54 protein-coding genes (2 of these 54 cut by a window edge) are annotated in these 57,272 nt (G+C 53.0%); 20 read left to right on the top strand and 34 right to left on the bottom strand.

The genetic code is table 11. The annotated features are described in order from the left end of the window. The 3 genes from ACO0LD_RS19130 to soxR all read right to left on the bottom strand — a co-directional run. Window positions 1-294, bottom strand: the 5' portion of a protein-coding gene (locus ACO0LD_RS19130; protein WP_423009697.1) for a DUF6882 domain-containing protein. The gene continues 282 nt to the left of window position 1, outside the view; the window shows 294 of its 576 coding nt (coding positions 1-294); it begins with the start codon at window positions 292-294; its stop codon lies off the left edge, out of view. Between the two features lie 24 nt (window positions 295-318). Then, the gene (locus tag ACO0LD_RS19125; RefSeq protein ID WP_423009695.1) at window positions 319-552 is read right to left on the bottom strand and encodes a hypothetical protein; all 234 of its coding nucleotides are present in this window, start codon (window positions 550-552) and stop codon (window positions 319-321) included. Between the two features lie 144 nt (window positions 553-696). Next, window positions 697-1,158: a redox-sensitive transcriptional activator SoxR gene (gene soxR, locus ACO0LD_RS19120; RefSeq protein ID WP_423009693.1), complete on the bottom strand. Its 462-nt coding sequence runs from the start codon at window positions 1,156-1,158 to the stop codon at window positions 697-699. Between the two features lie 87 nt (window positions 1,159-1,245). Between soxR and ACO0LD_RS19115 the strand changes: the two genes are divergently transcribed. Then, the gene (locus ACO0LD_RS19115) at window positions 1,246-1,659 is read left to right on the top strand and encodes an ester cyclase (RefSeq protein ID WP_423009691.1); all 414 of its coding nucleotides are present in this window, start codon (window positions 1,246-1,248) and stop codon (window positions 1,657-1,659) included. Between the two features lie 37 nt (window positions 1,660-1,696). Here ACO0LD_RS19115 and ACO0LD_RS19110 read toward each other — a convergent pair whose 3' ends face one another. After that, window positions 1,697-2,338: an NAD(P)H-binding protein gene (locus ACO0LD_RS19110; RefSeq protein WP_423009689.1), complete on the bottom strand. Its 642-nt coding sequence runs from the start codon at window positions 2,336-2,338 to the stop codon at window positions 1,697-1,699. Between the two features lie 189 nt (window positions 2,339-2,527). Here ACO0LD_RS19110 and ACO0LD_RS19105 point away from each other — a divergent pair, with 189 nt between their 5' ends. Beyond that, window positions 2,528-3,229, top strand: a complete 702-nt coding sequence (locus ACO0LD_RS19105; protein ID WP_423009687.1) for an L-2-amino-thiazoline-4-carboxylic acid hydrolase — start codon at window positions 2,528-2,530, stop codon at window positions 3,227-3,229. Window positions 3,230-3,324: 95 nt separating this feature from the next. Here ACO0LD_RS19105 and ACO0LD_RS19100 read toward each other — a convergent pair whose 3' ends face one another. Beyond that, window positions 3,325-4,560, bottom strand: coding sequence for an MFS transporter (locus tag ACO0LD_RS19100; RefSeq protein ID WP_423009685.1), 1,236 nt, complete (start codon window positions 4,558-4,560; stop codon window positions 3,325-3,327). A gap of 379 nt (window positions 4,561-4,939) precedes the next feature. Between ACO0LD_RS19100 and ACO0LD_RS19095 the strand changes: the two genes are divergently transcribed. Further along, on the top strand, window positions 4,940-5,842 hold the full coding sequence (locus tag ACO0LD_RS19095) for a LysR family transcriptional regulator (RefSeq protein ID WP_423009683.1): 903 nt from the start codon (window positions 4,940-4,942) through the stop codon (window positions 5,840-5,842). A 25-nt stretch (window positions 5,843-5,867) separates the two neighbouring features. On the opposite strand, the gene ACO0LD_RS19090 is transcribed toward ACO0LD_RS19095, so the two are convergent. Beyond that, complete coding sequence (locus ACO0LD_RS19090) at window positions 5,868-8,270, bottom strand: SEL1-like repeat protein (RefSeq protein ID WP_423009681.1); 2,403 nt, start codon at window positions 8,268-8,270, stop codon at window positions 5,868-5,870. Between the two features lie 56 nt (window positions 8,271-8,326). After that, a complete protein-coding gene (locus ACO0LD_RS19085) occupies window positions 8,327-9,004 on the bottom strand; it encodes an SOS response-associated peptidase family protein (RefSeq protein ID WP_423009679.1) in 678 nt (225 codons plus the stop codon). Window positions 9,005-9,208: 204 nt separating this feature from the next. Between ACO0LD_RS19085 and ACO0LD_RS19080 the strand changes: the two genes are divergently transcribed. Further along, the gene (locus ACO0LD_RS19080; protein WP_423009677.1) at window positions 9,209-10,597 is read left to right on the top strand and encodes an acyl-CoA thioester hydrolase/BAAT C-terminal domain-containing protein; all 1,389 of its coding nucleotides are present in this window, start codon (window positions 9,209-9,211) and stop codon (window positions 10,595-10,597) included. Between the two features lie 118 nt (window positions 10,598-10,715). Further along, window positions 10,716-11,498 (top strand): hypothetical protein, encoded by a 783-nt coding sequence (locus ACO0LD_RS19075; protein WP_423009675.1) that lies wholly within the window; start codon window positions 10,716-10,718, stop codon window positions 11,496-11,498. A gap of 343 nt (window positions 11,499-11,841) precedes the next feature. Here ACO0LD_RS19075 and ACO0LD_RS19070 read toward each other — a convergent pair whose 3' ends face one another. From ACO0LD_RS19070 to ACO0LD_RS19055, 4 genes are all read right to left on the bottom strand, one after another. Beyond that, entirely contained in the window at window positions 11,842-13,521 is a 1,680-nt protein-coding gene (locus ACO0LD_RS19070; protein ID WP_423009673.1) for an MAC/perforin domain-containing protein, read from the bottom strand. Window positions 13,522-13,941: 420 nt separating this feature from the next. Continuing rightward, window positions 13,942-14,616 (bottom strand): hypothetical protein, encoded by a 675-nt coding sequence (locus ACO0LD_RS19065; protein WP_423009671.1) that lies wholly within the window; start codon window positions 14,614-14,616, stop codon window positions 13,942-13,944. Next, on the bottom strand, window positions 14,616-15,863 hold the full coding sequence (locus ACO0LD_RS19060) for a hypothetical protein (protein ID WP_423009669.1): 1,248 nt from the start codon (window positions 15,861-15,863) through the stop codon (window positions 14,616-14,618). The genes ACO0LD_RS19065 and ACO0LD_RS19060 overlap by 1 nt, the downstream gene beginning before the upstream one ends. Window positions 15,864-15,936: 73 nt before the next feature. Next, entirely contained in the window at window positions 15,937-16,782 is an 846-nt protein-coding gene (locus tag ACO0LD_RS19055; protein WP_423009667.1) for a YdaU family protein, read from the bottom strand. 529 nt (window positions 16,783-17,311) lie between these two features. On the opposite strand from ACO0LD_RS19055, the gene ACO0LD_RS19050 reads away from it, so the two are divergent. Next, window positions 17,312-20,422, top strand: coding sequence for a tetratricopeptide repeat protein (locus ACO0LD_RS19050; protein ID WP_423009665.1), 3,111 nt, complete (start codon window positions 17,312-17,314; stop codon window positions 20,420-20,422). A gap of 65 nt (window positions 20,423-20,487) precedes the next feature. On the opposite strand, the gene ACO0LD_RS19045 is transcribed toward ACO0LD_RS19050, so the two are convergent. From ACO0LD_RS19045 to ACO0LD_RS19035, 3 genes are all read right to left on the bottom strand, one after another. Next, window positions 20,488-21,078 carry a DUF4865 family protein gene (locus ACO0LD_RS19045; RefSeq protein WP_423009663.1) on the bottom strand — a complete coding sequence of 197 codons (591 nt, stop codon included), beginning with the start codon at window positions 21,076-21,078 and terminating at the stop codon, window positions 20,488-20,490. Window positions 21,079-21,312: 234 nt separating this feature from the next. Beyond that, on the bottom strand, window positions 21,313-21,717 hold the full coding sequence (locus tag ACO0LD_RS19040) for a tautomerase family protein (RefSeq protein WP_423009661.1): 405 nt from the start codon (window positions 21,715-21,717) through the stop codon (window positions 21,313-21,315). 3 nt (window positions 21,718-21,720) lie between these two features. Then, complete coding sequence (locus tag ACO0LD_RS19035; protein WP_423009659.1) at window positions 21,721-22,062, bottom strand: carboxymuconolactone decarboxylase family protein; 342 nt, start codon at window positions 22,060-22,062, stop codon at window positions 21,721-21,723. 146 nt (window positions 22,063-22,208) lie between these two features. Between ACO0LD_RS19035 and ACO0LD_RS19030 the strand changes: the two genes are divergently transcribed. The 3 genes from ACO0LD_RS19030 (at window position 22,209) to ACO0LD_RS19020 (ending at window position 24,262) form a co-directional block, all read left to right on the top strand. Further along, entirely contained in the window at window positions 22,209-23,108 is a 900-nt protein-coding gene (locus ACO0LD_RS19030; RefSeq protein ID WP_423009657.1) for a LysR substrate-binding domain-containing protein, read from the top strand. A 164-nt stretch (window positions 23,109-23,272) separates the two neighbouring features. Then, window positions 23,273-23,647 carry a VOC family protein gene (locus ACO0LD_RS19025; protein ID WP_423009655.1) on the top strand — a complete coding sequence of 125 codons (375 nt, stop codon included), beginning with the start codon at window positions 23,273-23,275 and terminating at the stop codon, window positions 23,645-23,647. 393 nt (window positions 23,648-24,040) lie between these two features. Further along, complete coding sequence (locus ACO0LD_RS19020) at window positions 24,041-24,262, top strand: hypothetical protein (protein ID WP_423009653.1); 222 nt, start codon at window positions 24,041-24,043, stop codon at window positions 24,260-24,262. On the opposite strand, the gene ACO0LD_RS19015 is transcribed toward ACO0LD_RS19020, so the two are convergent. The 18 genes from ACO0LD_RS19015 to ACO0LD_RS18930 form a co-directional block, all read right to left on the bottom strand. Further along, window positions 24,250-25,725: a DUF6892 domain-containing protein gene (locus tag ACO0LD_RS19015; RefSeq protein WP_423009651.1), complete on the bottom strand. Its 1,476-nt coding sequence runs from the start codon at window positions 25,723-25,725 to the stop codon at window positions 24,250-24,252. The genes ACO0LD_RS19020 and ACO0LD_RS19015 overlap by 13 nt on opposite strands. A gap of 131 nt (window positions 25,726-25,856) precedes the next feature. Then, window positions 25,857-28,934, bottom strand: coding sequence for a two-component regulator propeller domain-containing protein (locus tag ACO0LD_RS19010; RefSeq protein WP_423009649.1), 3,078 nt, complete (start codon window positions 28,932-28,934; stop codon window positions 25,857-25,859). Window positions 28,935-29,015: 81 nt separating this feature from the next. Further along, on the bottom strand, window positions 29,016-29,225 hold the full coding sequence (locus ACO0LD_RS19005; protein WP_423009647.1) for a hypothetical protein: 210 nt from the start codon (window positions 29,223-29,225) through the stop codon (window positions 29,016-29,018). Between the two features lie 179 nt (window positions 29,226-29,404). Continuing rightward, a complete protein-coding gene (locus ACO0LD_RS19000; RefSeq protein WP_423009645.1) occupies window positions 29,405-29,659 on the bottom strand; it encodes a hypothetical protein in 255 nt (84 codons plus the stop codon). Window positions 29,660-29,827: 168 nt separating this feature from the next. After that, a complete protein-coding gene (locus ACO0LD_RS18995; RefSeq protein ID WP_423009643.1) occupies window positions 29,828-31,168 on the bottom strand; it encodes a c-type cytochrome in 1,341 nt (446 codons plus the stop codon). Further along, window positions 31,165-32,223, bottom strand: a complete 1,059-nt coding sequence (locus tag ACO0LD_RS18990) for an SCO family protein (RefSeq protein WP_423009641.1) — start codon at window positions 32,221-32,223, stop codon at window positions 31,165-31,167. Before ACO0LD_RS18990 ends, ACO0LD_RS18995 begins: the two co-directional genes overlap by 4 nt. A gap of 35 nt (window positions 32,224-32,258) precedes the next feature. Next, complete coding sequence (locus tag ACO0LD_RS18985) at window positions 32,259-34,196, bottom strand: YncE family protein (RefSeq protein ID WP_423009639.1); 1,938 nt, start codon at window positions 34,194-34,196, stop codon at window positions 32,259-32,261. Then, window positions 34,196-39,556 (bottom strand): hypothetical protein, encoded by a 5,361-nt coding sequence (locus tag ACO0LD_RS18980; RefSeq protein WP_423009637.1) that lies wholly within the window; start codon window positions 39,554-39,556, stop codon window positions 34,196-34,198. Before ACO0LD_RS18980 ends, ACO0LD_RS18985 begins: the two co-directional genes overlap by 1 nt. Window positions 39,557-39,939: 383 nt before the next feature. After that, window positions 39,940-40,596 carry a YoaK family protein gene (locus ACO0LD_RS18975; protein WP_423009635.1) on the bottom strand — a complete coding sequence of 219 codons (657 nt, stop codon included), beginning with the start codon at window positions 40,594-40,596 and terminating at the stop codon, window positions 39,940-39,942. Further along, entirely contained in the window at window positions 40,593-41,009 is a 417-nt protein-coding gene (locus ACO0LD_RS18970; RefSeq protein WP_423009633.1) for a DoxX family protein, read from the bottom strand. Before ACO0LD_RS18970 ends, ACO0LD_RS18975 begins: the two co-directional genes overlap by 4 nt. Before the next feature lie 10 nt (window positions 41,010-41,019). After that, entirely contained in the window at window positions 41,020-41,172 is a 153-nt protein-coding gene (locus ACO0LD_RS18965; RefSeq protein ID WP_162060251.1) for a DUF1427 family protein, read from the bottom strand. 1 nt (window position 41,173) lies between these two features. Then, complete coding sequence (locus ACO0LD_RS18960) at window positions 41,174-41,410, bottom strand: DUF1427 family protein (protein WP_423009631.1); 237 nt, start codon at window positions 41,408-41,410, stop codon at window positions 41,174-41,176. Window positions 41,411-41,422: 12 nt separating this feature from the next. Then, a complete protein-coding gene (locus ACO0LD_RS18955; protein WP_423009629.1) occupies window positions 41,423-43,282 on the bottom strand; it encodes an amidohydrolase in 1,860 nt (619 codons plus the stop codon). A gap of 81 nt (window positions 43,283-43,363) precedes the next feature. Further along, window positions 43,364-44,017: a hydrolase gene (locus ACO0LD_RS18950; RefSeq protein WP_423009627.1), complete on the bottom strand. Its 654-nt coding sequence runs from the start codon at window positions 44,015-44,017 to the stop codon at window positions 43,364-43,366. Between the two features lie 42 nt (window positions 44,018-44,059). Next, window positions 44,060-44,533 (bottom strand): hypothetical protein, encoded by a 474-nt coding sequence (locus tag ACO0LD_RS18945; protein WP_423009625.1) that lies wholly within the window; start codon window positions 44,531-44,533, stop codon window positions 44,060-44,062. 56 nt (window positions 44,534-44,589) lie between these two features. Then, the gene (locus tag ACO0LD_RS18940; protein WP_423009623.1) at window positions 44,590-44,964 is read right to left on the bottom strand and encodes a hypothetical protein; all 375 of its coding nucleotides are present in this window, start codon (window positions 44,962-44,964) and stop codon (window positions 44,590-44,592) included. A 51-nt stretch (window positions 44,965-45,015) separates the two neighbouring features. Further along, window positions 45,016-46,035 (bottom strand): alpha/beta fold hydrolase, encoded by a 1,020-nt coding sequence (locus ACO0LD_RS18935; RefSeq protein WP_423009621.1) that lies wholly within the window; start codon window positions 46,033-46,035, stop codon window positions 45,016-45,018. A gap of 188 nt (window positions 46,036-46,223) precedes the next feature. After that, complete coding sequence (locus ACO0LD_RS18930) at window positions 46,224-47,111, bottom strand: sensor histidine kinase (protein ID WP_423009619.1); 888 nt, start codon at window positions 47,109-47,111, stop codon at window positions 46,224-46,226. A 214-nt stretch (window positions 47,112-47,325) separates the two neighbouring features. Here ACO0LD_RS18930 and ACO0LD_RS18925 point away from each other — a divergent pair, with 214 nt between their 5' ends. The 9 genes from ACO0LD_RS18925 (at window position 47,326) to ACO0LD_RS18885 (ending at window position 53,539) form a co-directional block, all read left to right on the top strand. After that, window positions 47,326-48,003, top strand: a complete 678-nt coding sequence (locus ACO0LD_RS18925) for a response regulator (RefSeq protein ID WP_423009617.1) — start codon at window positions 47,326-47,328, stop codon at window positions 48,001-48,003. A 40-nt stretch (window positions 48,004-48,043) separates the two neighbouring features. Beyond that, window positions 48,044-48,490, top strand: coding sequence for a hypothetical protein (locus ACO0LD_RS18920; RefSeq protein WP_423009615.1), 447 nt, complete (start codon window positions 48,044-48,046; stop codon window positions 48,488-48,490). A 33-nt stretch (window positions 48,491-48,523) separates the two neighbouring features. Further along, entirely contained in the window at window positions 48,524-49,255 is a 732-nt protein-coding gene (locus tag ACO0LD_RS18915) for an ATP-grasp domain-containing protein (RefSeq protein WP_423009613.1), read from the top strand. 45 nt (window positions 49,256-49,300) lie between these two features. Further along, window positions 49,301-49,771, top strand: coding sequence for a YbaK/prolyl-tRNA synthetase associated domain-containing protein (locus tag ACO0LD_RS18910; protein ID WP_423009611.1), 471 nt, complete (start codon window positions 49,301-49,303; stop codon window positions 49,769-49,771). 247 nt (window positions 49,772-50,018) lie between these two features. Next, window positions 50,019-50,288: a hypothetical protein gene (locus ACO0LD_RS18905; RefSeq protein ID WP_423009609.1), complete on the top strand. Its 270-nt coding sequence runs from the start codon at window positions 50,019-50,021 to the stop codon at window positions 50,286-50,288. Window positions 50,289-50,395: 107 nt separating this feature from the next. Further along, window positions 50,396-50,890: a hypothetical protein gene (locus tag ACO0LD_RS18900; protein ID WP_423009607.1), complete on the top strand. Its 495-nt coding sequence runs from the start codon at window positions 50,396-50,398 to the stop codon at window positions 50,888-50,890. Between the two features lie 66 nt (window positions 50,891-50,956). Continuing rightward, window positions 50,957-51,625: an O-methyltransferase gene (locus ACO0LD_RS18895; protein ID WP_423009605.1), complete on the top strand. Its 669-nt coding sequence runs from the start codon at window positions 50,957-50,959 to the stop codon at window positions 51,623-51,625. Between the two features lie 151 nt (window positions 51,626-51,776). Next, window positions 51,777-52,853 (top strand): SMP-30/gluconolactonase/LRE family protein, encoded by a 1,077-nt coding sequence (locus ACO0LD_RS18890; protein WP_423009603.1) that lies wholly within the window; start codon window positions 51,777-51,779, stop codon window positions 52,851-52,853. A 131-nt stretch (window positions 52,854-52,984) separates the two neighbouring features. Beyond that, complete coding sequence (locus ACO0LD_RS18885) at window positions 52,985-53,539, top strand: hypothetical protein (protein WP_423009601.1); 555 nt, start codon at window positions 52,985-52,987, stop codon at window positions 53,537-53,539. A 207-nt stretch (window positions 53,540-53,746) separates the two neighbouring features. On the opposite strand, the gene ACO0LD_RS18880 is transcribed toward ACO0LD_RS18885, so the two are convergent. Next, entirely contained in the window at window positions 53,747-54,331 is a 585-nt protein-coding gene (locus tag ACO0LD_RS18880) for a hypothetical protein (protein ID WP_423009599.1), read from the bottom strand. Further along, window positions 54,294-56,447 carry a S9 family peptidase gene (locus ACO0LD_RS18875; RefSeq protein WP_423009597.1) on the bottom strand — a complete coding sequence of 718 codons (2,154 nt, stop codon included), beginning with the start codon at window positions 56,445-56,447 and terminating at the stop codon, window positions 54,294-54,296. The genes ACO0LD_RS18880 and ACO0LD_RS18875 overlap by 38 nt, the downstream gene beginning before the upstream one ends. 150 nt (window positions 56,448-56,597) lie before the next feature. Here ACO0LD_RS18875 and ACO0LD_RS18870 point away from each other — a divergent pair, with 150 nt between their 5' ends. Both ACO0LD_RS18870 and ACO0LD_RS18865 read left to right on the top strand, forming a co-directional pair. After that, a complete protein-coding gene (locus ACO0LD_RS18870; protein ID WP_423009595.1) occupies window positions 56,598-56,954 on the top strand; it encodes a nuclear transport factor 2 family protein in 357 nt (118 codons plus the stop codon). Continuing rightward, window positions 56,944-57,272, top strand: the 5' portion of a protein-coding gene (locus ACO0LD_RS18865) for a serine hydrolase domain-containing protein (RefSeq protein WP_423009593.1). The gene runs 871 nt beyond the window's last position; 329 of the gene's 1,200 nt are visible here — the first part of the coding sequence; it begins with the start codon at window positions 56,944-56,946; the stop codon falls past the right edge of the window. The genes ACO0LD_RS18870 and ACO0LD_RS18865 overlap by 11 nt, the downstream gene beginning before the upstream one ends.

Raw genomic sequence — 57,272 nt, 5'->3', positions numbered from 1 at the left:
GACAAACTGGATTTTGGCGCTTAGCTTGAGCACACCATTATCTGAAAATGTCAGGTCGCCCGTGCCTTGATCAAGATCCCATTGTTCATAACTGGAAATTTGATAATCGTCGTCCAGGGCTTTTTGGGTGGTTACTGAATATTCTGCACTGGCGACCAGGATTTGTTCCCAGCCTTGCTGGCGTGCTTGTGCCGTTGTCGTCAACAGGGTCAATGCAAAGATCACGAGGGATAAAATGCTGACGCCACGCAAGGGTGATGCAGCCGTGCCTGAATAGCGGCCTTGCCCCATCATTTGCACTCCCTCCGCAGAAAAAAGCTAACTCAATATCACACCGCCAATGACAAAAATGATCAGTCCCAGTACATAGGAGATCAGAAATTTTCCATACAAGCCATTGCGCTTTGCCAGTAAAAAAATATAACCGGGAATGAAGAGCGAGACGAAAGCTTTTCCAGGTTCAATTTTAAAAATCATCGCGGTTAAATACAACTGTGCGATAAAGGCGATAACAAGCCCGGACAATAATGCTGTAACTCCAAAAGTATGCATGTCTATTTCGATGATATTTCAATACTTGAATGTATCACGGGAAATGTAGAACAGACTAGCTTGCCATCGTATATTGGTGAGAATAAGTTTGGCACTGGCTCATTCGGCTCATTCATGAGCAACAGCGCTCATTTAAGCGGCGAATTACTCTACACCCAGCAACCTCGCCCCCGCCCCCTCTTCTGACAAAGTATCGAGTGGATTGCGCAGCTTGCAAGCCTTGATGGACAGGCAGCCGCAGCCTATGCAGTCACCCAGTTGTTCGCGCAACTCGATGAGCTGGTTGATGCGTTGATCAAGATCTGTCTTCCAGCGTTTAGACAATCTGGCCCAGTCTGCCACGGTGGGTGTGCGGCCTTCGGGCAGCTCTGCCAGGGCGGCATGGATGGATGCGAGTGAGATGCCCAGGCGTTGCGCCACCTTGATGACGGCGATGCGGCGCAAGACATCACGCGCATAGCGGCGCTGGTTGCCGGCATTACGCTGGCTGTGTATCAGCCCTTTGGCTTCATAGAAATGAACAGCCGACACAGCCACGCCACTACGCGCAGCCACTTCGCCCACAGCCAAGGGCTTGCCTATATCTTGCGGATTAATTCTTGCCATGCAAATTCTCCTTGACCTTAAGTTAAGTTGAGGTTTTACACTACTCTTAACCTAGATTCAAGTCTGTATAATTTTGGAGAAATAAAGATGACACCAGTAAACCATCCTGAACAAAACCTGCAACTTGTGCGTCGCCTGTATGAAGATTGCTTCAACACTGGCAAGCTTGATCTTGTGCCAGAAATGATCGCCATGGACTTTAGCAGCAACCGGGGTGAACACGGGCAGGCTGAATTTGCTGCCAACATCGCAGGCTTGCGCAAAGCCTTCCCGGATGTGCGTTTTGTGATTGAAGATTTGTTTGGAGCTGCAGACCGGGTAGCTGTCAGGTGGAGTTTCACGGCCACCCACAGCGCGCCGTTTGCCGGTTTCACAGCAACTGGCAAGGCCGTAACGCAACAGGGCAATGTGATTTACAGGATCATGGATGGCAAGATCGCCCAGGCCTGGGTGCAGATAGACAGGCTGGGTCTGATGCAGCAATTGGAAAGAGCCAATTAATGAGTAATCATGTTACGGTAAGCAACGATGGGCCAGCTCAATGCATGGCACCAGAAAGCAAGACGATTTTGCCTTGCGCCTGCGGGACAGCCGTCAACAAAGCCCTGGCAACAGCAGTAGCCGCGATAGGCTGGTAGTTGGCGGGGATGAGAAATCCAAGTACCTTGCTGATCGCAAACCCCAGCTTTTCACCACTCCGCTCCGGCTGCCCCAACACTTCACGGTCGCCGACCAATAGGGAAGGACGGGCGATGACCATGCCTTCAAACGGCATTTTTTCTAGCGCGTCTTCCAGCTCTCCTTTGACGCGGTTATAGAAGACCTTTGAATTGGCATCTGCCCCCATGGCGCTGACCAGCCCCAGCTTCCTGACGCCCGCAGCCTGCGCTGCCTTGGCAACAGCCAGGTTGGCATCATAATCAAGGGCTCGAAAAGCCTGCTGGCTCCCGGCGACCTTGATGGTCGTGCCCAGCGCCAGATACACTTCATCCGCCTGCGGTAAAACCGGCAGACTGGCGAAATTGACGACATGCGCCCTCAACCTGGGATGCTGCACCGTGGGCGGCCTGCGGCCAAGGCTGTGCACTTCGGCCACGCTGTCGTCTGCCAGCAGGCCAGCAAGAATTTCCCTCCCCACCATGCCGGTGGCCCCGGCGATGATGACTGTTCGCTTTGCCATGCCTGATGCTCCTTAGTGAAATGCTTGGTGAAGTGCTCAATGAATTAATTTCATGTCCAGCTTTTGTCAGCGCTTCTTGAATGCTGTTATTCTAAGCCAGCTACATCAAAACTCAATACTGCCGGATTTACACAGGCACCGTAGACGAACATTTTTTGCAATATGCCAATTGTCCAGGAGAGGTAGCCAATGGCTGAGATCATCCATCCCACCGCCCATCCTTCTTACGAGTCACATCGCGCTGCAATGGAGGCAGCCATGCTCCATCGCCTCGGCCTTGCCGAAACGATGTTGCGTGAGCGCGCACACCTGTCCAACATTGAGACGATCAGGCAAGAGGTGATGAATGAATTTGACATCGTGCTCACCCAGATGCCCTATGTCGGCGGTGCAGCAAGTCGCATGAGCGATTTCTTCATGCGCCTGCTGGGCTTTATGGCCATCAGCCGCGTGCTACGGCGACATGGCGTGGAGCTGTCCGTCATTGGCGACATCGAGCGCGAAACCTACCAGGCGCAATTGCTCAGTGTGCCAGAAGCGGAACGCATGGCCTCCGGGCAGCAATTCATGTCAGCAGAGAACCAGGCTTTGCTGCGTGAGCAGGCTGCGCAAAGCGCGACAGAAAACCACCAGCAAGAGTTTCCGCAAGATTTTGTGTATGACTTCGTAGCACCAGGCCCGGGCGACAATTTTGAATTTGGCATTAACTACAAAGCCTGCGGCTTTTGCAAATTCGCCGCTTGCCATGGAGACAAAGAAATCCTGCCTAACATTTGCGGACTGGATTTTGTTGCCTACGCAGCGCGGGGGATACATTTGGAAAGAACGCAAACCCTGGCTGGCGGTGCTAGCCACTGTGATTTTCGCTTTTCAAAGCTACCGGCTAACTAAGACAATTTCAGCTCTTCATTGAGTAGGGTGCGCCATGCGCACCACTCCAGCAACTTAAGGGAAAGATGTGGTGCGCACGGCGCACCCTACCCACCTCAGACAGCCACCACAGGCACCAAAGTCCTCAGGCGTAGCGTAATCGCCAGGCCCACGCTGAGTATGCCACCCAGCAGCATGACTACCCCAGCCCAGCCGTGGCTGGCCCAGACCACGCCGGTGAAAGAACCGATAAGGCTGGACCCCAGATAATAAAAGCACAGGTAGATCGCGGAAGCAACCGCCTTGTACCCTTGCGCGCGGCGGGCCACCCAGCTGCTGGCGACGGAATGCGAAGCAAAGAAACCAAAGGTGAACAAGGCCACGCCAGGGACCATGATAAACAATGAATTAGACAGACTCAGCAACAAACCCACCATCATCACCAGCAAGACTACCCACAGCACACCACGGCGGCCTATGCGGTCTACCAACCTCCCTACCCAGACCGAGCTGCCCATGCCCAGCACATACAGCAGGGCTATCGCCCCCGCTGTACTCTGACTAAAGCCAAACGGCGTGCCCTGCAGTCGGTAGCCTATGTAGTTATACACACTGACAAAGCAGCCCGTCAGCATGAAGGCCAGACAAAACAGCATGCACAGGCCGCCATCTGCCAGATGCAGGCGCAAACCCTGGTGCAGGCTGCCCCAGACCCTTGCTGCCGGTTTGAAGTTGCGCGCCAGCGGCAAGCTGCGCCAAAATTCCCATGCCGCATAGATGCCAGCGACACCGATCACTGCCATGGCTGCACGCCAGCCAAAGTGATCACTCAGCAGGGCCGACAGCAAGCGCCCTATCATGCCACCCATGGCGCTGCCTGCGATATACAGGCCCACAGCCGTGCCCATGGCTGCGGCTTCGATCTCCTCGCCCATATATGCCACCGCCACCGCAGGCATGCCACCCAGGGCAAAGCCCAGCAGGCCGCGCAAGAGCAGCAACTGGCTAAAGTCTTGCGTCAGCGCACACAGCACCGTGGCAATGGCTGCCAGTGCCAGCGCCGCCACCATCATCGGCTTGCGGCCTATGCGTTCACTGATGGCGCTACTGATGAGCAAAGAGAACGCCAGTGACAAAGTTGAAATCGACAAGACCCAGCTGCTTTGCGCCGGTGTCAGGTTGAATTGCAAAGCCAGCGAAGGCATCAGCGGTTGCATGCTGTACAACAGTGAAAAAGTAGAAAAGCCACCAAAGATCATGGCGCGAGTGATATGCCTGAATGCTGGCGTGCCTGCGGCGATACGGGCTGGCTGGCTTATTTGCTGCGGCGGGGTAGTGCTGGCGACGGTCATGATGGCGGGGCTGGACGATCAAGGAGGCTTCATCTTATATTTGCGCTTTTATAGCGTCCAATATATATTTAAGGTGTTAGTAATACATTTTTTAGATGATTGGATAACGAATAGAGGCAGCTCCTCGTAGGTTGGGCTACGTTTCATCAGCCCAACACTCGGCCTTCAAATACGTATACGTTTTAGAAACGCCCAGTGTTGGGCAGATAAAGCGTTGCCCAACCTACGCACTGGGCCTCAACAAACGTATACGTTATAGAAAAGCCGAGTGTTGGGCTGATGAAGCGTAGCCTAGCGAGGCCCGGCCCAACCTACGCACCTTGCCCAACCTACGCACCTAGCCCAACCTACGCCCGCCCCACCTCCAACCAAACATACCATGGAACTCCGCCACCTCAAATACTTCATCGCCGTCGCCGAAGAGCTCCACTTCACCCGTGCCGCAGAGCGTCTGCACATAGGCCAGCCACCGCTCAGCCATGCCATACAGATGCTGGAAGCCGATGTCGGTGCGCAATTGTTTGAACGCAGCAAGCGCTGGGTGCGCCTGACAGAAGCAGGCAAGCTGTTTTTGCAGGATGCGCGACACATCCTGGCCCTGTCCGAACAAGCTAGCGAAAATGCCCGCCGTGCCCAGCGTGGCGAGACGGGCGAGCTGCGCATAGGCTTTACTTTCTCTACCCCGTTCACACCGCTGTTTGCCGCCGTCATCAACAGCTACCGCCAGCAATACCCGGATGTGACACTGACATTGCGCGAGATGGCGACCAACAAGCAACTCGAAGCACTGAGCCAGCATCATCTCGATGTCGGCTTCATACGCCCGCCAGAAGGCGGCGAACTGGCACGCGGCGTGTCTTCACCACTGCGCTTTCGCAAGCTGCGTGAAGACCCGCTGGTGGCCGTGCTGCCAAGTACCCATGTGCTGGCGAAAAAGAAAAAAGTGCCGATGAAAGACCTGGCACAAGAACCCTTCATCATGTACCCGCCCAGCGCAGGCACCGGCATTTACCCGCACATCTTGCGGCTCTGCCACGCCGCAGGCTTTGCCCCAAAAATCGCACAAGAAGCCAACGACGCCTCCACCATCATCGGCCTGGTGGCCGCAGGCTGCGGCATCTCCATCTTGCCAGGATCGTTCTACACGATACATTTTGATGGCATTTGCTACCGGCCTATTGCTGATGCGGGGGCGACAACCTCGCTGCTGCTGGCGCAGCGCAAGGGTGAGGTATCGCCACTGGTGGATGCGTTTGTGGGGTTGGCGGGGGGATTGGTGTAGTGATGCAGAGCTTCTATGAAGATGCTTATTTTACTTCTTCATAATAATCTTCATATGGCCAGAAAGTTTCAAAATTGGGGTATTCCACATTAACAGCACAACGATACCGCAACAAACTTATTCGCTCTTCAACGCTCAAATCTGAATCCACAAAGTCAGCTTCAAATGGATTTGTCAGATCCGTAATTTCAAATTTCGAACCACCATCGACGTTATACGCATAACGATCGCCTAGATCAAAATCGCGTCGAAATTCTATACTGTCACTGTCAGACTCATGACAGCTTCGTGTTCTCAAATCGCGGACATAGCACCAATAAAGACAGTGCCTATCAGCAATCCCCTTGGTCAGTAAATGCGTGGGCGCTCGGACGCGGACTCCCGCGCGGGAAAACATCAAATTGCCCAGCATGATTTCCGGCCAAAGAGTCTCAACAATTTCGATATCACCACCTTCTGTCTGCTCTACTTCCACCACTTCACAATGAAATGGATGGAATTGTGTAGGCCAGTGGATGTCAAAACCAACATGCTCAAACAGAGATATATATTTATCTAGAGTGAGATTAGTGCGTCGATAGCGTGGATTCTCCGGATGTAGCAAGGATATGAGAGACTCATTCGTGCGCGCAGCATGAAAAAGTGCATCCAATTCGAACCACGTAGTCGGGGGCCATGGTTTATATGCACATTTCCTATTTTTTTGTTCTGAGAAATACTGGCGTGCATCTCTAAATCTCTCCCATTTTTTGAGTATTACATCTTCCCAAAGCGAGTCACCTTCGTAACGATCTACATCGTAAAACATACACCAAAATACGTGAGCATGATCAGATTCAATTTCATATTCCGCTGGAATGGAAAGCAATTCTAGCTCATGCATGGCTTCCACATGTCCCGCCTGGAGGGCACACTCAAAATTACCTCTCGCTGTTTCACGATTTTCCATCGTACCTAATCCCATTTTATGCATGAGACCGAGTCTAAAATATGACTCAGGTAGATAACAACTATCGTAGTAAAGAACAGCCTCTTTGTATTGCTGGGCGACACCGATTCCGTGCTCATACATGTAAGCAACTTTGAATTTCGCCTGAGCGATATGATAAACATCGGCGGCAATTTTATACAACGAAAACGCCTTTTCCGGATTGTTCTCTACAACATTCCCAGCCTCAAATAGCTCAGCCATTTTCAAAATTGCCTGAGTGCACTTCAAATCGGCCGACTCCTGAAAAAAGACCGCGGCCTTTTCCATATCTACCTCAGCACCTGTTCCACTTTCCAGACAAAGTCCCGCGCTAAACAGGGCCATAGGATGCTTTTGCTTTGCCGCACACTCAAAGAAACTGAAGGCCAGCGCAACATTCTTTTCAAGGTGCTCACCCTGCTGATATTGATTACCCAGTGCATACTGCGCATCGCGGTCACCCAGCTCAGCGGCACGCTGCCAAAGCTGTATTGCATAAGTGCTGTTTTGTTCTGCGTCTTTTCCATCGGCATATCTTTGTGCCAGTTTGCCTACTGCATCACCGTCGTCACTTTCAGCGACTTTGGCAAAGAAGGAAGATGCTGCTTCTTTGTTTTGCCTGACCAGATGCCCTTGCAGATATAGTTCAGCCAGTTTCATTTGTGCTGAGCCATACCCGGCACTGGCTGACATTTCCAGCAATTCTATCGCCAGCAAAATATCTTTCTTGTCCTCTTTGGAAATAAGTATCTCCATCGCACGCTTAAATATGCTCTCCCTGTCACAGTCTTCGGGTGCTAGTCGCAACTGTGCAATACGCGCATCCAGCACTTCTTCCCACGAGACACCCATTTTATAAATGCCGTTAGCATGAGCGCGCCAGAAATTTTGATTGAGTTCATCCTTCTCCACACCTCTTGCGATCTCGAAATGCCATGCCACAGCTCGCATTGCTGGTATATATCCAATTTCTGCCGCATACAAATACAAGGTATGTCTCAAACTCAAATTGCTTTGCCAAGAGCCCAGATGATAGTAGGAAGGCCCATGTCCACTCTTTGCCGCCTGCTTTTTTATCTGGTGACTGATTTCCCTATTTTTCTGTATTCCATTACCGTATTCCATCATTGAATATAAATGGAACATCGCATTAAAATCGCCCTGTCTGGCATGCCTGGCAACTTCTTCGGCCAACGGGTATTCAGCGAAGGAATCGTCCCTGCGAATCAACTTGAATTGATCTTCACCGATGGAGAAATAATCAAAATAATCCCCGACATCAATCAGCAAGCACCTGGAATTATCGTCTTCCAGCATATCGACCACTCGGACCTGCTCGCCAGTCGGCAATTGCATGAGGTCATTGATCTGCGCCAGACTGCCATCCTCATAGGCAATTGCTACCGATTTTCGGGGGAAGGTTTCTAATTCTTTAGGTAAAAAATCTAACTTGGACATGTTTTTCTTTTTCTGATTGGCTTTGTATGTGTATGAAGATGAGCGCTTGTCTGATTTCAATCAAACAAATCCAGATTAGTCGGCACAATAATCTGCGGCTTTTTGGGCTTGATGATCTTTGCTATCTTCTCCACCTTGGGCTTGGGTGCAAAATCAGCAAACATGCGATCTGCCGGATAAGGTCGTAAAAATGCGCGGGCGAATTCCGGGTCGCGGCAGGATAACCAGTCGTCAAAATCTTCAGGCGGCACGACGACGAGCGAGCGTTTTTCTTCGCCGGGTTTGTGGAAGCGGTTCATGAGCGGATGATCGTCCGCATTGATGGTGATCTGGGTGAAGGAATAGCTAACGCTGCCATCTTCTTGCGGCCATTCCTTGTACAAACCGGCGACGGCAAAGTCAGGTTCTTCGATGAGGCCTATGCGCCAGCGTTCGGCCTCGCCGCTTTCATAATTGGGTTCAAAGAAGTGTTGCATGGGCACCAGGCAGAGTTTGCCGCTGTGCCAGGATGGGGCATAGCTGCGCAATGAACCCAGCGTCTCTGCTCTCGCGTTCATGGTAGAGAATCGTTTAACGCCGGGCTGCATTCTGGACTTGGGTATCATGCTATAGGCACCCAGCAAGGCCTGGCGATTGCCCTCAGCATCATGCACGACGATGGGGGCGTCGTAGTCTTGCCATACTTCTTCGCCCCATGCAGCCATGCCCTTGCTGCGGGCTTTGAATTGTTCCATGCGCTCCTGGCGCGTGGGGGTGTAATTGATGCACATGATTGAATTATTGCTGAGGTAGCTAGCTTGATGAATGCCCCTATTTTCTCACAACATCTGTCGTGGTAAAAATCGCTGTAGATTACCGATTGTAATAACTTGCACAGGTCGGCCATGTCTGGTTATAGTCCTGTCTATTATTCAAAAAACAATCCCGGAGACCGCATCATGACTCTTCGCAACGATGCCCAGCCCCTGCTATCCAGAACCTTATGCGGCCTGGTTTTATTGCCAGCCCTGCTCTTGCTCAATGCCCCTCATGTTGGCGCGCAAGAGCAAGCCAAGGCCAAATTCAGCATGGCGGCCAGCAACCCTGCACTGTCGGGTGACCCTTTGGGCATCACACTCAGCGGCTTGCAGCCCGGCGAAACGATCAACATCTTTGCCGAGCGCCGTTTTGCCCCCAATGCGCCCATCCATATGTCAAATGCAGAAATGCGCGCCGATGCACAAGGCAATATCGCGCTGGCCACTACCCCATCGCTAGCTGGCAGGTATACTGGCGTAGATGCAGCGGGTCTGTTCTGGTCCATGGAAACCAGCAACAAAGTCGACACAGAATGGCAAAAAGCCGAGATACGTCTGAGCGCCGTTTCAGGTGAGAAAATCCTCGCGCAAATGACATTTGCCCTGCGTAGTTCCAACGTCAGCATCAAGACTGAAGCAATCACTGGGCACACTGGCGCCAAAATCTACCTGCCCACCGATGCCCCCAAAGACAGCAAACTGCCGGTGGTGATCTTGCTGAGCGGCTCTGAGGGTGGTGATGCGGCAGGCCGCCGCTTTGGCCCCAAGCTGGCAGCGCGTGGCTTTGCCACCGTCAGCTACCCTTACTACTCTCCCAATACCCCACGCGGGCAAGAAGTGCCGGGCTTGCCCAAAGACTTTATCGACATCCCCATTGATGGCCTGGATGCCTTGTACCAGACCCTCGCCAAACGTGACGACATAGACAGCAAGCGCATTGCCCTCATGGGCGGCTCAAAAGGAGCCGAAATGGCCCTGCTGTCAGCCAGCATATTACCGTGGGTTAAATCTGTCGTGGCCATCGCCCCCAGCGACCTGGTGTGGGAAGGCTTTGCCATGGACAGGCTGCTGGAAGCTGGCCGCCATGGCAGCTTCAGCTACCAGGGCAAGACTTTGCCCTTTACCCCCAATGCCGGGCTGGACAAAGCTTTTGCCACTACCCCGCCCGTGCTGGCCCATATCTACATAGAAGGCCGCAAAGCCTACCCTGAACGGGCCAAAGCTGCCCGCATCGCGGTAGAAAACTTCAAGGGCAAGCTATTGCTCATCGCTGGCGGTGACGACCAGATGTGGCCCTCTGCCGAGATGGCCAGTAACATCGTCGCCAGCCGCAAGGCAGCCGGGCTGGAAACTGAATTGCTGTCCTTCCCCAAAGCCGGGCACCTGGTCGGTGGTGATGGCTATAGCCTCAACGACTACAGCGCACCTTTTGCCATGGGTGGTAATGCCAAAGAAGACGGGCAAGCGCAGACCATAGCATGGCCTGCGACCGTAGGGTTCTTGAAGAAGACTTTGCAGGGCGGGAAGTAATGGCTATGGTAACGGCGGTGGCCCGGCATATCTGTCATGTCAATGAAGCCTTGAATCAGCTTCCGACTTCTCATCCCACTCACCCCACTCGTCCCACTCATCTCACCGCTCTACGCCCATGTCTTCCAGACTGAAAGCTCTGCTAATCCTTCTTATTTTGGTTGCAGGTATCTTCCTGATTGACAGCCTGCTTCCAGCGGAAGAATTGACGACGACTATCGCCCGAAGCGAGGCAGGCAGCCTGGTTTATAACTTGCCAGATAGTGGCGGCGAAGAGGTGGTCTGTTCACCGCGAAAAAAGAATCTTCTCCCATTACCTGCCCAGACTTTGGTTGTGATACAGAAAACCGCATTATTCGGTTTCTGCATCAGTGCCATACCTGTTCCAGGCGAAGTGCTCACCTGTCTCAGCAAGCAGGCAGAGCATATCTACTGGCAAGCTGTAGAATTTGAAAAGCAGCGCGCGCTGGCGCAAGCCCATGATCACTTTGCCGCAGTCTGTTCCGTAGTTTATTCCTCAGTTTCTTTAGGCGAAGCAAAAGCCGAGCAGGGAAATCCCTGCCAGGCAAGCCTGAGGCTCTACAAGAAAACGCATGAAGCCTATTCTGCCGTACTCGCTGCACTGGAAAATTTCAAATCAAGGACAGGACATTACCCTGATTCACTGTCTGCAGTACAAGCAGACTTGACACCAGCCATGCAAGAGATGGTACAAGGTTTCAGTTACTGTAAAAAGGTCATCCCTGGCGACAGTACGGCACCATGTTCTGATGGCGCTGTCTCCTTCGCTGATAGCGAAATCAGCGTTGCTACTGGCCTGAACAAATATCTGCCGGCACTTGAAAAGAGCTTGTCCATATCTCAGTTTCAGCACTGCTGGATTCCTGATACTGCAAAATAATATCGCGTGCATCCTGTTAACAAGATAGCTAATTGAGGTTCACTATGGACACAAAGTTACGTAGGTTGGGCTACGCTTTACCAGCCCAACACTCAGCGTTTAAATAACGTATACGTTTGCAGTGGCCCAGTGTTGGGCTGATGAAGCGTAGCCTAGCGAGGCCCGGTCCAACCTACGACGATCTACCTACCCCCTTAAACGCAAAATCAATCGGTCCCACCAAGATCGCGCGTCATTCGTTAACACATACACCGCCTATATCAAGCCACCAATACCTCATGCATACCAAAAGCAGCGTGCATGAGGTATTCTTTACTCACGCAAAGTTTGCGTGATGAGGGGTCTAACCACGCAGCTTGGCGCTCAACTGGATTGCATAGGCAGTGGCTGTGCCCGGTGACACATTGCCTTCCATGTCGGAGTTATATTCAGACCAGGTCTGTGCAGACGAAGGGGCATTACTCTGGACCAGGTTACCCATGCCTGTGACATCGCTGACGCTGACACCACCACCTGCAATCGCAGTGACTGCTTTTGCCACGGCATTGCCGTGCTGGACGTTATAGATTGGCTGGTTGGTAATTTGCGATGTGATGTCCAGATATTCCGAATACACGCCAATTGCATATACCTTCAGCGGCACGTTATTGGCTGCACTTCCATAGTCATGTATCATGCCTGTCCAGGATTTGGTGTTGGCACCACCGCTCGGGTAACTTTGCATCAGGAATTTGCATTCACCTCCGGTCCAGTTGGCTTTTACACCGCCGCCTGTCAGGATGAAGTTGTCACCGATTATGGCCGTGGCAGTGTCGCCCCCGATGCCTGGATTAGTGCCGCTGGCGCTAGCGAGGTTGACCTTGAGCAAGTTGCTTGGGTCATAGATGGCAACGGCATAGGATGTCAATGTCTGGGATCCAGGGTCGGCAGGGAAACTATGATCATGCGAAGCTGCTGTCCAGCCTGTGATGTTATTGTTTTGGTCAAGGCTGGGGTAGCAACCCAACAAATAGTTGGGGCTGCCTGTCGTTACCGAAACACCGCCAGATATGATTTTGTAGTCTTGGCCAACGGTGACTTCTACCAGGTTTTCCTGGCGAGGCAGGACACTGATCGTGCTGGAGAAGTAGGATGGATAATTGACACTCTGCATCAAGACTTTCAATTGCACATAGAGCTGCAGGAATTTTTGCGCTGTGCTGCCAGCGGTTGCCAGTTCCCAGAATTCCTTACTCTGACTGACGCCTGATACCGTACTGGCGGTGCATGTTTCAGCCCAGGCAGCATAGGTTTTGGGGTCATTAACATCCATGTTGGCGGCAACAGCGCTGCTGCCGCCTATGGCTTTAACCTCGGAATGATATTGGTCAGTTTTATAAGTGCTCTCAAGGCTGCTGGTGACCTTTGCCGTCGCCGTTACGCTAGCGACGCTTTTATACTGTGCAGTAACTGCCAGGTCCATACTGGTTTTGCTGCTTTCACTGGTGGTATTGGCAGCTATGCTGACATACAGTGCACCACCGAGGTAGACACCCAGGACGAGGTGAGTGCCGTAATGATTGGTGAAATTGGCTGCGCTCGCCAAAGAGTTTATGCCTTGCAAGTCTGCGAGCAACTCACTCGTCAAATAGCTTTTGATCACTTCCACATCGCTGCTGTGTTTGAAATAAACGCTGCCGCATCTAAGTGTGGCTCCAAAACCAAAATTGAATGCGGTAGATGACTGGTAAGTTTCCTTGTTGTAGTTAGCTTGCACAGAACCGCTGAAGAAACTGTAACTGCCCTCTATACCAACGGAGACAGCGAAGCTCGATTTTGTTTCAACCGATGAATTACTCTTGTCGGTCTGCGAAGAAAATTCTTGTTGGCTGGTTTGCTCATTAATCTGTTCCGGGTCTATCACCTTGCCCCGATAGTCTTGCAGAAAATTGAGGATATTGTTAGGCGACTGTGCAATATTATTATTGAAGGCATTGTAAGACTGCAGGATAAAACTTGCCGGTGTGGATGCTGCTGAGCTCATATTGGTTTCCTTGGAATGCTGCCGTGGACAGATCAATTGACACTCGATTGATGCAATGGGCAGATGGCACAGCCATTCGTCCATGTCAAACAAGTGAATACGCGCTCTAAGGACATAAAAGCCGCGGGCGCTATAACCTGGTGGTTCACATCGCGACCGTTTGTCCGTCTTGATCAACCCAATTATTGACAAACTTGAGTTGAACAACAAGCACTGACAGCATGAGGCATAAGTATACTTATTAACAATGTCAAAAAGATAATTTTACTTGTATATTCTTTACATATTTTTATGATTTTTTCTTCACGAGAGTTCTGTTGGCTGACAGGGGCATTGCGGCAAACGGCGGGGGCCGGGTTACAAATTTGCGGTTCGCACCTGTGGCCGCTCTTATGGGGGCGCAATCATGCCGCCACTATGTCAGGCGATGATGTAGCTGGTTCCCTTGAAACGGATAGTCCCATCCTGGTATCTGGCAAACGCCATCCACTTGACATAAGAAAAATCCCTGATCAGAACCGCGTGGTAGCATTGCACGGGCTTGTTAAAGGGCCAGATGCGATCCCAGTCGTCCAGACATTTCTCCGCGGCTACCGCATGTACGGCCTCTATATGCAGCTTGGATTGATCTTCGGAATTGCGGCTATAACGCTCCGGTGGCAAACCGGCCTTGCGCAAGAGAGCTATCCCGCTGAGTTCTGCCAGGTTCTTGATCTCCATGGAAGCTTCCAGCGTTATGTCCGGGTAGATTTCTGTCCATTGCTGGCCGGGGTAAAACTGCTCACGATAATCCAGGGAAGGACATTGCCCTTTGCTATTGATGCGGGCTGCATATTTCCTGCTTTTGCTTTCTTGAAAATGCCAGGCCCGGTCTTCCCATTTGAGACTCACCTCATCAAACACGCAAGCCTTGCCTTGCATGTTGGCAGGTTTGCTGACCACAAACGCTTCCGGCTTGGAAAGACAGCGCACCAGCGTCATGCCATTTTCCAGCTTGAAGCTGGACTGCGCCATGATCCTGGTGCTCAACACTTGTTCAACCGGTGCGATGTCACAGGAAAAATTGGGGACTTCATAAACAATGATGGGTAGCATTACTTTCTCCAAAAATCCCAGATGCTGCGGGGTGCTTCTTGCCTGGGCGGATAGTTGCGATAGTTATCCACAAGTATTTTGTAGTCTCTCTCAACAGGTCTGGGCGAGCGGATAATGTCTGAGGCGTAAGACATAATGCCGGGTCGCATTGCAGGATCTATGTACTTGAATTTGTCATGGCCGCGTCCAAAGGCATGCAAGACTTCGTGCCCAGTCACATTGAAGTTGCGACTACGGGGCAGGTACATCGTCAGATCATTGCCATCCCAATATCCACCTGTATTTTCAGGCAGGGTCGGGTCCTTAGCAACTTCTTTTCCAAAAGCATCGTCATCCATGACATTCACTTTAAATGCCACTGGCTCATCTTTTTGCGCGAGATGAAAATCAATATTCATGCCGTATTTGCCGTCTTTGCCATTGATCAGGTTCAGTTGTTTGACAGCCAGATCACAATCAGGAACAGTACCTATGCATTCCAGTGCAGCCTTGGCAGAGAGTACGTTATCAGCAATGTTCAGGTTTTGCAAATTGCGCAACTGCGGCCCCTTCCAGTCGCGTATAGAGCTTGGTCTGGGTTCTGGACTATTCGCAATATGCGCAGCAATATTCGCCTGGATTCTTCTTAAATCTTCAGGCGAAACTTGCGAGTAGTATTTACTGCCCTTCCTGGCAAAATCGACATAATCTGCATTGGGCAAGCGGCTCACATCCAGACCCAGATCATTCTGGAATACCTGGCGCTGCAACCAGATCACTTCCAGTTCGCGGGTGAGTCCCGGTGGTGGCAAGTCTAGGCGCTTCTTATGTCTTTGCAGCACATCGGCCAAAGCATCTGGGTATGCTGCTGCCGTTCCTCCCTGGTCGTCCTCATTGGCATGCATGGCAGGATACTTTGCCTGCCCATCGTGCTCGCCCCATGCTGCTGGCCCTTGATCGTCAATTCGCATCTCACTGCGTTGCCAGCTATTGAATGGCAAATCCGCTTGCTGTCTGGTACGCAACAGCAAGGGATCATCCGCGACGCTCATACTGCCTGCCAGTGTTAGCGCACCCGGCTGCGGCCAGGGAGTTGCCTGTTCCTTATCGGTCCGTTCATCTGCCTGGAATGCAGCCATGCCAGTTTGTGCACTGCTGGCGCTACCTGGCATATCTGTAAAATCGGCTTGATCAATGCCGAGATCGTCATCCAGAACTGGAAAAAAATATGGCAAGCCATCCCTGCCTGTGTAGGTGTTTCTTATCATGTCATCCTCAATGATGGTGGTAGCATAGCGATTTCTGTGCCTGTTTTTTTTGCGTGCATGATGCACTTACGCATCAGTATTCTTCTTCATCAAAATAAGTTTCTTCATGCTTCCATAAGGGTCGCTCCTCCCAGTCTCTCAGATAATGTTCTTCAGGACCAAAGAACACGCTGACATGCATCACGGCATCCAACTCCACCTGCTTATCTTGAACAAACGAGCGATAACAAGAGGCGCCGTGAAACATGTGGACCGGGCTAACTCCTTCTGCAAGACGGGCATTCCAGGCCTGGTAAGCAGCGTTTTTATTACATGCAGAGGTCTTGGGATAATCTTCCCATGCATATTCAAAATATTCATCGCACTGCTGCGGCGTGGCCGCAGCTTTTGATTTTGATTTTGGTTTTATTTTTTTTATTGGCTGATTGTTTACTGGTTTATCGTTCCTGGTAACTGGTTCTTGGTTATTGGTTGCGATCTGTGCCGCTTGCAATTTCGCATCTGATCTTGTTTCTGATTTCAGAGGGGTAAGGTTTGCATGAAGTGTTTTCCCTATGCCACTTTGCTCAAATTCTTCATCTGTCTTTGCGGCCAAGCCTGCCCTGGCACCGCCCCAGCGTGCCTTGTTGGCCGACTTGGCACGGTCGGCCTTGGCACGGTATAAAGCCAGTTCTTCCTCACAACGGGTATGGGTATGACCTGCATCTAAGATCACAAAGAAGTCAGACAAGACATCCGCCACTTCATGCATATATTCGCGCATGCCTATCAAGCGCGCGACTTTTTCAGGGTCGGCTGGCAAGGCGGCTTCTGTTGTGTAGTACAAATCCAGCATGCGGCGGTAAGCCAGGTCTTCCAGCAAGCTCAGGTGGCGGGTGTGGGACGCATAATCGCCCAGGTGAAAGGGATAAAAATTCATACGTCCCCTCCTCTTGCACTGGTGTAGTGGCTGCGAAATGTAAGATAAATGGCCAGCCCTGCAAATGACCAGGCGTGACTGTGCGCTTGAATCAAGATATTCAATGAAAACCTCATCAACAAAAATGGTGATGCACAGGTCAGGACAACCCGTGCGGAAAATGATCTATGTGCAAACTGAAAAGCAACGCGAATTGATGAGCTGCCTGGCGCGTTGCGAGATGTGTTAAAACATGTTTTAAATGCGCATGTTTTGAATGCGTGCTGTGTTTGCATGCAGTAATGCGGTACAGAAAACCGGAAAGGAGACACATACCCGCAAAAAGGTAGGCTTAAGGTACACCTTGCCCCGCAAGGATGCATGTTACACAAGCCTTGCGCATCCTCCAAATTTTTCTTAAGTCAGTTAGCAACCCCGGAAAAGGCTAAAAAAACTCTTGGCAATGCATAGTGCAATGCTTTGAACCAAGCTTTTTAGCCGTCGCCCCAGTACAATACAAGCTGGTTCATTTTCCACCATCTACTAAATAATGCCGGTTAAATTTCACCCCCTGCTCTGCCTGGCCCTGGTGCTGCCTGCCGTGTATAGCCCAAGTGCCCTGGCTTCCACTGAAAAACAGGCCAACGTTACCAGCCCACAGCTTAAAAAGCAGTTATCCGCAAGTGAGGTGCAGACCAATGACCTGCGCAAGCTGGCGGCAGAGAATCCCGGTAAATACCTGCCCCAGTTGATCACTGTCATCATCCAGCAGGGTGTTATTTATCATAAGGAAAACCGCTACCAGGAAGCGCATGTCGCCTACGATGAAGCGCTGGAACTCTGTAACAAGGTAGAGGCAGAGAAAACAGACGCATACCATGCACAGTTGTATATGGTGCTGAACAACCTGGCATTGCTGTATCAGGCAGAAAAGAACTGGCCACAGGCGCGTATCTACTTTGAAAAAGCAGTTACCGTCCGCCGCCTGCAAGCAGAAAAAAACCGTGATGCTTTCCTGCCGCAATTGTCCGCGGTCTTGCATAGCCTGGCAGATTTTTACAAAGAGCAAAACCTGCGCCCGCAAGCGCTGGCTGTGTATGGCGAAGTCATCGCCAATTACCGCCAGTTGATGCTGCAAGATGTCTATACCTATACACCCAGGCTGGGCAGTGTGCTTTTTTATGCTGGCGTGGTTCAGTATCAGGAGGAAAAAATACCTGAAGCAAGGCAGATGCTTGAAGAATCCATTGCGTTTTACCGTCTTGCCATCCTAAAAGAAGAAAAATTCAAACCGGAATTGGCGCTCAGCCTGTTCAACCTGGGCGTCGCCAACAAGGCCGACCGCAAGTACGCTGCAGCCCGGCTGGCTTTTGATGAAGCCATCGCCATCTACCAGGCCGACAACAAGAAAAGCGCCCATGCCCAGTATGCCTATGCCAATGCACTCAGAAGCATGGGGGATTTGAATGCCATCGAAAACAAGAGAGAGCAAGCGCAAACATCCTACGAAGAAGCGGTCAAGGTTTATCGGCAAATCCCTGCCAGTTACGCCAATGAGGCGCGGCCATTCTTTGCCTATTCGCTCATTGAACTTGCTGGCATTTACAAACAGAAAAATCTCTACCCGCAGGCAATCAGCACCTTTGGTGAGGCCGCCGCCAATTATCGTCAGCTAAGCCAGAAAGATGCGCTGACCTACACGCCCAAGCTGGCCAATGCGCTGCTTAATGTGGGCTTTGTCCAGCATACTGATAAAAAGTATGCAGAAGCAAAAAAATCGTATGAAGAATCAACCAGCTTTTACCGCCTTGCGGCATTAAAAGACCCCAGGTTCAATGCAGGGCTTGCTTTAGCCCTGAGCAATATTGCCATCATCGACAAACTTGAGAATAGAACCCTTGAAGCGCGCCAGGCTTTTGATGAATCCATCGCCCTTTACAAGGAAAATGTAAAAAGCAACCCTGCGTCCCTGCATGGGTACGCAATTACACTGGAAGGCTTTGCCGAGCTCAACAAAAAAGAGAACAAGCCGATGCAGGCACAGGCAGCTTATGAAGAAGCCGTCAGCATTTACAGGCAAGAGCTGGCTACAGAGCCCGCGCAGGCCTTGCCAGCATTGTCAACTTCACTCAACAATCTTGGCGACTTTTATTGGCAATGGTTGCAGGCTGACAAGGCAATCAGTGCATATGAAGAAGCTGTAGGCTACTTGCGCAAACTGGCCGCCACCGCACCAGACCCGTATGCGATGAGCCTGGCAAGAACGCGCCTTTCCATGAGCCTGGTTTATATTGAAGAACGCAAGCTACCGCAGGCAAAGCAGGCGCTGGAAGAGGCCATCAGCCTGTATCGTCCTTACCTGGAAAAAAATCCCGGGCTGACCAATAATCTTGCACTCGCTTACAACAAATTGGCGGATATCTCGGATAAGAAAACCCAGACCGAACAAGCCTATGCTGCCTATACCCAGGCACTGCCCCTGTACCGCAAACTGACCAGTCAAGACCTTGAAAAATATTCGCCCTCTTTGGCGCACGTCATACTTAATCTGGCTGAACTTGAATATCAGAAAAAACGCTTTGATGAGGCACGTACTTTATATGAAGAGGCAGCCAACGAATACCGCCGTTTGTTTTTAAAAAATGCACCACTATACGCCCTCAATCTGGCAAAAACACTGCGCGATATGGGAAGCCTTCTTACCATAAAGCAAGATAACCGACGCGCAGAAGCAGTGCTCAATGAGGCAATCGGCATATACCGTCGCGTTAACACCAGTAATACTACCCATTCGATCGAATTTGCCAAGGCAAGACATAATCTGGCGGCACTTTTCATGCTGCAATCCAGGCTACCCGAGGCCAGAAAAATCTATGAAGAGCTGGTTCCGCAATTCCGCACGCTTGTCAAAAATGATCCCGATATTAATATTCAACTGAGTGTCGCACTCTACAGTTTATCAGACATTAATTTAAGAGAAGGGCGCAATGATGAGCTTCGCAAAAACTATGCAGAGCTGTTGCCACTCTTACGCGCACAAAGTGACGAACAAGCAGACACGCGCAATCCGCTTCTGGCATGGGTACTCAGAACTTCAGGCATCCTTGCAGCCGAGGACAAGAACTATGAACAGGCGAAAACACTGCTGAAGGAAGCAAGCAGCCTCTACCGCAAGGTGATAGAAAAGCATGCAGAATTATTGCCCAATCTTGTTATCAGCATCTATTCTCTTGGGCAGTTGGAACAGCGAGAAAAGCATATGGAAGAGGCACTCAATGCCTATCAGGACGCTTATACCATCCTGCAAAACCAGACGAAATTAAACCCAGATCTGCAGAACGAAAAAGCAGACATCATCGTCAGGATAGCCGATATCAACATCACCAATGGAGACATGGATACCGCGCAAAAATTTATCGACGAAGCGCTGTCTATCCGCAGGCAACTGACCAAAGAGCAGGCTGATCTTTACACGAAAGACCTGGTTCAAACTCTTTTAATACAGTGCCGCATTCATATCAATAAAAAAGATCAGCAAAAAACCAGGGAAGTCTATGAAGAAATCGCCAAGCTCACCAGCCGCACAGGATCGTTGTCGCCTTATCTGCAGTCTCGCATAGAGTATTTGAAAAAAATTATCAGCAATTTCGACAATCAATAGGCTCATAGGTTGTATCCCGGCCTTCGTCCGGCCCGGATACAGGGACCTGCCTGCCTATGCCCGCATCAATGCCCAGGTGCCGAGACATGCCCCACTTCGTAGGCCTGTACGTCCGCAAGCGACCCGGCAAATTGCATCGCTGTTTTAGCCGCTGCCACATCACGCCATAAAGTAAAGCGCACCATTGTCCATTCATTGGCATCAAAAGCCACCAGCATTGCCAGTACACCGTCTTGCTGGCTGAATTTTTTTGCGGTTTCGATTTCATGTTCACGCAATGCGCCCAGTGCGGTATAAGGCGCGATAGTGCTGACCTGGCGCGTGGCGAATTTCGCACCACGTACTTGCGCATCGACATGGCTATGCCATACCGACCATTGCTTGACCGCAGGCCAGCCAAAGGCGTGCGAGACGGCCTTGAAGCCATCGCCGCAGAGGAAATTGTTCATGCCATCGTTGTCGTTCCACAGGTAGAAAGGAGCGTAGACATTCTGGCTGGATGCCGTGAGTTCGCTGCTTTTGCTGGCATGCAGATAGGCTTTGAAAGCCAGGCCAGGAAAGTTGTCCAGCATGTGGCCCTTGCTGGCGATGCGCTGGCGGACGATGTCCATGTCGTAGTCGGCAGGGAGGGTGAAGTTGTATTGCATGGCGATCATGTTGGGATCCTTTGTCGGTTGGTTTGACGGAAAATTTTTCTCATAAATTGCAGGGATCATAGATTGGGCCGGGCCTCGTTAGGCTGATACCTCGTAGTCTGTAGGTTGGGCTACGGTTTATCAGCCCAACACTCAGCGTTTAAATGACGTATACGTTTGCTTAGGCCCAGTGTTGGGCTGATAAAGCGAAGCCCAACCTACCAACCCAGCCCAACCTACGTAAATGCAACGTCCTCACCCATACCGCGCCACCCCGTCATACATCACCCCACCGCTAAACGACCAATCTTCTGCTGCCGTGGTATTGATGATGACCATGACATCCTCTGCCCTGATGCCGGGTGATGCCGCCAGCAAACTCACCAGGCGCTGGTAAAACGCCTGCTTGGTTGCTGCGCTACGCTGGCGGCCAGCGGTAATCTGTATCAGCACAAAATCGTCCGACCTTGGCTTGTCCTGGTGACTGAGGTAATTACGGTTAAACACCAGTTCATTTGCTTCATGCTGATGAATGACCTGGAAACGGTCGAGTAGTGGCACTTCATATGCGTCGACCAAGGCCTGATGCAAAGCATCCGACAAGGCTTGCAGGTATTCAGGTGATTTACCCTTTAACAGGGATACGCGGCTCATGGGCATGATTTACTCCTTTGACTTTGAAATAGTTTGGCTTGCAGCCAATTGACGTAGCACGCTGATGGCAGATGCCGCCGTAGGCCAACCCGCATAAAAAGCCAGGTGAGTGATGATTTCCACCAGCTCGGCATGCGTGATGCCGTTGTCCAGCGCCCTTTGCATGTGGAAGGGCAATTGCTCACTGCGATTCAACGCGATCAGCGTGGCGACTGTAATGAGGCTGCGCTCACGCGGTGGCAGTCCCGGTCTTTGCCAGATGTCATCGAACAAGATCTGGTCGGTCAGCTCGGCAAATTTTGGGGCGATGTCGCCCATCAGTTCGCGGGCGATGGTGCTGGGAATTTGCATGGTGCGACTCCAAAAGCGTTGTTGACAAGTACAAGATACCCGACTATCTTCATCCATAAAATCAGATAATTTTAAACCTATCATTCCAAAAAACGGAATGGACAAAAAATAAACAAACCAAGGGAGTAACCAATGGGAGCAACTAAGTGAGCAAGATCACCTTCGACCTCGACGTCATGCGCACCTTTGTCACTGGCATAGAGCTGGGCAGCTTTGCCAAGGCGGCAGACAGGCTGGGCCGCTCTACCTCAGCCGTCAGCGCCCAGCTCAAGAAACTGGAAGACCAGGTCGGCAGCCCCATCCTGCGCAAGTCCGGGCGCGGCATGCTGCCCACGGCTGCGGGCGAAACCCTGCTGGCCTATGGCCGCCGCCTGCTCGAACTCAATGACGAAGCCGCCGCCGCCGTGCGCGGTGTTGACCTCGAAGGCTGGATCAGGCTGGGCATACCTGAAGACTTTGGTGAACGCATACTCACCGACGTACTGGGCCGCTTTGCCCGCGCCCACCCCAGGGTCAGGATAGAAGCCAAGATCGCCCGCAACGCCACCCTGCTCGACCTCATCACCGGCGGCCAGCTAGACCTGGCGCTAACCTGGGACGCCAACATCACCAGCCCGCACAGCGAACACCTGCGCAACTTTGCCATGCACTGGATAGGCCCGGCAGACCCACAACTGCAAGCCAGCTATTCCGGCGACGAACCCTTGCCTTTAGTCGCCTTCGAATCCCCCTGCCTCATGCGCAGCTGTGCCACCAGCGCACTGGACCGCGCCAACATCCCCTGGCGTTTATCCTTCACCAGCCCCAGCCTCAGCGGCATCTGGGCCGCCGTCGCCGCAGGCCTGGGCGTGACCGTGCGCACCGCCGTTGGCCTGCCCAATCACCTGCGCATCATCAACAACCCCGCCCTGCCCGCCTTACCCATGCTGGGCCTGACTTTACACAGGCTCGATGCTGAACCGGACATGGCGGTACAAAGATTGCGCGAGATTATTCTGGAGACACTGATGGAAGAGGATTTGGGGCAGCAGCTCAGGGCGGCATGATGGTTTGTCAGGTTTGACGGCAAGCCCGAGCCAACCCATCCACTGCGATCTGGTTTGCGCGGCGGTTTGCACAGCATTAAGGGGTCAGGTAATATCTGTGATCTGTGGTGAACGACTAGTCACATAATTTTTTCTACTTCAATCGATATCTTCAAGGAGGCAATATGAAACGTGTTGTTGGCATAGGCGGCGTGTTTTTTAAAGCAAAAGATCCCAAAGCCTTGAGCGCATGGTATCGCGATCATCTTGGTTTTGACCTGAGCGAATGGGGTGGCGCAGTATTCGAGGCCAATGGTGCCAACAACGATGCCAAGACAGCCTGGTCATTATTCCCTGCCGATTCGACCTACTTTGCGCCTGGCACCCAGCCCTTCATGATCAACTACCGCGTCGATGACCTGCACGCCCTGCTCGCCGCTTTGCGTGAAGAAGGATGTGATGTCGATGCCAAGGTGGATGACTCAGAATATGGCAAGTTTGGCTGGGTCATGGACCCGGAGGGTAACCGGGTGGAGTTGTGGGAACCGCCGAAGGATTGATGTGTAATATTTTGATTTACGTGTACCCAACGGTGCGCATGGCGCACCCTACACATGGCCGCACTCTGTAGGGTGCGCCGTGCGCACCGTTTTTTACGTGCATGCGGCGCATTACAATGCGCCCTACAGTACGGAGCTTATTGAGCCTTAATCTATTTTGACCATTACCCTCAAACCCGTCATGCCGGACTTGATCCGGCATCCAGTGTCGTTTGGCCCTGGCATCAAATTATTGTTACTCTTTGCAAAAGACGTGTGCGGCATCCAATTCCCGAATAACTGTGCAAGCGCGCAACGAAAGCCGCTGGATGCCAGATCAAGTCTGGCATGACGGTTTGAAGATTTCGGTTAGAAATAAGGAACAGGTTTTTCAGATTTTCAAAAAACAGATCTATGGGCATCTCTATTTATCGCTTCTACAGAAATAACCGTAACTACTCTTATCGATTTGATGATATCAGTCAGCAAGCTTCGCCATGCGCACCGCCGTCCATCAACTTGAATGATATTGACGCCAAGAATCAGTTCCAGCATGAAGACAATATCAGCAAAAATGGCAAGTGCAAGGTGCTATGCTACGCCCCCATCATCTCTAACCGCATCTACGCGAGATAGCTTACTTCGATAGATTTTTTGCTCAGCTCCGCTCCATACTGCTCTACAAACCGGGATGGCATGGACGACAGGCGTTTCAAGTTAGGAACTAGCTTGATATCCTCTGTAGATACCACATCGAAAGTATCGCACTCCCCATCCCAATACGGGAAAATTTGACGATAAATCTCGTTACCGCCATCAAACGCTAGTTTCTCCACTTGTGCCAAAAGTGACGATGGAATCAGCAAAGCTTTAAAATACGCCAACACTTCCGGGATGACCTCGTAGCCCTCTTTCTCAATCATGATCTCGCGGTCCGTGCATTGCCGGATAAATTCATTTACATCAAAGCGTGGCAAGAGTTTTTCCTGAACGTACATTAGCTCCTGTATGACAAGCAGCTTGAAGTTGAGGTCTTTAAATTGATGTGTCCCCGGCACGGACGGTGCCGGACTGGAGGAGCGTGAGTCGATACCCTGATGCAGCGACCTTAAAATATCAATACAGGCTCCAGAATATCCGCTATCAATAATCACCTTCGACAAGCGCATTGCTTTCTTCGATTTGGTCAATAGCAAACGCCTGTCCTCATCGGTTTTCAAGCCGTAGAAGAAAGCGTAGCGGGTAAATGTTTCTAACTGGCTCGCGGTCCATTGTTTTGAAGAGACTTCAATCTGCGCTGTAATCTTGTCCAGATCGTCATAGATAAAGCTATCACCGCTGTTATCCAGTAATTCCAGCATAATGCTATAGAACATTCCTCCCAGGTTGTCGTGCACACCAGCGATGATGTAAAGTTCGATGAGCTGGCTTACAATAACTGAGCGCTCGGGGGTATGTTCAATCAGAGACAGGGTAATACCATTTCCTATTTCCAGATTCGCACGCACGAGAGCTGGTAGTAGTCCAGCAACCTCAGCCTTCAGATCGGCCACCTGATTGAGCCCCCCATGATAAAAATAAATTTCGAGCAGCATTTCAATCGCATCGGCGCCGATACCAGTTTGTGGTTTGACGGGCGTCGTAAACAGTTTCTGCGTCGGGTAGGCGACTATCCTTTTAACTAACTCCAGGAGTCTGGGCGAATGCTGCTTTAGTGCAAGGTGCAAGTAGGTATTTGAGCCCGGGAAACGCAAATGGTTATCGTGAAAAGCATAGATCAGTTGATATGCGATTTGTGCTTCATCCACATCTGTCCATGTAGTTTCCTCGAGTGCCCTGATGACATCGTCATACAGCTGGTTCGCCGCCGTTGGCGACTGCTCGCAAAACGCCAACCATGCGCGATTGATGGCCTTGATGAGGTGGCTGTACTTGCTCTGAGTCGGCGGAAGCTCCTTTACCAACTTAATGGTTTCAGCAACTACCGTCCAGCCCTCTTCTAACGAATGATTTTTAATATCGTCTGTAAAGTTATCCAATAACCGAATCATTTGTTTGCTGCGGGTCTGCAGGGCATAAAGCAGGTCTTTGTTAATCATTTTTTTTCATTCGCCTCTAAAACATTGCTACCGTATGCTAAGAATACGGAGATACTTTGATTTACCAAATTGTGATTACATTATCTTAAGCTTTATCTGGTCGATAACGTAAAGAATGAAACCTATCGTCACTACCGACCGAACCATCTCCTCATCCACGCCAACCACGACCATCCCTCAAACGCAGCCCCAACCGGCATGGTATAAGCCAGGTTCGCAGGCAACCTGACCTGTATCGCCGTACCCTCACCCTCCACTGATTTCATGAGGTAGTTTGCACCCATGGCCTCGGCGCGTTCTTTCATGCCGACCAGGCCCCAGTGGCCTTCGCGGTGGCCTGCCTGGGCGATGGTGGTGGGCAGGCCCTGGCCGTTGTCGGCGACGCGCAGGGTGAAGTGGTCGCGCTGGTATTCGAGTTCAAGCGTGACCTTGCTGGCTTTTGAATGTCTGGCGGCGTTGAGCAGGGCTTCGCGGGCGATGGCGTGGATTTCATTGCGGACAGCTTCGCACAACCAGCGGGGCTTGCCGCGCAGGGTGAGGGTGAAGCGTTCATTGAGCAGGATGCTGCCGTATTGTTGTAGTGCTTGTTCCAGCTCTTCGGGTACGGATTCGCTGCGCAGGTCCATGATGTGTTCGCGACCTTCGACCATGAGCTGGTCGGCCAGGTCCAGGGTTTGTTCCAGCTTGGCGCGCTCTTCTGAATCACCGGGCAGGCGGCGGGCCTGGGTATCAAAATACATGATGAGGCCTTGCACGCTTTGCAGCAGGGTGTCGTGCAGGCCACGGGCGATGCGGGCGCGTTCTGCCAGTCTTTCATGCATGAGGTCTTGCATGTGGGCTGTCAGGTAGCGTATGCGCAGCAGGTAGAGAGCATACAAGAATGCCGCGGCCAGCAAGAGCAGCAGGATGATGAAGCCTGGTGTCTCGGTAAAGCTGGGGGTGACGCCAATTTGCATGGTCGCGCCTTGCTCATTCCACACGCCATCTTCATTTGCCGCCTTGACCATGAAGCGGTAATTGCCCGGCGGCAGATTGGTGTAGAAGGCTTCGCGGCGACCATGCGGGTCTTGCCAGCCTTTGTCGTAGCCTTGCAGTTGGTAGCGAAAGCTGATGCGTTCTGGCATGCTGAGACTGAGTGCGGTAAAGCTGATCTCGATGTCGCGGTTTTCTTTTGGCAGTTGCAGGACTGGCTGTGCCATATAGTCTTTGCCACCGGCACGGATGGCGGTAATTTCTACTGCTGGCGGCAGTGTATTGCGGGGGATATTTTGCGGGTCTATGGTAGCGATTTCGCTGGCGGTAGAAAACCACAGCTTACCGTCACTGGCGGCGATCAGCGACGGCAAAGGACGCAGTTGCGATGGGCTGCCCAGCAAGCCATCGAGCGCATTGAAGCGTTCGTAATTTGCTGCATGAGCGGGGTCACGCAATAGCTGCTCAACTTCGCTGGCAGAAATGCGGCTAATGCCATCTGCGCCATGCAACCAGAGATCGCCGGCGGCGGTGCGGACTATGCCTGAGATGCCTCTTAAGGCTTGTTGGCCGCTGACTTTGATTTGCACAAAATGTTGAGCATCTCGCTTGCCATCGTACAGGGCCAGGCCAAATTCGCCACCGGCCCAGAGACGTTCGCCATCTGCTTGCAGCGCAAGTACATTACCAAGTTCCAGGCCTTGTTCTTTGCCAAATAGCTGTACGCGTTTACTGTAAATAAGGGCGATGCAGTTATTGAGATAACCAGCCCAGATATGGCCAGAAGTGTCTTTGGCCAGGCTCATGACGGTCTCGGTGGGCAGGCCATTGAGGCCGCTTTGCAATTGCCATTCGTCATTGTCGATACGGAACAGGCCCTTGCGCGATACCGATACCCATTTTTGTTGTTGCTGGTCAATGACCATGGCCTGGATTTGGTTGCCAGTGACATCGTGCGGCATGGGGAAGATGGCAAACTTGTTGGCATCGCGCCGCCACAGTGCGTTATCGTTGCCTAACCAAAGCTTGCCATCGTCAGCGCGATAACTCATGCTGAAATGCGTATTCAGTTCTTCCAGGTAGTCGCCATTGGCCTTGAAGCTGCGTACAGGCCCGGCAAAATCTGCGGTCATGACTTCACCATTACCCACACTGACCATGGAGGGATGGTCAAACGGCAGAGCCACCGGCAAGATGTGCAGGCGGTTGCGGCGCAGGCGGTCTAGCCCGTGGGATGTGCCTATCCAGATATTGCCTTCCCTGTCCTGGAAGAAGGTTTGCGGCAGGGGGCCGCTCATGCCGCTCTCTTTGGTTAACAACTGGTCGAGCCCGCTGTTGGCTGCCCATGGTGCGCGGCGGCGTTCGAGAGCGTGGGTGCGCAATATCCACATGACGCCGTCGCGGTCAAAGTGCATGCCATTGCCTTCTATCTCAGCCTTGGGCACCGGGTTACCTGCTGGTGCGCTGGTGCTCATGCGGTAGAATTTATAGGCACCATCTGATGCCCAGAGCATGCCGTCGGGGCTTTCTGCCATGGCCATTAAATCGAGTTTGGGCCAGGCCTGGGTATAGCGGGTTTCACCAGGGCGGCGGAAGTAGACGCCCCCTTTGACCGACACCCATTGCACACCTGCCTTGTCAAACAGGATTTGCCTTGCCATGAATTGCGGCAAACCGGTCTCAGTGCCAACGCGGCTGAAGCGCTGTGCTGCTGGTGCCAATACGGCCAGCCCTTCGCGGGTAGCGGCCCAGATGCTGCCGTCCGGCCCCATGGTCATGCTCATGATGGTGCCGCCGGGCAGGCCGTCTGCCTCGGTATAAGTGCGCACGGTATTGCTCTTGAACACGCTGATGCCACCGAAACGGTAGCCTACCCACAAGCTGCCATCTGGCGTGCCCAGCAAACCCAGCACGTTGCTGGATTGCAGGGGGTGACCCTGGACTTTGTCCATGCGTTCAAAACGGACGCCGTCAAAGCGGAATAATCCTGTGGGCGTGGCCATCCATAACCAGCCATCGGTGGTCTGGGCGAACTTGAGTACGTCATTGGGCGCGCCGTTGAGACCATTCCAGGCGGTGTGGGTATAGTCAGACAGCAGGCGGCTGGGTTGCGGGGTAATGATGCCAGAATAGCCGGTCACAGCCGCTGCGGCTGGCGTGGAAATAATAAAAAGGGAGCTGAACATGAGCGCAGCCATGCCGGTTTTGAGCAAGGTCTGCAATTTGATAAAAAACACGTGGGTGATCCTGGGCGGTAAATAAACGGTGTACAGCCCATAGTCTAACCAAGTTTGTACATCAGGACAGGAAATACCGTACTACTTGCACTGCCCCGTCACGGCATTATAGGCTAGTGCTGCAGCGGCAAAATAACCTTTAAAAGTGGTTTGCCCTATGGTGATGCCCTCAGGATTGGGTTTGATGCAATCTTCTATCTTGGCCTGGCTGACTGCGTGGCCGAATTTTTTGTTCTTGCTGGCCTCTACCGTTTCCAGCATCTTACCAGCCTGACCAGCCATTTTCTGCATATCACTCTGGCTGTCTGCATAAGCTTTTGCAATGGCATCCCTGCCTATATTCAGCGGAGCTGGTGCGTCGGATTTCTGCCCAGCCGGGAAGTCTGTAGTGGCATCCTGCTGCTCTGCTTGCGGCGTTGGCTGCGCAACTGTTTGTTGAGGATGATGCGGCGTGGCGCTTGCTGGCTTATTTATTTGCCGTTCAATTTTTTGGGGATGACAGTGCTGCTGGTGGAGGGCTTATCTTTTTTGACCGGCGATTTGGGCATGTTCACGGCCAGGGATGACAAGTCCAGGCCTATATAGGCGGTGGCAGGCGCAGGCTTTATATGCCATGGCCTGACGAGCTGGAATAAAAACAAGGCAGTGATCAGTGTGGCGATGATGAAGGAAACGAAAGATTGCAAACTGCGTTCATTCATCAACATGCGCTGGCGTTCTTGCATCAAAGGCGTCTTAAGTGTGGAAACAGCCTGTTTGACCTTACCCTTTAAAAAACAGTTCCGCTCAAGGTTTTCTTCGTGCTACTCACACAATGAACGGGCATCAATGATTATTTGCTGGCATTATTTGCTGGCTTTTTTTGCGCCGCAAATTCGGCGACGCAAATGCAGCTACCAGGTACGCAAAACCGTGAATATGCCATGTTCGGCATCTACGGCGAGTAATTGCCCGCCATGGCTGCCATGGTGTTGGCCGGGGTGAAAGCCTATCTTGCCAAATCCCGCAACAGTAAAATCCCTGAGCTGGTCCAGTTGTTGCAGCAACTCGGCACGGCCAAGCTGGCGGCCACTGCGCTTGAGTGCTTCTATGAGTACCATGCCTGCCGCGTAGGCGGCGTCACTGTAGGCGGTGGGCAGGTCAAACACCGGGCTGCTGGTGTGCCATGGTAAAAGCAGGCGCAGACGGGCTGCTTGTGCGGGTGGCAGTTGCAGGCTGGCGTGGCCTATGTGGATGGCGCTGGCATATACCAGACCGTCGCCTATGCTTGCCAGTACTTCACGCAAATTGGCGGCGCTGCCAAGATAAATCACCGCTTCGCCTGGCTTGCGGACTTTGGCTGACCATATTTGCTCGCGCAGGGACTGGTGATTTACCCGTGCTTGCTCGCGCAACTCTTTGAGCAATGCATGCAAGGCGGGATCATTGCCCAGGTCATAGATCAAGGTCAGTTGTTGTGACGCTTTATTGCCAGGAACATTGTCGGGAGCAGAACCGGAAATATCGCTGCGAGCATCTAGTGCAGCCTGGGTCAGTAAAGCGCTGGCTTGCTCGCGTATGGAGGGCAAGAGGTAGAAATTGTTTGATGCAGGCATGTCGGAAAAATTCGCGACACCTGGCAAGGGTAAGGAGCCGATGACTGCCAGTTTGTTAGCATCAGTTGCAGAATAGGAGATGGCCTGTAAGCCAGCTTGCAAGCTGGCGACTTCGACAAACACCTGATCTGATGCAGGATTGACCAGCAGTTCCAGCTTGCGTCCATATACGCCATTGGCGACCTGATCAAAAGCCCTGTTCAAGCCTGCCTGTATGGCGGCACCGTAAACGTTGGCCGGTAAAGAAACGCCGACACGCAGCCTTGTGTCAGTGAGGCCGGGCGTATCTGTGCCGATGACGTTCAGGTAAGCGAGCAAATCATTCAGGCTCGCCGCATCGATGTGGTAACGGGGCATGAGGGGATGCAGGGTCTGGCCATTGCTGCCCACGCCTTCAAGCAGGGCGCGTTGCAGGTGCTGCTGATCTGGTTTGCCTGCCAGAGGCGGGGCACGCAAGCCGCCTTCTTCGCGCCCTTGGCCTTGATTGCCATGGCAACGCACGCAGGCAGCCTGGCCGTTCCAGCCTTTGTGGTACATGGCCTGGCCGCGTTGCCAGGCTTGCTCATCTGCGGCGGTGGCAATGCCAGCACTGAACAGCCAGAGCAAAACGGGAAGTACAGTCCAAAACCTTGCCATCATCTTGCTGGCAACAGCTTTCCTACGGCAAGGGCAATATCTTCTGGCTTTGCTGTCGCATAGATTTTTTTCCAGTCGCCGGTCTGTACATTGCCTGCCAATAAAATGCCGCTGTGGGCATCTTTGTCTTCGCCACTGCCACCCAGTTTTTTTGCAACAGTGCTGATGTTTTCTGAACTGCCAGTCAAAAATAACCAGCCTGGGCGCACCTTGAACTTGCTGGCAAAGTCTTTCAAGACCTTGGGGGTATCGGTGTCGGGGTCTACCGTGATGCTGACCATTTGCACGCGCGGGTCAAGCAGGGGTTGTACCTTGGCGAGGTTGGCCGTCATGGGTGAACAGATGCCGGGGCAGGTGGTGAAGATGAAATTGATGAGTACGACTTTGTCTTTCATGACGTCATCAAAAAAATGCACGGTTTTACCGTCTTGCGTTTGCAAAGGTAGATTGGGGAAGTAGCGGCCATTGGCGGCCTGCATGGCGGGGTCAGGCCCGGCCACTTGTTCGACAGTGCTCTGGATAAGCTTGGCCTCAGGCATGCTGGCCAGTTGTTGCCAGGCCTGTTTTTTTTCATTGATGACCAGCACAAGGCCGCTGTGATTGCTGATGTCGCCAACACCGGCATTGAGGGATCGCAATAACTTGTCGACGACAGATTTATTACCCGTCAAAAACTGCCAGCCTGGGCCTGCCTCAAACTGCTGGGCAAAGGCTTTGAGACGTGCGGGCTGGTCGGTATTGGGGTCTATGCTGATGGATATGAAAACCACGTCGCGCCCTACCCGCGTGCCAAGCTCACGCTGTACCTGGCGCAAGGTGGCTGTTTGGGTGGGGCAAATCATGGTGCAGGACGTGAAGATGAAATTGACGACCGCTGTCTTGCCTTGCACCAGGTCACGGTAGAAGGCGACGTTTTTGCCATCCTGATTTACCAGTTGGGCTTCTGGTATAGCGCGCATGGCGGCTTGCGCAGATGGCATTGCCACCAACAAGACGCTGCACACCATGATTCGCATGAGCAGCAACGCCTTGTTCATCCTGCCTGATACGTCTTTCATCACTTGCTTCATATTGGTTCCGATTCAGTAAATCTCTATTTCACCGTCAATACCAGTCGTGCCGATTGGTTCCAGCTCATGCCCAGCGATGCTGCCTGGAAGTAGACATAGTAATGCCCGCTGACGGAAGGCGCAAAGCTGATGCCATAGTCACCATTTTTTTGTTCATGCGCATCCAGCTGCAGTTGTTGATTGCCTGTTGTATTAAACAGCAAGACCTGCAAATCAGGGATGCCGGTCTTGGGCTGGCCACTGACTGCATCGCGGATGACGAATTGCAGGTTCTGGCTCTCACCTTTAGTCAAGGCAGGTGCAGCTCCCGCCAGTGTCACTGCATAAGGTGTTGCAGGTGGCTTGCTGGGATCAGCCTGCACCGTGATTGGAAAACAATGCAGCATCTTGGGTGAATCGAGATAAAACACCACCTGGTAATTACCCGCCTTGGGCAAGCGCGCGCTGGCCTGGTACAGGCCGGGCTGGCGTTCTTGCAGGCTGTGGTCCAGCACCAGCACGGCGCGCGGTTCATGGCCGTAATTGCGGAAGCTGCCTGCGGGTGCGCTCATGCCTTCCTGATAGTAATAGATGGTACGGTCAGCCGGGTTGGCCAGCAGAGCGGCTGCGCCATTGGGCACCATCACCGTGGTGTCTGCCAGGCTGCCCGCGCTGCGTCCCTGGTCCAAGGCTTTTTGGCCATTGCTGACGGATGCCAGCGCCAGTGCTTGCCCGGCTTGTATGTTGTGTGCTATTGCATCAAGCGGCACCAGTTGCATGATCTCACTATGGCGACGGCGTATATAAGCCATGCGATCAGAAAACGTGACCTGGTCTGGCCCATGCGTGATGTCTGCGCCTTGCACGATCTGGTTAGTCGCAGCATCGAGCAAATCAAGTTTGTTTTTTTGCGGGTTCAGGATAAAGCCATAGCGGCCATCCGGTGCAAAGCGGATGGTGGAGATACCTGGCAGCGCCTTGATACTGGCCACCTGTTTGCCTGCTACATCAAAGGCAATAATCTGGCCGTCACCTTCATGCGCGACATACAGCAGTTGCGCCCTGGATGACCATGCCATGGCGACAGGCTTGCTGCCACCGGCAAGCTCAGCAGTTTTCTTGAGGCTGCCTGCGTCGATGAGGCTGATGCTATTGTCTGCGGCATTGCTGACAAATGCGCTCTTGCCGTCATCACTGAAGGCGATGCTGTGGCTACCCTGCCCTGTCTTGATGTTTGCCAGCACCTGGCCATTGATTGCGGACAGTACTGTCACGCCATCGTCAGTCAATACCCATAATTGCTGTGCACCGGGGCGCAAGGCCATCTGGCCCGGATGACCAGGCACGGGTACATGGGTTTTGACTTGCCAGTTGCGGGTATCTACCAGCGCCACCTCATGCACTTGCGGCTGGCTGACCCACAGGTTTTGCTCAGGCGTCAGCAACCAGTCTTGCCCTGGCCCATGCAGTATCACCATGGTCAACAGTTTGGAGCCACCAAAGCCGGTTTGTGGATTGATGACGGAGATGGAGTTATCTTCGTTCAGGGCCAGCACATAATAGGCATTCAGACTCAGCGCGGGTGCATGCAGCAAATCGCCACCGATGAAGGTAGCGACCTTGCGGCGGCAAGCCTGCTCGCTGCTTTCTCCTGCCTGGGTTTGTCCACCTTGCCCATCGACCCAGGCGATAGGTCGTGCATTGCGGATGGGCTTGGCACTTGCGGCATCGCGCAGGCTCAGGGTGAAGCGGGCTTCTGCCCCTTCTTGCATGGACTGTGACATGTCCAGTTGCAAGGAGACGCCATCCTTGATTACCTGATTTGCTGTGGTGCTACCTTCTGGTACCGATGCTGCAATGGCACTGCCTGCAAAAATAGCTGCCTGCGCACTCGCCAGAGTAGTCGCCAACATCAGCCCAGCCAGGGCTTGATGCCAGCGATTGCGTGCATAGGCAAGTTTGCTAAGTATGGCGTACCCCATCAACGCTTCCGTCGTTCAATTTTTTGCAGTGGCAGCACGGGTGGTTCGGCCTGTTTGTCTATCGCCTCGATCGCATTGGTGGCGGTCAAGATAGTCGCTGCCGCTCTGTGCTGCGCCAGGCCACCAAAAGAAGAGCGCGCTTCCAGCATGCCGGGCGTTGCTACGTTGGCCTTGAATTGCCAGCGGCCTGACTGGTCAACTGCGACCTTGCCCAGTTCTTTGCCGTCTGCCACGATGGTGACAGAGTCGGCCTGCTCCCATTGCACACCACCAGGGCGCACCGTAACACTGCCTGTCACTTCCAGAATACCCTCAAGGGACACGACCTTGTCAATCACGACGACATCAGCAAACACTTCCTGCACTGTTGCTGTTGCCGTTGTTGCCGCTGCAACTGCTCCGGCAGCACGAGTGTGAGCAGGGCTGACGCGGAACACGCCCCAGCCACCAGTACTATATTGACCATTGGGCCAGCTACGGTACAGGTAATCGCCTGGTACCGAGAATGCACCACCAGCCTTATCGACGACAACATCAAAATGCGATGTCGTGCCATAGCCGGACTGCGTGCCCGTCGATAGTGATGCCGGGTTACTGCCTATCCTCGTAGAATTATCAGCATAAGGTTCAAACTGCCATTGGTGACCAGTCAGCTCAAACACATTCAGGCTATCTGCCAGCCCAAGCGGGCCAAACAGGCGGAAGCGTACTGGCGTGCCTGCATTGGCGCGGAAGACAGGTGTCTGTGGATCACCATTCACCAGAGTATTTGATACCTCAGCAGTGGTGTCGATAGCAGCCAGTTTCAAATTGGTCTTGGTACCATAACGATAAAAGAAAGGCTCGGTACGGTAGTTGACTGCCATCAAAGGCAAGCCCGCGCTGTACAGTGATTGCCCCTGATATTGCATGGCGATATCCGTTTGCATGAAGACCGCAAAATCACGGAAAAGCTTGCCCACCGCAGGCGACACCGTGCTGGAAATATGCGTGCCTGGATCGTCTTGCCATTTCGCGCCGATTGGCTCAATGATCATGCCGCCAAAAAGGCCATGGTAAGCCTGCATCAACGGGTCGGCAGGTGCCAGGTTGAGGGCACCAAATTCTACCGGCGTGGCGCGGGTGATGCCGTTCTCGTTTTGCAGGGTGCCAGCATACCAGGTATAGATGATGGATGGCGGCGTGCCGGTGCAAGGTGCAGGGTTGCAGGCGGCCACGGTTTGTACTGGATTGTTGCCGACGTTCATGCCATCTGCATTACTGACATCCATCGCCAGCAATTGCGGATGCAAGCCTGCCTGGGTAGAAGGCAGCAGATTGATGTTGGCATAGGCAGCGGTAAAGCTCGTTGGTATTTGGCGTGCTGCCGACTCAGCCGTGGTAAATACAGCAGCCCTGGCATTGACACGGTTGGTCAGTTGCAGCCGGATGACATCGCCAGCAGCGGCGCGCAAGGCCAGTGGTTCGATATTGAGCCCGGCTTTCAGGGTGCCGTTAGGGTTCAGGTCCTGGTCTTGCACATAGACGATGGCATTGGGGTCACTCAGGGCCAACTGGTCATTCGGGTCATTCGGATTCTTGACGCGCCGGTTGTTATACAGCAGTTGCTGATTTGGGCCCAGCAGTTGCTGTATGGTCGTGGCCGATACCTTGAACTGGCGCACGCATGGCCCACGCGCAGTGCAATCAGTGGGCAGGTTGGGCATGGTAGTGGCAACCGGCCTGATGCTGGAATTGCCAGGCAAAGGTGAGAGCCACGACACCTGGTTGTTATAACTGCGCATCAGGCTCCAGGCACCACTGACATTGCCGTCATAGGCATTGCTGGTGTTGACCAGATAATCCAGCGACTGCGCCTTGCCGGTTTGCGGGATGGTGAACAGGGTTTCAAAATGCTCGGACAGGCTCATGGTCTGGCTGTTGCGATAACCAGAGTTACTGTCAAAGGGTTCAAATAACCACTTGTTGCCATTCACGGTAACAGTATGGTTGCCCACCAGTGCACCATCGATGACACGCAATTGCACGGGGTCATTTTCATAGACATGCAAGATAGGCGTAAAAGGATCGGTGCCGCCCATCTGCGCACTGACTGGCTGTCTTGGGAAAGTAAAGCAATTATTCGTGGCAGTTTTTACGCAACGTGGATTGATGTTGGCACCGCCTACAGGCTGCACGTTCAGTTGTACATCATTACGTAAAATGGAACTGTAAGACCGCGCCAGGTCAGTACCTGAATTGACTGTGCCACTATTTGCAGCCACCCGCAAAGCCAGGGATTCATTACGGTAGTTGAGTACCGATACACCGACACCAAAACCACCAATGATACTGGGCTTGGTGGTAGGCGCAATAGGTGGAATCGGTGGATTGACCGGATTGCTGATTGCCACTGGCAAGCAGTCAACGCAGTTGATGCCATTAAGCGGATCAGCCCAGCCGGTGTAAGTGCCATTCACACTGCGCTTGCAACCGCTATATATCGGGTCTTGGCCGGGATAGCAATCAAAGCTGCTACGGCTGGCTGGCAGATAGGCAAATTGTGAGTCTGCCACTGCAAGCGCAAATTCACGGTATGCCTTGCCCTGGCGCGGCACGATGTTGGCGGCATAACTGGTAGGGCCGCCATCATTGCGGTTGCCAAACAAGATACGGCCATCAGTTGAAGTCCAGCGTGAGTCCGTGGGTTCTACCACCAGCCCGGCATACAGGCCCACCATCTGGTGGGTAGAGGGGCCGAAATGGTCATGCGTGAAAACGGTCAGCAGGGTGCGGTCAGCTTTTTGCTTATCCATCACGGGGTCAACCCACCAGCGCTGCACCGTGGCCTGTGCGCCCACCCATTGCATGCTGCCCGGTGTAGGGCCATTGCCAAAGGTGGCGATGGCTTTGGGTGTCAGCCTGACTTGCTTTCCATTAACCGCAATACCGCCAGCCTGGTTGATGCCATCGATGCGGGCGCGCACTTCGTCCGGGCTGAAGGTGCCGTCTTCATAATTGAAGCCATTTGCCGCGCCATCAGAGGCAAGCACATCAAACTTCACGAGGTGGATATGCTGGCCGATGATGTCGGTCGGAGTGCGCACCTGGAAATCATCCAGCTCATAATAACTGGGCACGAGATTGGTGTGCCAGTATTCAACCACGTCATTGCTGTTGGCGCGGAAGAACAGGGGTTCTGGCGGTTTGTCACCATTCAATATCGGTTTCACATCCTGCCACAAAGCCAGTATGCGTTGCTGCGGGAAGTGCCAGCCTTTTTTATTGAGCACAACGTCAGTCTGCATGGCAGCACCCTTGTAGATGCGCACTGGCGGCGTGACGGTAGCACCTCTGGCAGGGTTGGCAAACGGTGCGCCGGGCGCACGCTGCAAACCATTCATGGCAAACTGCGCAGGGCTGCCGTCGGGCAACCTGGTGGCGACTGATTTCTGCTCATGCATGCTCATGGCCGCCTGTTCTGTGGCGGTGCCCTGCTCTGGTAATTCTATGGCATTGATGCGGCCCATTTCCTTGGTAAAGTCAGTCTGCGTGTATTTATCGATGGTAATCGTGCCGCCGGTAATCAGATGGCGTGGCAAGCCGCCATTCAGGGCCACACCATTTTCCACCGCAAAATCATTTGGTGGATGCGGCGCACGGTGCCCGGCGACACCCGGTACAAAGAAGGGATAGCCAGGGTTGCCCGCGCCAGTCACTTTGACCTGGCCTTTATCGATATGCACTGGCGCTGGCAATGGTGCCATGGCGCGGGTTGGCAAGGGCACTAAACCAGGAATGGGCGTACCGGCCAAAATCTCGGCATCAGGCAGCGCCCTTGAACCGGCCCTGGGCTTGCCATCTGCGTCAAGAGGCGTACCCAGCTCCAGCACATCATGCACGCGGAACAAGGCCCACATGCCGCTGGCAAAATGGGGATAGAAATGGCAATGGAAGATAGAGTCGCCCGGCGTCAGGTTGCGGTTACCGCTGCCCTCGTAGACCAGGTCCATGGTATAGGATGAACCTGGGCCTATGGTCTGGCTGTCGAGATAGCTGCTGGTATCACTGTCTGGCGAATACAGCCACTGATGTGCATGGTGATGATGGACGTGGAAGATACCCTGGCCCGCATGCAAGACGCGGAAACGGGCGCGGTCACCCTGGTAAGTGTGATACACATTCGATGGGTCATCCGGGTAGAACGCCACGGTCGCTTTGGGTGTGTTGCAAGGCTGGGGCGAGCACGTCAGATTGGCTGGGTTATCGACCACCATGGCAGGGTCACCACCCGCCCAGGAGCTCAGGAAAAATTCTTCAAATTTGCATTCGGGGCAATCAGCAGTCGGCCCGACCTTGAGCCGGTTGGCGAGAATTTCGGCAGAAATGCCTGCTGAACCATAATTGATGGAAAACGCATCATTGGCACCGCTGAGCACATTATTTGAGTCCGCCACTTGAGAAAATGCCTGCACCAGCGCGAACGACTCATGGTACATCACCGTCACTTCACGGTAGGGTGATTCTGGATTGGGATAAGACGGATTGCGTGTGCCGCTAACGGTGAAGGGGCCATGGTTAGGCCCGGTGATGATGGCCGTCAGATCGCTATGGACAATGTTATTTCTTGCATCCAGCATTTTCAATACCGGCTTGCTGCTGCCGGGTATGAGCGCATCATAATTGATCACCGGGTAACCGGTAGGCCCAGTGCCCGATGCCTGCTGCATCTCAGCTTGCGTGACCTGGCTGCGATACCATTCCGACCCACGTGGCTGCACATTGACGGAACCAAACAGGCCATATGTCAATTGCTCTTGCCCGGCCAGGCTGTACAGCAGAAAACTGCCCTCTTCTGCCGCGAACAGGTGATAGGTGATGGCTTTGCCAGTTTGGATAATGCCACTCGCATAGTTTGTTGCAGACACCGGATTATTACCTACAAAGCCGCCGTCATCGCTGATGGTCCGCACCAGCTCCATACCGGCCACATGCACCGATGCATTGCGCGTCGCAGGTGGGTTGGAATTGGAATAAGGCCGATTGAGCCAGTTCTGGAAATGGACCACCAGGCAGTCACCCACATTCGCCCGCAAGACCATGGGCCGCGGGCGCTTGCCTGGCCGCAATTGCGCATTGCCCGGCCCCGGCGTGCTACCGTGGGCAGCAACCACGTCACCCCGCAACGCATACACCATGCCGCCCGGTTGTGAGGTGCCCAGGCGGTTAATCATCATGGCCTGCTCTATCGCCACCACGTCCGCAGTAATGGTGCGTTCACAACGCGCAACTGCCGCATTATCCGGGGCTGCATGGGCCTGGGCAGCGAGCAAAAGTAGCATGGGGGCGAGGCTACCGCCTATCATAGAAAGGATTTTCATCTCTGTTCCATTTCAAGAAAGTGGGGGTGTGATCAAGCTGGGCGCAGCCATGCAGGGTTGCTGGCTGTTTATATTTTTGAATGCATTTTTTATAATACCAAGTTCACTATACTCCTGATTCTTGAGTTTTTAACAATCAAGGGAAATATTTTAGTGAGGGTGGGAATGGCGTTGTGTTTTTAATACAGGTTGGGTGAATGTGGGTGGGTAGATACGTAGGTTGGGCTACGGTGTATCAGCCCAACACTGTGCGGTTGATAAACGTATACGTTATTTAAGCGCCGAGTGTTGGGCTGGTAAAGCGTAGCCCAACCTACGAGGCTAAATGTTCGCGGCTAAAGCCGCTCCTGCGAAACACGTGCTCAAAGGCGCAGGCTTCAACCTCACTCAGCCAACCCAAACACAAAACACAAAATCACCACCGGCAAACCCAATGCAAAAAACCCCGCATACATATACGCAAACGCCCCTCCTACTGCCCCCACACCAAAAGCCAGTACCGGCCACAAGAATTTCCACAGCCGGGCTTTGGTGCCCGCGACTGCACTGCCCCTGAGAATGTCCACCAGGTCAATCACGATCTGGGTGACATTGCCGGTCATGACGGTGGTGGGTGCCAGCTCTGTCCATACCAGACGGCTGGCGGCGTTTTGCACGCCCATGGCGGCGGCACCGGCTATGCCTGCCACGAGGGGCAAGATGGCATCAGTGCTTTGCACGGGCGTAGATAAACAGCCCAGCAGCATGAACAACAGCAAGAACAATAACTGCATGCCCGTCAAGGCACGCGCTGCGGATTTGCCGCTGGCCTCAAGCCTGACGGCGACGATGCGGGCCAGTGCCACGGCCAGGATAAATGCCGGGAAAGCCAGGAACTTGATCAGCACACCATGACTGGGGTGGGCCAGCTCACTGCCGATGAGCACAAAGTTGCCAGTGACATGGGCGGTGAACAAGCCAAACAGGGCGACAAAGCCGACGGTATCGACATAGCCTGCGGTAAAACCCAGAGCAATGCCCAGTGTGTGTTTGCTCGTCATGCGGCTTTGCCCTTGCTCAATGAATATGCGCCCGGCCCGGCCAGGGCGATGGTGCTGAAGATGATCAGCAAGAGCCAGCCAAACTGGCCTTCGGCTATGCTCCAGTCCGGGTGTACTGCCAGCATGGACACCAGCAGCAAGAAGATGATGGGCAGGCAAGCCAGCCTTGTCAAGATGCCTGCAGCAATCAGCAGCGGGCAGGCAATTTCTGCCAGCAATGCCAGCCACAGCGTGAGGGCGCGGCCCAGATGCATGGGGTCATCGATATGCGTCAGCTCGGTGCTGTAATGCATGAGCTTGGGCAAGCCATGCACATATAAGAGCATGAAGGCACCTGCCAGTCTGAGGAAGAGCAAACCCAGATCAGGTTTGGCGGGCATGGACAAGCGCTGGAAAAAATTCATCGTACTCATGTAATGCCTTTCAGGCGAACTGCCCAGCCGCGAGATAACCAACCGTCATGGCTACCACCAGCAGAGCACCGATGGGCGTTGGCGGTGCAGGCGAAGGAATATCCAGCCAGCGACATAAACCGCCGATAGCCAGACCCAGTAATGCCCCTATGGCGATATCCATCTCAAGCCTCTTTCTTGTTTTCTGTATTCTCTAAAGCATGGCCGCCACACAAGGCCTTGTGTTTTGCTTCCTGTGCCTGGGTGTAACGATCCACCAGCCAATAGCCAAGGCTCATGGTAAACACCAGAAAAGCCCCGCTCAATACCGGCGGAGATGGCACGGGGATGTGCAGCAAGTTGCAGCCTGCACCAGTAACAAAGGAGATAACCAGGCCCAGCAAAATTTTTGAATAACGCATGTTGCTACTCTCTTAAAAAGCAAAACAACTGCAACCCAGCGCACCCCAGAACCCTGAAAAATCAGAGACCGGTACATTCGCACCACGTGCCACATCATGCCTGTGTACATGCACGCCACAAGCGCCACGGCACTGATGTGGCAATGCCGTTTTTTGCGTAGCTGTCACTGCACGATAATGCCCGCTGATCTTGGTGACGGGCGACCAGTCTGGCAGCACCGGAATCGCAGGTGGTGACAAGGGGCCAAATTCTGCCACGCCATACACTATCTTGCCATCGACGATGGTGAGTAACGCTTCTATGTGTTTGATACTCTCTTCTGCCACGCTGAAATAATCGGCAGACAGCACTGCCAGGTCTGCCAACTGACCTTCCTTGATCTGGCCTTTCTTGCCCTGCTCATTCGAGAACCAGCTACTGCCCAGTGTCCATAATTCCAGCGCGGCATCGCGTGACAATTGCGCATTGACGCTGGCCAGACGCAAGCCGCCTACGGTGCGGCCAGAGACCAGCCAGTACAGCGCAGTCCAGGGGTTGTAACTGGCGACGCGGGTGGCGTCGGTGCCTGCGCCGACTGGCACGCCCATCTCCAGCATCTTGGCAACAGGTGGCGTCGCACGGGCCGCGTCAGCACCATAGCGTTCGACAAAATATTCACCCTGGAAAGCCATCCTGTGCTGGATAGCGATACCACCGCCGAGATTGCGCACGCGTTCTATATTGCGTTCTGTAATTGTCTCGGCATGGTCAAACATCCAGTGCAGGCCATCGAAGGGGATGTCGCGATTGACCTTTTCAAACACGTCGAGCATGCGGCTGATGGATTCATCATAAGTCGCATGCAGGCGGAAAGGCCAGCGCTGGCTGACGAGGTGGCGCACGACTTTTTCCAGCTCATCTTCCATGCCTGCGGCCAGGTCGGGGCGTGGCTCCAGGAAGTCTTCAAAGTCGGCGGCAGAAAATACCAGCATTTCACCCGCGCCATTGTGGCGATAAAAATCGCTGCCATCGCCGGGCTTGACCATGTCGGTCCAACGTTCAAAGTCTTGCAGCTCCTGCCCCTTGTTCTGGGTAAACAGGTTGTAGGCGATGCGTATGGTCAGTTGCTGTTCTTTGGCAAGCTGGTCTATGATGGCATAGTCTTCAGGATAATTCTGGAAGCCGCCACCGGCATCAATGGCACTGGTCAAACCCAGGCGGTTCAATTCGCGCATGAACTGGCGGGTGGAATTGACTTGCAAGTCCAGCGGCAGTTTGGGGCCTTTGGCCAGGGTGGCGTACAGTATCATCGCATTCGGTTTGGCGATGAGCATGCCGGTAGGGTTGCCTGCGGCATCGCGCTGGATTTCGCCACCGGGCGGGTTGGGTGTATCCTTGGTATAACCCACTGCCCGCAAGGCGGCGCGGTTGAGCAGCGCCCTGTCGTACAGGTGCAGGATAAACACTGGCGTATCTGGCGCAGCAGCATTGATTTCATCCAGCGTGGGCATGCGCTTTTCGGCGAACTGGAACTCAGTCCAGCCACCTACCACCCTCACCCATTGCGGCTGCGGCGTGCGTAGCGCCTGCTCTTTCAACATGCGCAGGGCATCGGCCAGCGAGGGCACGCCTTCCCAGCGCAATTCAAGATTGTAGTTGAGACCACCGCGTATCAGGTGGATGTGCGAATCATTCAAGCCGGGGATGACGCAGCGTTTTTGCAGGTCGATGACTTGGGTATTGTCGCCCTTGAAGCGCATGACGCTCTCTGTATCACCCACCGCCAGGAACTTGCCGTCCTTGATGGCGACAGCACTAGCGAGTGGCTGGCTGCGGTCTACCGTGTGGAACTGGCCGTTGTGGAGTATCAGGTCTGCGTTGTTTGCGTTCATGGTGGTTACCTCTTGGAAAATCATCATTGATCCGGTGATTTTTCAGTCACCGGATCAAGAAAAACAAATGCCTGTCAAAGATTAATGCGCTTCACTGGCATTGAACATGCTCTTCGCATAAATCAAGCCCAGGCCATAGCCACCACCATGGGTAATCGCTGTCGCCACGGTTTGATTGTAAGTCTCACCACGCGCCCAGTCACGCTGTAATTCAAGCAGGTATTGCAGCGATGTCATCGGGCGTGCGCCCATTTGTAACATGCGTTCCATGGCGTGCTGGTGGGCTTCTGCGGATACATCTCCGCAAGCGTCCGCAATCACATACACTTCAAAGCCTTGTTCCAGCGCCGAGATAGCCGGGCCAACGATGCAAACTGATGTCCACAGGCCAGCCAGGACTATCCTGTCCTTGCCCTTGGCGTTGACGAGTTCGGCAATGCGGCTGTCTTCCCAGGTGTTCATGCTGGTGCGGTCAACGATTTTTTCATCCGGGAAAACGTTTTTGATTTCTTCAAAGATGGGGCCGGAAAAAGATTTCTCGGCCACCGTGGTCAGGATGGTAGCAACCGAAAATTCCTTGGCGGCCTTGGCGACCATGGCGGCGTTATTGCGCAAGGCCACGAGGTCGATGGATTTTGTCGCAAAGGCCATTTGCGGTTGATGATCTATCATGATCAGGGTGTGGTTAGTCGGGTTCAACAGGGCTTTACCTGGTTCTGCTTTGGCGATAGGCATGATGTGTTCTTTCTGAAAATGAGGATGAATGAGGGACTACTTTTACTTCGTGCGTCTGGCTTGCCAGATTGCGCACGCCAGGAAAACGATGAACAGCAGGCCAAACAAGGCTTTTAGCGCTGGTGCCTCGGGGCTGTTGAGCAAGGGATGGCCCAGCGGCAGACGGGTGCTGGTTTCGGTAATGCCGGGTATCAGGTGGAAAAAGAAACTCAGTGAATAGCTAAGCACCTCTACCCGGCGCGAAAAACGGCCAAACACAGAACTGCTTTGCGCCAGCACGGCCACTGCCAACACCACCAGCGTGATCAGGGCGAGTGCATGCGGCTTGCCAAAACCACCGTGGGCAAATATGCCCAGGCCAGTCAGGCAGGAAATCACTGTCGTCACCAGATAGACTTTACCGCCAGTCTTGCGAGTGTCTATGGCTTGCCAGCGCCAGAGGGCATGCAAGCCAGCGATCACGGCAAGCAGGCTGATGGCGGTATGAAAAATACCCAGAGTCGTCAGTCCAAACATGGTCTTGCCCTCCTCTCAATAGTATTGATTGCAGACTTAGCGAAAACTCATGAAACTCATGACCTGGTATCGCTCTGGACTATCAGACGACGCCCAAAAAATTTTGCATCCAGTGAATAGGCACCAGGACCCAGCAAGGCCAGCACCACTGCATTCGCCATGACGATGGCAAGTACTGGCACAAAAACCTGCCCCAAACTGAACAGGCAAAACCCCGCCATCACCACGCACAACAAGGCAAGCAGCGGCGTCAATATGCCTATGCACAGCAATACCGCCAGTCCCTGTGCCAGCAACTCCATCCAGCTGGCCATTGCTGGCCTGGCACAACAGGCACTGACCGCAGGAAGCTGCAAGGCCACGACCACACGCAGTATCAACAAACCTGCCCCGGCGCGGCCAGCCGGGAACATGGAATAGAGTCTTTGCATGGCGGGCGCTGGCGGCGGTTTAGCGGCGGTTTAGCTGCGATTGAGCCTTGACTAGCCCTTGATAAAGTTCAGCATGTCTTTGTTGAACTGGTCCTTGTGGGTATCTGTCAAGCCATGCGGCGCACCTGCGTAGACCAGCAATTTGGAGTTCTTGACCAGCTTGGCAGATGCACGGCCAGCAGCATCGATGGGCACGATCTGGTCATCATCACCATGCACGATCAGGGTCGGGATATCGAATTTCTTGAGATCTTCCCTGAAATCAGTTTCCGAGAATGCCTTGATGGAGTCATAGGTATTCTTGTGCCCTGCCTGCATGCCTTGTGCCCACCATGAATACACCAGGCCTTGCGATACTTTGGCACCAGGACGGTTGAAGCCATAGAAAGGCCCGCCTGCCACATCCAGATACAGTTGCGCACGGTTAGCCAGTGAACCGGCACGCAAGCCGTCAAACACCGACATCGGCAAACCACCCGGGTTGGTATCTGTCTTCAACATCAAAGGCGGCACGGCCGAGATCAGGCCAGCTTTGGCCAGGCGCTTGGTACCATGGCGGCCGATATACCGCGCCACTTCGCCACCACCAGTGGAGAAACCAAACAGGACGACGTTTTTCAGGTCCAGCAATTCGATCAATTGAGCGAGGTCGTCGGCGTAGTGATCCATGTCATTGCCATCCCAGGGTTGGCTGGAGCGGCCATGGCCACGGCGGTCATGAGCGATGCAGCGGAAACCTTGTGATGCCAGGAAGATCATTTGCGATTCCCAGCTATCAGAATTCAGTGGCCAGCCATGGCAAAAAACGACGGGCTGACCTGAGCCCCAGTCCTTGTAATAGATATCGGTACCATCTTTGGTTTTGAAGTAAGCCATTTTTTTCTCTCCGTGAAAGTGGGCTGCTGCTGTTGTTGACTGCGTTGACTGTGTTGCCTGATTTGCCTGGTCGGCTGGGCTTGCCATGGCCACGAAAGGCAGGCCGAAAGCGGCGGTGGTGGCGGTAGCAACGCCGCCGAGCAAGACCTTGCGCCGCTGACGGTCAATTGCCATGCCGTTGTCTTTGGTTTCCATGAACTTCTCCAATTGCATCAATAAGGGGCCATACCTCAGCCGCAAACAACTGCTAGCCGAGCCATGAGATAGAGCAAAGTGTATGGACATGGCAAAAATTGCACATCGCTCTAAAGCGGGGGAGGCAACTAATCATTTCGGGTAGTTTTTGGATAGCCATCAACACAACAACACACGCCAATCGCCCACTAATGCCGGTACAGCAGCTTTTGCAGGAAACGGCAGGTACTGCTTAACCGAGATTTGGCAAACTGCTGACCAGACGCCACTGGGCTGCCGAGGCTCAGCGACCATTCGGTCCCTGCCCCTGGCGCACTCCAGATTTCCAGCCGTGATTGCAGGATGCTGACCTGCGCCAGCATTTGCTGCACACCTGGATAGCCATGCTTGTCCATCGTAGCCGGGCCAACTCTTGCATACGCCCGGCCATCATCACGGATGCGCAGTCCCAGGCTATCCAGGGCGTGGCAGAGTTCCACCTCCACCCTTTGTGCATGCGCATGAAAAGCAGCATTGATCATCGCTGTACGTGCCAGTTGATAGATGGTATTGCGCGCGGCCACTGTGATGGGCAAAGCATGCCCGCTGATGCTCAGGCAAAATGAGACCTGGCTGCTTGCCGCAAGGCTGAAAGCCAATTCAGCCAGTGCTTGCTCCAGTCCGCTGCCGGGCTGGGCGATGCGCTGCTCATCCTGCATGGCTTGCCGCCCTTGCGCCAGCAAGTTCTCGGCCTCATCAAGCAGGCCTTCAATTTGCGCACGGCCCTGCCCTTCGCCAGGTAATTGGCTGGCCGTAGCTTGCAGGCTTAGCATCAGGCCCTGCACGCCCTGTATCAGGGTGTCGTGCATTTCCTCAAGCGCATGATTGTCGTGCAGCCGCCGCTGGCTCAGGGCCGTGGCGCGCGACATGCCTGCCTGGCAAAGGTAATAGATGCTTGCGCTCAGCGCCAGCAAAGCCAGCGTCGAAGGCCAGGGCAACATCGCGTCATAGAAAGGATGTGGCATGCCAGGCATGCTGCATACCCGATAGGCTGCAATCAACATGGCGTCCTGGTTTTGTGTGAGGGAGGTGAGCAATGTCGTGCCAGCGGCAACAACATGCAATGCCCCTTACGGGTAATTGACAGCGAGCCTGCAGGCTCTGGTGCGCCTGACTCGGCGGGATTTAGGGAGCGCTAATACCAGTTTTGTAAAACGATGCTATATTGCACTATTTAACAAATACTGCGGATGCAAGGCATGCCCTCTCAAGGAAAGCCCGGCTCCCAGGTCCATTTTGCAAACAGGAATCATGGAACATTGCGAATCGACCGCAGCAATCACTATCTTGTCAGTGGATGACCATCCCCTGTTTCGCCAGGGTATCGCCAGCGTTATTGAAAGCCAGCCAGACATGCGCCTGGCGGGTGAAGCCACCAATGGCAATGAAGCACTGGCCAGTTACCGCGCCTTGCGCCCTGACGTTACCCTCATGGATATCCAGATGCCGGACATGAATGGCATCGACGCCACCATTGCCATACGCCAGGAGTTCCCACAAGCCAGGATCATCATCCTGACCACTTATGAAGGCGATGTACGCGCCCTGCGCGCCGTCAAGGCCGGGGCCGCCGGTTACCTGCTCAAGAGCATGTTGCGCAAGGACTTGCTCGACACCGTGCGCCAGGTGCATAGTGGCCGCCGCTGCATCCCCAACGACATTGCGATGGAACTGATCTCGCCCGCCAGCGGCGATGCCTTGAGCAAGCGCGAGGTAGAAGTATTGAAGCTGGTGGCCGATGGCAAATCCAACAAGCGCATCGCCCTCTCCCTGACCATCTCGGAAGATACCGTCAAGGCCCATGTCAAAAACATTCTGGCAAAACTGACTGCCAGCGACCGCACCCACGCCGCCGTGCTGGCCCTGCAACGCGGCATCATTGATTTGAATTGCCCGCAGCAAGTTCATTCTCAGGCGATGAAATCCTGAGACGAGGATCAGCATCAAAAGAAAACCCTGGCCTGCTCTAATGACAAACTCAGCCGAAGTTCAACAAAACCCCAGGCAAAAGCACCTCGCCTCCTGGATCAGGCTGGCGCTGTTTTTTTGCCTGATGCTTTACTTCCTGATGCGCGCCATCGACTATTTGCACCAGGCAGGCTGCGCACAAAGTCCCGGTGCCGGGATGACAATAGCATCTGGCGATCTGGGCCTGATTTCCGTTGGCTACCAATGGCTGGTAATGCTCTTTGGTGCCGCCATCTTCGCCACCTGGCCGGGTGTCAGTAAATGGCGTGGCCTGTGGCGGGCATTGCTTTTCATGGTCATCAGCTTTTGCCTGTCCATAGTGCTGTCGGTCTGGTATGAAAGTCATGTGGCAGAAACTTGCGTGCGGCCTGGCGCGGCGATGCTTGATAGTGATGGTGCAGGCTTCAGTGCGACCAAGCTTGCCAACATCTCTCTTGCCCGTATATAGTCTTTAGTTACCAAGCAAGATTGACCTCATGCCATGCCCACACTGATATTCACCCCGCGCTACACCGACGATTCACAAGCCTTGTGGAAAGCTGCGGGCGCGCTGGATTGGCAAGTGCAGCGTCTGACCAACTGGCGCGTGCCAGAGCACATGCAAAACCTGGCTGAACCGGTATTGTATGGCGAAGCCCTGTTTGGACCAACGCTGGCAGAACAACTGGGCATACGCCTGCTCAGTCCGCCAGAAGACTGGCTGGTACGCCTGCCCTTGGAATACAGGCAGCGCACGATCAGCCTGCAAACCCTGGGCGAAGCGCGGCAGCTCGTGCAGCCAAATTTCATCAAGCCACCGAATGACAAGAGCTTCCCGGCAGATGTGTATACCGGTGCAACACTACCAGCAGAATATGACGACGACATGCCTGTGCTGGTGTCGGACGTAGTGAAATGGGAAAAAGAATTCCGCTGTTTTATCCTGCAGCGCCAGCTCGTCACCTACTCCATCTATTCACGCTTTGGTGATGTGCAGCGCGATACTGAATTTGCCAGTAGCGCAGACGAAGACCAGGCACTGCTCATGTTCATCAACACACTGCTGGCGGACGAGCGCGTGGATTTGCCTGATGCCTGCGTCGTCGATGCCGGTATGCTGGCTGGCGGCACATGGGCATGCGTGGAACAAAACGCGGCGTGGGGTGCGGGTATCTATGGCTGCGATCCGGCCAGGGTGCTGGAAGTCTTGCGCCACGCATCAATCAAGATTTAATATCTCACCACACCCCTTACTACATCATTCATCAAGGATGACACTATGTTTGACCAATTAAAAACCCTGCTGCAAACCAATAACGCCCGCTTCCGCGTAGTAGAGCATTCTGCCGAAGGCCAGTCAGAAAAAGTCGCTGCCATACGTGGCACAGAAGTCGGCCAGGGTGCCAAGGCCATGCTGTGCCAGAGCAAGGATGAAGCTGCGAAGTTAATTTTGGCGATCTTGCCGGGTGACCAGAAGATCGATTTCAAAAAACTGGCAACTGCCATGCAAGTCAAAAAGACCAGCTTTGCTGCACCAGAAGCAGCCATGGAAAAAACCGGCTGCGTCATCGGTGCGATACCGCCTTTTGTGTTTTCAGATGAGATACAACTGGTGCTCGACCCGTCTCTGGTGGCGCGTTATGCCGAGATCGCCTTCAATGCGGGGCGACTGGATACTTCCATCATCTTGAATACAGAAGATTATCTACGGATTGCCAAACCGATGTTGCATGATATTTGTGCGGTTTGATGCTTTGCAAATCACTCGACTTGCCCCCTTGTGGCTATTGATTAAGCGCCACCCGTACCTGATAGCGATATGGACGGCAATCACTTACCTCTCCAGTGCAGAGTATTTTGGTGTAGCCATCTTTCAAATAGGGCTGCCTTGCCTGATTTACGCCTGCCTAAAATGTGCAAGCAACTGGCGCAAAGCTGAAGTACGCAGCAAATACCTACTCCTGATTGTACTGATCTTGTTGTCGTCCAGTATTGCCATGAGCATCCAGATACACCGGCGCGATGAAGCGCGTGCCTATGCCGATCATATCGTCGCCAAACTGCTGGAATACCAGCACAGCCATGGGAACCTGCCCGTGAAACTGGATGACATACCAGAGCTGGCAAGCACGGTGAAGCGACCACATATGCTCTTTTACGACAACGAGAAGGAAGAACCATTCTTGTACTACGCTGACACCTTCATGCCTTTTGAAGGCTGGCATTATGATTTCAAAGAAAAGCTATGGATCTTTGTTTATGACTGAACTGATGTTTCGACTGTGTTCCCTGGATGTTACATATGGGCGTCAAGGGCGGGTTGTGGCAAAATGACAGCATGATCCTGCATGCGTCTTTGTGAACTCGCTGAAAAATGCGCTTCTTTTCCATCTTCAAACAACACCCTTACCTGCTCTTGCTTTGGGCTGGCATCACCTGGCTTTGCAGTGTTGAGCACGCGGGCATGCTGTCGTGGGTGATCTTGCCCGTCGTGCTGGTGTATGCCTGCATCCGCTATGCCAGCCACCTTGAGAATGATGTTGTAATGAAAAAGGCCGTGTTACTGATGAGGCTTTCCTTACTGTCATTCGCCATAGCAACGCTGATTCAAAATCACCACAATGCATCAGCGAGAGAATATCGCGATATGGTCGTGACAGTGCTCAAGGATTATGAAAAAACTCACGGGCAATTGCCGCCTAGCCTTGATGACATACCAGCTCTGGCAAGCGATGGGCCTCGTCCTCATCTTTTAAGATACTATCGCAACAAAGATGGTGCATTGCTTTTTTACTCTTCCAGCTTCTCACATTTAAAGAGAATGAAGTACGACTTCAGTAATCAAACATGGAAAAGCATACCTGATTAAGCCAGGCAGGTCGCCAGCAATGCATCTACCTCGAAATTTTCTCCCCCCTCCCCCAAGGAAAATCCCATGACGCAAACCACCTGGACCACGGTTGATGACTATTTTTGTGAACGCCTGATCCCTGCCGACCCTGCATTGACTGCGGCCCTGCAAGACAGCGATGCGGGCAATTTGCCGCAGCATCATGTGGCCCCCAACCAGGGCAAGTTCCTGCACTTGCTGGCCAAACTGCAAGGCGCTAAGTCCATACTGGAATTTGGTACCCTGGGCGGCTACAGCACGATATGGCTGGCGCGCGCCTTGCCAGAAGGCGGGCGCGTGGTGTCGCTTGAATTCAGTCCGCACAATGCGGCGATTGCGCAAAAGAATATAGAACGCGCCGGGGTTGCGCACAAGGTGGACATCCGCATCGGCAAGGCGCTTGACACCCTGCCGCAATTGCAGGCCGAGGGCATACATCCGTTTGACATGATCTTTATCGATGCAGACAAACCCAATAACCCGCATTACCTGGAATGGTCGCTGAAACTATCCCGCCCCGGCACCCTCATCATCGGTGACAATGTAGTGCGCAATGGTGCAGTGGCAGACCCCGCCAGCACCGACGCCAATGTACAAGGCGTGCGCAGTTTCTTTGACTTGATGGCCAACAATCCGCGCCTGTCGGCAACGGCCTTGCAAACTGTAGGCAGCAAGGGATACGACGGGTTTTCCATTGCCCTGGTGATTGCCTAGCGTTTGATAAACCCTTGCTCTGTAGGGTGCGCAGTGCGCACCGTTTTTTGCATTCGCGTGGATTGTGAAGATGGTGCGCACGGCGCACCCTACCAAGATACGCTACAAACATCATCAATCAACATCGCCCTGCATGAAACGCATTCTCGCAATGACACTTCCACTCATATTGGCTTTTGCCGCCTATCTCGGCCTGAAGCCCGTACCCATAGAGCCAGTTGCCTGGCAGGCTCCAATAGCAACAGGCTATACCGGTGCGCATGCAGTCAACAACAAACTGCAAGACTTGCATGCTATAGACCTGCGTGGCGAAGTGGGGCCAGAACATATAGCCATAGGCCCGGATGGCAAGCTCTACACTGGAGTGGAAAGTGGCAAGATCTTGCGCATGCAGGCGGATGGCAGTGCACAAGAAGTGTTCAGCAATACCGGCGGCAGACCCCTGGGCATGGCGTTTGATGCAGGCGGAAAGCTGATCGTGGCAGACGCCTTCAAGGGTCTGTTGTCCATCGCTGCTGATGGCAGTATCACTGTTTTGCTCGAAATCATCGAAGGCGGGCCTGTCCATTTCCCTGACGCTGTCGTCATCGCCAAAAATGGGAAAATCTACCTGACCGATTCATCCACCCGTTTCACCCCCACGCAATGGGGCAGCACGGCCGAGGCTGCCATGCTGGATATCTTTGAACAGTCATCCACCGGGCACGTACTGGAATACGACGCGGCAAACAAGGCTGTGCGCGTGGTCGCACAGGGTCTGAGTTTTTCAAATGGCATTGCACTCAGCAGTGACGAAGCCAGTCTGTTCGTCAGTGAAAGCGGCAAATTCAGGGTATGGAAGATTGCCATTGCAGCTGAGCGGCTGGATGTATCGGTGACATCGCCGCAAGCTACTATCTTGTTCGACAACCTGCCCGGCTACCCTGACAATCTCATGCGCGGACAAGACGGAAAAATATGGCTGGGCCTTGCCGGACAACGCAACTTCCTGGACCAGACCGCACAACGCCCCTACCTGCGCAGCATCGCCCTGCGCATCCCGCGCATGCTGTGGAAATTACCCGCCCCCTACGGCCATGTGATTACCTTTACCGAAGACGGCAAGATCGTCGCCGACCTGCAAGACCCTAGCGGCAATTCACCAACAGTAACGGGAGTGACTGAAACAGCAGATAAGCTATACATTCATAATGTCAGTGGCAAAGGCTTGGGGTGGATTGCCAGGTAAGTGATGTTCAAGTAGGTTGCCCACCGCATCATGAACCGTGTCAAGAAGATCCGTCGACGATCAAATGTGTTTGCGCGGATTCTATCCTCCTGCTACCTTACTATTTATTCACCCTCTTGTATTGAACTCCCATGTTTTATTCCACCGTTGGCAAATACACCGTCAGCATCACCACTGACCCGGAAGAAATTGCTCACAAGCTTGCCAGGAGTAACGTCGTTGTCCACAAGCACATCGAAAGCGATCGAAATAGGGACGATCAAGCTTACATCGCCATCGGCGTGACGGATTGTGGGCATGCAGCCGATTTGTTATTTGAAGGCTGGTACTTCCCAGGCCCCTTGTCCGGATTCCACCCTGGAGTATTGATCATTCCAGAGACCGCTACTGTTTTTATCGGGATTGGGGAGGATGCCTATACTTATTCAATGGCACCGATTGACCTCATCGCCAAAGAAAGTGCAGAAGCCGGATTTTGGTATTGGTCAAGATACGGCAATACTGTATTAATGTGTGCAGAACTTGAACTTTCTGCATGGAGCCTGGATGGAAAAAGAAAATGGACTCGCTTCGTCGAACCGCCCTGGCATTACAGTATAGAGAGCGATGTCATCTCGCTGGATATCATGGGAGATGCCGTTCTTTTGTCATTGGAAACAGGCGAAAATGTCAAGATTGATGAGTAGACAAATAGTCTTTTTCTTGAAGTCTGCGTAGGTACGATTAGCGTAGCGTAATCGTACAAATTGTACACGCTCCGTGTCCTCAGTTTTATGATAATGAGTCTCCAGCAAGCACCAATGCTGATGTATTTTTTCCGGGCGGGCTGCAAGCATCACATGGCTCTCATGCGTACGATTACGCCTTGCTAATCGTACCTACGTCACTACAAATTACTTGGTAAAAATAGTGTCCTCAAGAGCGAGTGTTTTTTTGTTATATACAAGATAGATACATCCTCCAAACATAAACTCGACTTTACTCCCTGATTTTGGCCAAAATTGAACTGTGTATGAGTGGGATTCTTCAAGGATTTTTACTTCGTAATTTTCAACTTTACTATAAAAACCATTATCTGCCTTGTAATTCAATTTCTTAAGAGTTTTCTTGATTTCAATGTATGACAAATAGCTGACTTTTAACAAGTCAGCGGACATCTCTACCTTTGGAACTGGGGGTGGGTCTTTATCATAAACGACCTTGCCTTGACCAAGACAATCGTAGGAAATCAAGAGGTTAATAGTAAAAAAAACTGAGCATATTATTCTTTTCATTTGTATGTCTCCAAGCCCATCGTTTTTCCAGCCAGTAGGATGCGTTGTAACGCACCATATCCCGTTGTGTAAGAGAGCGATGAAATGGCAATAAAAGCGGTGCGTTACAACGCGCCCTACAGATTGAATTTTTGTGGATACTTCAATCAAAAGCATTTCACCTGACTCAATCCGCCATCCCCCACTGCCCCAGCATCCACGCATGCTGAAACGCCGCCTCTTGCATTTTCCCATAGCGCCCCGATGCACCCGAGTGGCCTGCGTGCAGATTGGTTTTGAGTAGCAATTGGTGTTGGTCGGTCTTGTTGACGCGCAGTTTGGCGACGTATTTGGCGGGTTCCCAGTAATGTACCTGACTATCATTCAAGCCAGCCAGCACCAGCATCGCAGGGTAGGCTTGTTGCTGGATATTGTCATACGGCGCATAGCTGCGCAAGTAATCATAGACGGTCTTGTTTTTGGGATTACCCCATTCCAGGTATTCGCCCGTGGTCAGCGGCAGTTTTGGATTCATCATGGTGTTGAGGCTATCGACAAAGGGCACCTCAAGCACCGCTGCATGGAACAAGTCTGGTCGCTCATTCAGGACAGCCCCCATCAACAGGCCGCCGGCGCTGGCACCGTGGATGATGAGTTTGTCTGGCCTGGTCCAGCCTTGTGCAATCAAATATTCAGAGGCGGCGATAAAATCATTGAAGCTGTTTTTCTTTTTCATGAGCATACCGTCAGCGCGCCATTGCTCACCCAGATCATTGCCGCCACGGATGCCCGCTTCAACATAAATTACACCGCGTTCAAGCAGGTTGATGCGGCTGACATCAAAGTGGGCTTCTGAGGGTTCGCCATAAGCACCATAGCCGTACAATAGCAGCGGCGCACTACCATCCAGGGCCACGCCTTTTTTATACACTGCCCATAAGGGAATTTGCGCCCCATCTTTGGCGCTTGCCCACAGGCGTCTGGTTTCATATTGATTGGGGTCGTAGTTACCCTGCACTTCATAGCGTTTCAAGACTTTGCGCTGACCAGTTAACACATCCACTTCCAGCGCGACCCGTGGTGTCAATGGTGACTGGAAAAATACCCGGTATGTGGGCGACTCATAGCCATCGCCACCCATGCCATTGATAAAATACGCAGTCTCGTCAAAGTCCAGTGCCTGCCAGCGTTGCTGGGTGAAGTGATAAAAACGCATGCGCGTGACTGCCTGCTTTTTTTCGGTAACGGCCATGAAATCCCGATAGACTTCCAGTTTTTCGGTCAGCACTTCGGGGTCGTAGTCACTAAAGTTTTTCCAGTATGCTGCTGATGGCTGGTCTATGCTGGTGGTGACGATGCGAAAATTAAGTGCATCGCGGTTGGTGGTGATATATAAAATGCCCTCGCGATGGTCGACGGAGTAACGCTGGTCTTTTTGCCTGGCCTGCACCAGTTGCCATGGCGCTTCTGGCTGCGCACTGGGCAGTATCCTGGCTTCATTACTGTCATAGGATGAAGAATCGAGAAGAATCAGTTTTTCATCAAGGCTGGAAGACACGTACAGGCCAAATTCTTGCGCGGTTTCACGGTACTGCAAGACAGGCTTGCCGCCCAGGCGCTGACGGTACAGGCGCTCAGAACGCAGGGTGACAGCATCATCCTGCACATAGAACAGGGTCTGATTATCTGCGGCCCAGGCCATTGAAGACACACGTTGCGCCCTGTCCGGCAAGAGCCGCCCGGTCTTGAGGTCTTTGATAAACAGTTCAAACTTGAGGTCACCAGAAAAATCAAGCGCATAGGCCAGCTTGCTGCCGTCCGGGCTGACATGGAATTCACCCAGGGCGACATAGCGATGCTGGCGCGCCAGCTGGTTCAGGTCCAGCAGGATTTCTTCTGCGGCAGAATCATCCCACTTATTCTCCCACTTATTATCCCTATTAGTCACCCTCTCCACAATTTTCGCAGCACGGCGGCAGATCAACGCATGCTGTTGCCCGGCTTCTATGCGGGTGTAATAGTAAAATTGACCGTGGCGCTGCGGCAGGTTCATGTCCACTTCTTTAACCCTGGCCTTGGTAGTCTCAAACAAGCGTGCCGCCAAGGGCTGCAATGCGGCCATCTGTTTTTCTGTATAGGCGTTTTCTTGCTGCAGATAGGCCATGACCCTGGGGTCTTGCTTATTGCTCAGCCAGTGATAGTGATCGACATACGTTTGGCCGTGGTAGGTTTTTTTGCTTGCCAGTCGGGGCGCAATTGGGGCAACGTCAGCATTTGATGATGCTGCATTCGCGTACAAGGATACCGACATCGTGAAAACAATAAAGAGCGCACGCAGCATATATAGTCTTTTATAATCGAGAAAAATAAATTTTTGTGTGTGCCGCCAGGCTAAAAATTTGCGCGCATCACGGGCGTCGATTTTAACCTATAGTATTAGAACTTAAGGTACAAACTGGTACTGCAGACTGGCACCATTGAAGGAGACGCAATGCTCAACGACACTTTTTTCCAGAAGTTTGCCAGCGAATGGTTGGCTGCCTGGAATGCGCATGATCTTGAGCGCATACTCGGTCACTATGACGATCATTTTGAATTTTCATCGCCAGTGCTGGCGCGGGTAAGCCCGGCGTCTGGCGGCAAACTCAGGGGCAAGGATGCGGCGCGCATGTACTGGAGCCGTGGGCTGGCGGCGCGGCCTGATTTGCACTTTGAGTTGATTGCCCTGCTCAAGGGCGTGAATACGGCAGTCATCCATTATCGCGGACTTGATCATAAGCTCTGTGCAGAATTTTTTATCTTTGGCGCTGATGGAAAAATCCTCAGTTCGCATGCACATGGCGAATAAGTTGATCGTCACGCTGCTCGCATGTGCCAGTCTGCTGATTACAACAACTGCACAAACTACGCAAACCCATGTGGCTGAAGTAAAAGCCGACGCAAATGCTGGAATAAATGCTGAAATAAATGCTGGAACAACGGCTGAAAAAAATGCCGGAACAAAAGCTGATTTATCAGCACAATTCCAGCAACTCGCCAGCAAGCATCAGGTTTGCTCAGCGGCGCTGGTCTATATCAAGGGTGGGCAAATACAGGAGCCATCTTTTGCCAAAGGCTGTGCAGATGCGCTCATGCCTGATGCAAACAGTATCTTCCAGGCGGCATC

The sequence above is a fragment of the Undibacterium sp. Ji83W genome (assembly GCF_049340385.1).
Classification (GTDB): Bacteria; Pseudomonadota; Gammaproteobacteria; order Burkholderiales; family Burkholderiaceae_D; genus Undibacterium.
Note: the sequence above shows the minus strand (reverse complement) of the source record. Positions and strands in the feature narration are given on the sequence as shown.

Coding starts and splice junctions, on each gene's coding strand:
- ACO0LD_RS19095 (WP_423009683.1), top strand. CDS start 4,940: ATGGAACTCCGCCACCTCAAATACTTCATCGCCGTCGCCGAAGAGCTC.
- ACO0LD_RS18985 (WP_423009639.1), bottom strand. CDS start 34,196: ATGGGGTACGCCATACTTAGCAAACTTGCCTATGCACGCAATCGCTGG.
- ACO0LD_RS19075 (WP_423009675.1), top strand. CDS start 10,716: ATGTCTTCCAGACTGAAAGCTCTGCTAATCCTTCTTATTTTGGTTGCA.
- ACO0LD_RS19055 (WP_423009667.1), bottom strand. CDS start 16,782: ATGAATTTTTATCCCTTTCACCTGGGCGATTATGCGTCCCACACCCGC.
- ACO0LD_RS19080 (WP_423009677.1), top strand. CDS start 9,209: ATGACTCTTCGCAACGATGCCCAGCCCCTGCTATCCAGAACCTTATGC.
- ACO0LD_RS19060 (WP_423009669.1), bottom strand. CDS start 15,863: ATGATAAGAAACACCTACACAGGCAGGGATGGCTTGCCATATTTTTTT.
- ACO0LD_RS19090 (WP_423009681.1), bottom strand. CDS start 8,270: ATGTCCAAGTTAGATTTTTTACCTAAAGAATTAGAAACCTTCCCCCGA.
- ACO0LD_RS18900 (WP_423009607.1), top strand. CDS start 50,396: ATGCGCTTCTTTTCCATCTTCAAACAACACCCTTACCTGCTCTTGCTT.
- ACO0LD_RS19065 (WP_423009671.1), bottom strand. CDS start 14,616: ATGCTACCCATCATTGTTTATGAAGTCCCCAATTTTTCCTGTGACATC.
- ACO0LD_RS18995 (WP_423009643.1), bottom strand. CDS start 31,168: ATGATGGCAAGGTTTTGGACTGTACTTCCCGTTTTGCTCTGGCTGTTC.
- ACO0LD_RS19085 (WP_423009679.1), bottom strand. CDS start 9,004: ATGGAACAATTCAAAGCCCGCAGCAAGGGCATGGCTGCATGGGGCGAA.
- ACO0LD_RS18950 (WP_423009627.1), bottom strand. CDS start 44,017: ATGCCTATCGCCAAAGCAGAACCAGGTAAAGCCCTGTTGAACCCGACT.
- ACO0LD_RS19115 (WP_423009691.1), top strand. CDS start 1,246: ATGACACCAGTAAACCATCCTGAACAAAACCTGCAACTTGTGCGTCGC.
- ACO0LD_RS19005 (WP_423009647.1), bottom strand. CDS start 29,225: ATGCAGAAAATGGCTGGTCAGGCTGGTAAGATGCTGGAAACGGTAGAG.
- ACO0LD_RS19070 (WP_423009673.1), bottom strand. CDS start 13,521: ATGAGCTCAGCAGCATCCACACCGGCAAGTTTTATCCTGCAGTCTTAC.
- ACO0LD_RS19050 (WP_423009665.1), top strand. CDS start 17,312: ATGCCGGTTAAATTTCACCCCCTGCTCTGCCTGGCCCTGGTGCTGCCT.
- ACO0LD_RS18890 (WP_423009603.1), top strand. CDS start 51,777: ATGACACTTCCACTCATATTGGCTTTTGCCGCCTATCTCGGCCTGAAG.
- ACO0LD_RS19100 (WP_423009685.1), bottom strand. CDS start 4,560: ATGACCGTCGCCAGCACTACCCCGCCGCAGCAAATAAGCCAGCCAGCC.
- ACO0LD_RS19020 (WP_423009653.1), top strand. CDS start 24,041: ATGGGCATCTCTATTTATCGCTTCTACAGAAATAACCGTAACTACTCT.
- ACO0LD_RS18990 (WP_423009641.1), bottom strand. CDS start 32,223: ATGAAAGACGTATCAGGCAGGATGAACAAGGCGTTGCTGCTCATGCGA.
- ACO0LD_RS18935 (WP_423009621.1), bottom strand. CDS start 46,035: ATGGAAACCAAAGACAACGGCATGGCAATTGACCGTCAGCGGCGCAAG.
- ACO0LD_RS18945 (WP_423009625.1), bottom strand. CDS start 44,533: ATGTTTGGACTGACGACTCTGGGTATTTTTCATACCGCCATCAGCCTG.
- ACO0LD_RS18960 (WP_423009631.1), bottom strand. CDS start 41,410: ATGCGTTATTCAAAAATTTTGCTGGGCCTGGTTATCTCCTTTGTTACT.
- ACO0LD_RS18875 (WP_423009597.1), bottom strand. CDS start 56,447: ATGCTGCGTGCGCTCTTTATTGTTTTCACGATGTCGGTATCCTTGTAC.
- ACO0LD_RS18955 (WP_423009629.1), bottom strand. CDS start 43,282: ATGAACGCAAACAACGCAGACCTGATACTCCACAACGGCCAGTTCCAC.
- ACO0LD_RS18880 (WP_423009599.1), bottom strand. CDS start 54,331: ATGCGTGGATGCTGGGGCAGTGGGGGATGGCGGATTGAGTCAGGTGAA.
- ACO0LD_RS18980 (WP_423009637.1), bottom strand. CDS start 39,556: ATGAAAATCCTTTCTATGATAGGCGGTAGCCTCGCCCCCATGCTACTT.
- ACO0LD_RS18870 (WP_423009595.1), top strand. CDS start 56,598: ATGCTCAACGACACTTTTTTCCAGAAGTTTGCCAGCGAATGGTTGGCT.
- ACO0LD_RS19045 (WP_423009663.1), bottom strand. CDS start 21,078: ATGATCGCCATGCAATACAACTTCACCCTCCCTGCCGACTACGACATG.
- ACO0LD_RS19125 (WP_423009695.1), bottom strand. CDS start 552: ATGCATACTTTTGGAGTTACAGCATTATTGTCCGGGCTTGTTATCGCC.
- ACO0LD_RS18925 (WP_423009617.1), top strand. CDS start 47,326: ATGGAACATTGCGAATCGACCGCAGCAATCACTATCTTGTCAGTGGAT.
- ACO0LD_RS19035 (WP_423009659.1), bottom strand. CDS start 22,062: ATGCAAATTCCCAGCACCATCGCCCGCGAACTGATGGGCGACATCGCC.
- ACO0LD_RS18965 (WP_162060251.1), bottom strand. CDS start 41,172: ATGGATATCGCCATAGGGGCATTACTGGGTCTGGCTATCGGCGGTTTA.
- ACO0LD_RS18910 (WP_423009611.1), top strand. CDS start 49,301: ATGTTTGACCAATTAAAAACCCTGCTGCAAACCAATAACGCCCGCTTC.
- ACO0LD_RS18895 (WP_423009605.1), top strand. CDS start 50,957: ATGACGCAAACCACCTGGACCACGGTTGATGACTATTTTTGTGAACGC.
- soxR (WP_423009693.1), bottom strand. CDS start 1,158: ATGGCAAGAATTAATCCGCAAGATATAGGCAAGCCCTTGGCTGTGGGC.
- ACO0LD_RS18915 (WP_423009613.1), top strand. CDS start 48,524: ATGCCCACACTGATATTCACCCCGCGCTACACCGACGATTCACAAGCC.
- ACO0LD_RS19015 (WP_423009651.1), bottom strand. CDS start 25,725: ATGATTAACAAAGACCTGCTTTATGCCCTGCAGACCCGCAGCAAACAA.
- ACO0LD_RS18920 (WP_423009615.1), top strand. CDS start 48,044: ATGACAAACTCAGCCGAAGTTCAACAAAACCCCAGGCAAAAGCACCTC.
- ACO0LD_RS19105 (WP_423009687.1), top strand. CDS start 2,528: ATGGCTGAGATCATCCATCCCACCGCCCATCCTTCTTACGAGTCACAT.
- ACO0LD_RS18885 (WP_423009601.1), top strand. CDS start 52,985: ATGTTTTATTCCACCGTTGGCAAATACACCGTCAGCATCACCACTGAC.
- ACO0LD_RS19110 (WP_423009689.1), bottom strand. CDS start 2,338: ATGGCAAAGCGAACAGTCATCATCGCCGGGGCCACCGGCATGGTGGGG.
- ACO0LD_RS18970 (WP_423009633.1), bottom strand. CDS start 41,009: ATGAGTACGATGAATTTTTTCCAGCGCTTGTCCATGCCCGCCAAACCT.
- ACO0LD_RS19000 (WP_423009645.1), bottom strand. CDS start 29,659: ATGCAAGAACGCCAGCGCATGTTGATGAATGAACGCAGTTTGCAATCT.
- ACO0LD_RS19025 (WP_423009655.1), top strand. CDS start 23,273: ATGAAACGTGTTGTTGGCATAGGCGGCGTGTTTTTTAAAGCAAAAGAT.
- ACO0LD_RS18905 (WP_423009609.1), top strand. CDS start 50,019: ATGAGCATCCAGATACACCGGCGCGATGAAGCGCGTGCCTATGCCGAT.
- ACO0LD_RS18975 (WP_423009635.1), bottom strand. CDS start 40,596: ATGACGAGCAAACACACACTGGGCATTGCTCTGGGTTTTACCGCAGGC.
- ACO0LD_RS18940 (WP_423009623.1), bottom strand. CDS start 44,964: ATGCAAAGACTCTATTCCATGTTCCCGGCTGGCCGCGCCGGGGCAGGT.
- ACO0LD_RS19040 (WP_423009661.1), bottom strand. CDS start 21,717: ATGCCCATGAGCCGCGTATCCCTGTTAAAGGGTAAATCACCTGAATAC.